The sequence below is a fragment of the Paenibacillus sp. P4_A9 genome, assembly GCF_056402415.1.
The window spans coordinates 1-57074 of sequence record NZ_JBFUHL010000039.1 but is presented as its reverse complement, the minus strand read 5'-3'; the positions used below and the strand labels follow the sequence as shown (position 1 = coordinate 57074).

The 57074-nt window shown below is 46.1% G+C and carries 54 protein-coding genes, 9 tRNA genes and 1 other RNA gene; 8 read left to right on the top strand and 56 right to left on the bottom strand.

Annotated elements, in window-relative coordinates; translation table 11 throughout:
- On the top strand, positions 1-191 hold a 191-nt coding region (locus AC1DVJ_RS21660; RefSeq protein WP_477593235.1), incomplete at its 5' end, for a hypothetical protein.
- Here the strand turns inward: AC1DVJ_RS21660 and AC1DVJ_RS21655 are convergent.
- Together AC1DVJ_RS21655 and AC1DVJ_RS21650 are read right to left on the bottom strand one after the other, a co-directional pair.
- On the bottom strand, positions 178-522 hold the full coding sequence (locus AC1DVJ_RS21655) for an ABC transporter substrate-binding protein (protein ID WP_477593234.1): 345 nt from the start codon (positions 520-522) through the stop codon (positions 178-180). The two genes, AC1DVJ_RS21660 and AC1DVJ_RS21655, sit on opposite strands and share 14 nt — an antisense overlap.
- A 202-nt stretch (positions 523-724) precedes the next feature.
- Positions 725-1045, bottom strand: coding sequence for a hypothetical protein (locus AC1DVJ_RS21650; protein ID WP_477593233.1), 321 nt, complete (start codon positions 1043-1045; stop codon positions 725-727).
- 162 nt (positions 1046-1207) lie between these two features.
- Between AC1DVJ_RS21650 and dcm the strand changes: the two genes are divergently transcribed.
- Positions 1208-2692, top strand: a complete 1485-nt coding sequence (gene dcm, locus AC1DVJ_RS21645) for a DNA (cytosine-5-)-methyltransferase (protein ID WP_477593232.1) — start codon at positions 1208-1210, stop codon at positions 2690-2692.
- Between the two features lie 52 nt (positions 2693-2744).
- Here dcm and AC1DVJ_RS21640 read toward each other — a convergent pair whose 3' ends face one another.
- The gene (locus AC1DVJ_RS21640) at positions 2745-3053 is read right to left on the bottom strand and encodes a MazG nucleotide pyrophosphohydrolase domain-containing protein (protein WP_477593231.1); all 309 of its coding nucleotides are present in this window, start codon (positions 3051-3053) and stop codon (positions 2745-2747) included.
- 141 nt (positions 3054-3194) lie between these two features.
- Positions 3195-4112 (bottom strand): sigma-70 family RNA polymerase sigma factor, encoded by a 918-nt coding sequence (locus tag AC1DVJ_RS21635; RefSeq protein WP_477593230.1) that lies wholly within the window; start codon positions 4110-4112, stop codon positions 3195-3197.
- Positions 4113-4230: 118 nt separating this feature from the next.
- Here AC1DVJ_RS21635 and AC1DVJ_RS21630 point away from each other — a divergent pair, with 118 nt between their 5' ends.
- The gene (locus AC1DVJ_RS21630; protein ID WP_477593238.1) at positions 4231-4431 is read left to right on the top strand and encodes a carboxymuconolactone decarboxylase family protein; all 201 of its coding nucleotides are present in this window, start codon (positions 4231-4233) and stop codon (positions 4429-4431) included.
- A gap of 294 nt (positions 4432-4725) precedes the next feature.
- Here the strand turns inward: AC1DVJ_RS21630 and AC1DVJ_RS21625 are convergent, their stop codons facing one another.
- The 20 genes from AC1DVJ_RS21625 to AC1DVJ_RS21530 all read right to left on the bottom strand — a co-directional run bounded on the left by AC1DVJ_RS21625 (position 4726) and on the right by AC1DVJ_RS21530 (position 27746).
- Positions 4726-6849: a glycoside hydrolase family 3 N-terminal domain-containing protein gene (locus AC1DVJ_RS21625; RefSeq protein ID WP_477593229.1), complete on the bottom strand. Its 2124-nt coding sequence runs from the start codon at positions 6847-6849 to the stop codon at positions 4726-4728.
- Positions 6850-6890: 41 nt separating this feature from the next.
- Positions 6891-8267 (bottom strand): family 4 glycosyl hydrolase, encoded by a 1377-nt coding sequence (locus tag AC1DVJ_RS21620; RefSeq protein ID WP_477593237.1) that lies wholly within the window; start codon positions 8265-8267, stop codon positions 6891-6893.
- A gap of 40 nt (positions 8268-8307) precedes the next feature.
- Positions 8308-9141, bottom strand: coding sequence for a carbohydrate ABC transporter permease (locus tag AC1DVJ_RS21615; protein ID WP_477593228.1), 834 nt, complete (start codon positions 9139-9141; stop codon positions 8308-8310).
- A 7-nt stretch (positions 9142-9148) separates the two neighbouring features.
- Complete coding sequence (locus AC1DVJ_RS21610; RefSeq protein ID WP_477593227.1) at positions 9149-10066, bottom strand: carbohydrate ABC transporter permease; 918 nt, start codon at positions 10064-10066, stop codon at positions 9149-9151.
- 77 nt (positions 10067-10143) lie between these two features.
- Positions 10144-11472 carry an ABC transporter substrate-binding protein gene (locus AC1DVJ_RS21605; RefSeq protein ID WP_477593226.1) on the bottom strand — a complete coding sequence of 443 codons (1329 nt, stop codon included), beginning with the start codon at positions 11470-11472 and terminating at the stop codon, positions 10144-10146.
- A 56-nt stretch (positions 11473-11528) separates the two neighbouring features.
- Positions 11529-12254: a glucosamine-6-phosphate deaminase gene (locus AC1DVJ_RS21600; protein ID WP_477593225.1), complete on the bottom strand. Its 726-nt coding sequence runs from the start codon at positions 12252-12254 to the stop codon at positions 11529-11531.
- A gap of 12 nt (positions 12255-12266) precedes the next feature.
- Entirely contained in the window at positions 12267-13169 is a 903-nt protein-coding gene (locus AC1DVJ_RS21595; RefSeq protein WP_477593224.1) for an ROK family protein, read from the bottom strand.
- 317 nt (positions 13170-13486) lie between these two features.
- Positions 13487-14332: a phytanoyl-CoA dioxygenase family protein gene (locus AC1DVJ_RS21590; protein WP_477593223.1), complete on the bottom strand. Its 846-nt coding sequence runs from the start codon at positions 14330-14332 to the stop codon at positions 13487-13489.
- Between the two features lie 289 nt (positions 14333-14621).
- Positions 14622-14986: a transfer-messenger RNA gene (gene ssrA / locus AC1DVJ_RS21585) on the bottom strand.
- Between the two features lie 164 nt (positions 14987-15150).
- Positions 15151-15633, bottom strand: coding sequence for an SsrA-binding protein SmpB (smpB, locus tag AC1DVJ_RS21580; protein WP_057310204.1), 483 nt, complete (start codon positions 15631-15633; stop codon positions 15151-15153).
- A 97-nt stretch (positions 15634-15730) separates the two neighbouring features.
- Positions 15731-18796, bottom strand: a complete 3066-nt coding sequence (gene rnr / locus AC1DVJ_RS21575) for a ribonuclease R (protein WP_477593222.1) — start codon at positions 18794-18796, stop codon at positions 15731-15733.
- Between the two features lie 29 nt (positions 18797-18825).
- Entirely contained in the window at positions 18826-19188 is a 363-nt protein-coding gene (locus AC1DVJ_RS21570; protein ID WP_477593221.1) for an alpha/beta hydrolase, read from the bottom strand.
- A gap of 191 nt (positions 19189-19379) precedes the next feature.
- Positions 19380-19616 (bottom strand): preprotein translocase subunit SecG, encoded by a 237-nt coding sequence (gene secG / locus AC1DVJ_RS21565; protein WP_477593220.1) that lies wholly within the window; start codon positions 19614-19616, stop codon positions 19380-19382.
- A 105-nt stretch (positions 19617-19721) separates the two neighbouring features.
- Positions 19722-20432, bottom strand: coding sequence for a M50 family metallopeptidase (locus AC1DVJ_RS21560; protein ID WP_477593219.1), 711 nt, complete (start codon positions 20430-20432; stop codon positions 19722-19724).
- A gap of 88 nt (positions 20433-20520) precedes the next feature.
- The gene (gene eno / locus AC1DVJ_RS21555; RefSeq protein ID WP_477593218.1) at positions 20521-21813 is read right to left on the bottom strand and encodes a phosphopyruvate hydratase; all 1293 of its coding nucleotides are present in this window, start codon (positions 21811-21813) and stop codon (positions 20521-20523) included.
- 150 nt (positions 21814-21963) lie between these two features.
- The gene (gene gpmI / locus AC1DVJ_RS21550; RefSeq protein WP_477593217.1) at positions 21964-23502 is read right to left on the bottom strand and encodes a 2,3-bisphosphoglycerate-independent phosphoglycerate mutase; all 1539 of its coding nucleotides are present in this window, start codon (positions 23500-23502) and stop codon (positions 21964-21966) included.
- Position 23503: 1 nt separating this feature from the next.
- Positions 23504-24256: a triose-phosphate isomerase gene (gene tpiA / locus AC1DVJ_RS21545; RefSeq protein WP_477593216.1), complete on the bottom strand. Its 753-nt coding sequence runs from the start codon at positions 24254-24256 to the stop codon at positions 23504-23506.
- 30 nt (positions 24257-24286) lie between these two features.
- Positions 24287-25468 (bottom strand): phosphoglycerate kinase, encoded by a 1182-nt coding sequence (locus AC1DVJ_RS21540; RefSeq protein ID WP_477593215.1) that lies wholly within the window; start codon positions 25466-25468, stop codon positions 24287-24289.
- A gap of 164 nt (positions 25469-25632) precedes the next feature.
- Positions 25633-26640: a type I glyceraldehyde-3-phosphate dehydrogenase gene (gap, locus tag AC1DVJ_RS21535; RefSeq protein ID WP_477593214.1), complete on the bottom strand. Its 1008-nt coding sequence runs from the start codon at positions 26638-26640 to the stop codon at positions 25633-25635.
- Positions 26641-26723: 83 nt separating this feature from the next.
- A complete protein-coding gene (locus tag AC1DVJ_RS21530; protein WP_477593213.1) occupies positions 26724-27746 on the bottom strand; it encodes a sugar-binding transcriptional regulator in 1023 nt (340 codons plus the stop codon).
- 263 nt (positions 27747-28009) lie between these two features.
- Here AC1DVJ_RS21530 and AC1DVJ_RS21525 point away from each other — a divergent pair.
- Together AC1DVJ_RS21525 and clpP are read left to right on the top strand one after the other, a co-directional pair.
- Positions 28010-28081: transfer RNA gene (locus AC1DVJ_RS21525), tRNA-Arg, on the top strand.
- A gap of 166 nt (positions 28082-28247) precedes the next feature.
- Positions 28248-28829 carry an ATP-dependent Clp endopeptidase proteolytic subunit ClpP gene (gene clpP, locus AC1DVJ_RS21520; RefSeq protein ID WP_028555559.1) on the top strand — a complete coding sequence of 194 codons (582 nt, stop codon included), beginning with the start codon at positions 28248-28250 and terminating at the stop codon, positions 28827-28829.
- Positions 28830-28910: 81 nt separating this feature from the next.
- On the opposite strand, the gene AC1DVJ_RS21515 is transcribed toward clpP, so the two are convergent.
- The 24 genes from AC1DVJ_RS21515 to AC1DVJ_RS21400 form a co-directional block, all read right to left on the bottom strand.
- On the bottom strand, positions 28911-30674 hold the full coding sequence (locus tag AC1DVJ_RS21515; RefSeq protein WP_477593212.1) for a stalk domain-containing protein: 1764 nt from the start codon (positions 30672-30674) through the stop codon (positions 28911-28913).
- Positions 30675-31035: 361 nt separating this feature from the next.
- Positions 31036-31305 (bottom strand): HPr family phosphocarrier protein, encoded by a 270-nt coding sequence (locus AC1DVJ_RS21510; RefSeq protein WP_028555561.1) that lies wholly within the window; start codon positions 31303-31305, stop codon positions 31036-31038.
- 147 nt (positions 31306-31452) lie between these two features.
- On the bottom strand, positions 31453-32385 hold the full coding sequence (whiA, locus tag AC1DVJ_RS21505) for a DNA-binding protein WhiA (RefSeq protein ID WP_065851303.1): 933 nt from the start codon (positions 32383-32385) through the stop codon (positions 31453-31455).
- Positions 32386-32390: 5 nt separating this feature from the next.
- Positions 32391-33374: a gluconeogenesis factor YvcK family protein gene (locus AC1DVJ_RS21500; protein WP_477593211.1), complete on the bottom strand. Its 984-nt coding sequence runs from the start codon at positions 33372-33374 to the stop codon at positions 32391-32393.
- A 30-nt stretch (positions 33375-33404) separates the two neighbouring features.
- Positions 33405-34292 (bottom strand): RNase adapter RapZ, encoded by an 888-nt coding sequence (gene rapZ, locus AC1DVJ_RS21495; RefSeq protein ID WP_477593210.1) that lies wholly within the window; start codon positions 34290-34292, stop codon positions 33405-33407.
- Between the two features lie 76 nt (positions 34293-34368).
- Positions 34369-35316: an ROK family glucokinase gene (locus tag AC1DVJ_RS21490; protein WP_477593209.1), complete on the bottom strand. Its 948-nt coding sequence runs from the start codon at positions 35314-35316 to the stop codon at positions 34369-34371.
- 228 nt (positions 35317-35544) lie between these two features.
- Entirely contained in the window at positions 35545-36492 is a 948-nt protein-coding gene (gene trxB / locus AC1DVJ_RS21485) for a thioredoxin-disulfide reductase (RefSeq protein ID WP_477593208.1), read from the bottom strand.
- Positions 36493-36633: 141 nt separating this feature from the next.
- Complete coding sequence (locus AC1DVJ_RS21480; RefSeq protein WP_477593207.1) at positions 36634-38370, bottom strand: tetratricopeptide repeat protein; 1737 nt, start codon at positions 38368-38370, stop codon at positions 36634-36636.
- A gap of 90 nt (positions 38371-38460) precedes the next feature.
- Positions 38461-39411 carry a ribose-phosphate diphosphokinase gene (locus AC1DVJ_RS21475; RefSeq protein ID WP_477593206.1) on the bottom strand — a complete coding sequence of 317 codons (951 nt, stop codon included), beginning with the start codon at positions 39409-39411 and terminating at the stop codon, positions 38461-38463.
- A gap of 74 nt (positions 39412-39485) precedes the next feature.
- Positions 39486-40292: a histidinol-phosphatase HisJ gene (gene hisJ, locus AC1DVJ_RS21470; RefSeq protein WP_477593205.1), complete on the bottom strand. Its 807-nt coding sequence runs from the start codon at positions 40290-40292 to the stop codon at positions 39486-39488.
- A 26-nt stretch (positions 40293-40318) separates the two neighbouring features.
- Positions 40319-40972, bottom strand: a complete 654-nt coding sequence (gene hisIE, locus AC1DVJ_RS21465) for a bifunctional phosphoribosyl-AMP cyclohydrolase/phosphoribosyl-ATP diphosphatase HisIE (RefSeq protein WP_477593204.1) — start codon at positions 40970-40972, stop codon at positions 40319-40321.
- Entirely contained in the window at positions 40969-41727 is a 759-nt protein-coding gene (gene hisF, locus AC1DVJ_RS21460) for an imidazole glycerol phosphate synthase subunit HisF (protein ID WP_477593203.1), read from the bottom strand. The genes hisIE and hisF overlap by 4 nt, the downstream gene beginning before the upstream one ends.
- Positions 41728-41757: 30 nt before the next feature.
- Positions 41758-42363 (bottom strand): imidazole glycerol phosphate synthase subunit HisH, encoded by a 606-nt coding sequence (gene hisH, locus AC1DVJ_RS21455; protein WP_477593202.1) that lies wholly within the window; start codon positions 42361-42363, stop codon positions 41758-41760.
- Positions 42364-42365: 2 nt separating this feature from the next.
- On the bottom strand, positions 42366-42974 hold the full coding sequence (gene hisB, locus AC1DVJ_RS21450; protein ID WP_477593201.1) for an imidazoleglycerol-phosphate dehydratase HisB: 609 nt from the start codon (positions 42972-42974) through the stop codon (positions 42366-42368).
- Positions 42975-44261 carry a histidinol dehydrogenase gene (hisD, locus tag AC1DVJ_RS21445; RefSeq protein ID WP_477593236.1) on the bottom strand — a complete coding sequence of 429 codons (1287 nt, stop codon included), beginning with the start codon at positions 44259-44261 and terminating at the stop codon, positions 42975-42977. It abuts the gene before it with no gap.
- A gap of 32 nt (positions 44262-44293) precedes the next feature.
- Positions 44294-44929: an ATP phosphoribosyltransferase gene (gene hisG / locus AC1DVJ_RS21440; protein WP_065851290.1), complete on the bottom strand. Its 636-nt coding sequence runs from the start codon at positions 44927-44929 to the stop codon at positions 44294-44296.
- Between the two features lie 42 nt (positions 44930-44971).
- Positions 44972-46147 (bottom strand): ATP phosphoribosyltransferase regulatory subunit, encoded by a 1176-nt coding sequence (locus AC1DVJ_RS21435; RefSeq protein WP_477593200.1) that lies wholly within the window; start codon positions 46145-46147, stop codon positions 44972-44974.
- A 412-nt stretch (positions 46148-46559) separates the two neighbouring features.
- Positions 46560-47048, bottom strand: a complete 489-nt coding sequence (locus tag AC1DVJ_RS21430; protein ID WP_477593199.1) for an acyltransferase — start codon at positions 47046-47048, stop codon at positions 46560-46562.
- Positions 47045-47704, bottom strand: a complete 660-nt coding sequence (ppaX, locus tag AC1DVJ_RS21425) for a pyrophosphatase PpaX (protein WP_477593198.1) — start codon at positions 47702-47704, stop codon at positions 47045-47047. Before ppaX ends, AC1DVJ_RS21430 begins: the two co-directional genes overlap by 4 nt.
- Complete coding sequence (gene lgt / locus AC1DVJ_RS21420) at positions 47682-48656, bottom strand: prolipoprotein diacylglyceryl transferase (RefSeq protein ID WP_477593197.1); 975 nt, start codon at positions 48654-48656, stop codon at positions 47682-47684. Before lgt ends, ppaX begins: the two co-directional genes overlap by 23 nt.
- A 152-nt stretch (positions 48657-48808) precedes the next feature.
- Positions 48809-49750: an HPr(Ser) kinase/phosphatase gene (hprK, locus tag AC1DVJ_RS21415; RefSeq protein WP_477593196.1), complete on the bottom strand. Its 942-nt coding sequence runs from the start codon at positions 49748-49750 to the stop codon at positions 48809-48811.
- 169 nt (positions 49751-49919) lie between these two features.
- Entirely contained in the window at positions 49920-51050 is a 1131-nt protein-coding gene (locus AC1DVJ_RS21410; protein WP_477593195.1) for an ABC transporter ATP-binding protein, read from the bottom strand.
- A gap of 115 nt (positions 51051-51165) precedes the next feature.
- Complete coding sequence (locus AC1DVJ_RS21405; protein ID WP_477593194.1) at positions 51166-52281, bottom strand: PucR family transcriptional regulator; 1116 nt, start codon at positions 52279-52281, stop codon at positions 51166-51168.
- A 131-nt stretch (positions 52282-52412) separates the two neighbouring features.
- Positions 52413-53267 (bottom strand): NlpC/P60 family protein, encoded by an 855-nt coding sequence (locus tag AC1DVJ_RS21400; RefSeq protein ID WP_477593193.1) that lies wholly within the window; start codon positions 53265-53267, stop codon positions 52413-52415.
- Between the two features lie 241 nt (positions 53268-53508).
- Between AC1DVJ_RS21400 and AC1DVJ_RS21395 the strand changes: the two genes are divergently transcribed.
- Genes AC1DVJ_RS21395 through AC1DVJ_RS21385 form a run of 3 tightly spaced genes read left to right on the top strand, consistent with a single transcriptional unit; the run spans position 53509 to position 56012 of the window.
- The gene (locus tag AC1DVJ_RS21395; protein ID WP_477593192.1) at positions 53509-54105 is read left to right on the top strand and encodes a gluconate 2-dehydrogenase subunit 3 family protein; all 597 of its coding nucleotides are present in this window, start codon (positions 53509-53511) and stop codon (positions 54103-54105) included.
- Positions 54102-55664, top strand: a complete 1563-nt coding sequence (locus AC1DVJ_RS21390) for a GMC family oxidoreductase (RefSeq protein ID WP_477593191.1) — start codon at positions 54102-54104, stop codon at positions 55662-55664. Before AC1DVJ_RS21395 ends, AC1DVJ_RS21390 begins: the two co-directional genes overlap by 4 nt.
- A 48-nt stretch (positions 55665-55712) precedes the next feature.
- Positions 55713-56012 carry an MTH1187 family thiamine-binding protein gene (locus AC1DVJ_RS21385; RefSeq protein WP_477593190.1) on the top strand — a complete coding sequence of 100 codons (300 nt, stop codon included), beginning with the start codon at positions 55713-55715 and terminating at the stop codon, positions 56010-56012.
- A gap of 94 nt (positions 56013-56106) precedes the next feature.
- Here the strand turns inward: AC1DVJ_RS21385 and AC1DVJ_RS21380 are convergent.
- From AC1DVJ_RS21380 to AC1DVJ_RS21345, 8 genes are all read right to left on the bottom strand, one after another.
- Positions 56107-56179: transfer RNA gene (locus AC1DVJ_RS21380), tRNA-Lys, on the bottom strand.
- Positions 56180-56189: 10 nt separating this feature from the next.
- Positions 56190-56271 (bottom strand) — tRNA-Tyr (locus tag AC1DVJ_RS21375).
- Positions 56272-56315: 44 nt separating this feature from the next.
- Positions 56316-56388 (bottom strand) — tRNA-Phe (locus tag AC1DVJ_RS21370).
- A 45-nt stretch (positions 56389-56433) separates the two neighbouring features.
- Positions 56434-56510 (bottom strand) — tRNA-Asp (locus tag AC1DVJ_RS21365).
- A 26-nt stretch (positions 56511-56536) separates the two neighbouring features.
- A tRNA-Thr gene (locus tag AC1DVJ_RS21360) sits at positions 56537-56612 on the bottom strand.
- A gap of 7 nt (positions 56613-56619) precedes the next feature.
- Positions 56620-56695 (bottom strand) — tRNA-Val (locus tag AC1DVJ_RS21355).
- Positions 56696-56714: 19 nt separating this feature from the next.
- Positions 56715-56791, bottom strand: a tRNA-Met gene (locus tag AC1DVJ_RS21350).
- A 27-nt stretch (positions 56792-56818) separates the two neighbouring features.
- Positions 56819-56910: transfer RNA gene (locus AC1DVJ_RS21345), tRNA-Ser, on the bottom strand.
- Positions 56911-57074 lie beyond the last annotated feature (164 nt).

Here is a 57074-nt window from a genome sequence, read left to right as displayed (position 1 = left end):
GTTATTTGTACCAATTAAATAAAGTAAGAGTTGTTATTCAACAGTCGGGTACTTCAGTAAACAATAGGGAAACGATAGTTAAATTAACCGCCTTTTCAAAGGACGGTTTTCTTTTGGGGCTAAAAACAACATTAAGATTTAACATAGCCAAAAGAAAAAGCACCCTCTCGGGTGCTTTTAATCTGGATTGATCTTGGTTAAGCCTTCGAGACTAAGCTCTACGCCTTCTCCATTCGCTTGCTCCGGCGGCTTCAGACCCAGCGGCTCATAGTAATGACCGGAATATTGGGTGCCTTGCAGCCACATCGTTTTCTCTCTAACCTGAGCGTAGGCAACCGTTCCTTCCACGCCTTTAATCTGATCCTTCGCATGAGCGAACGTGGCAGAGAACTTATCGATCGCTTTCTTGGCAACATCCTCCTGCCCAAGCATTTCGCCGAACTTCGTCATCACGCCCGACCAGTCATTCCAAACATCCACCTTCACTTCATAGAGAAAAACCGTCGGCACAATCTTAGACAATTGATCCGCCACTTTTTTGTCCGTGGTGGCTCAATGTTGGTAAAGTAAAAGGATTACCCTCAGGTAGCTTGTTCAACCGCCTTCAAGGTAACCCTTTATTATATTACCAAGCTTCAGTATGAGTTATAATAGAAGTAGAAACGAAAAGGGGAAATTAAAGAAGATTCAACACGTTGCTTATAGAGGATAAATGATTATCATTTTATAACATGGTTTTTCTTTTTCGCTTAAACTTTACAGGGGTTTTAACACTTAACAGTCTTGATCTTTGATATACTCCTAGGCGAGGCCTATACAAAATATTAGCCATTTCATCAAGAGTTAACTCTTGACTGTAATTCCGTATGAATTCATCTTCAAAATCCGTGTATGGTGAACGCTTATTATTCAGAGGTGTTCTTTGATACAGCTCTTGATCGAATGCTATTTTTAGAAGCTCACCTAGATTTAAAGTGGTAATTTCTGTCATTTCATCGTGCTTGAGTTTGCCCCAATTTTCTTTAATGAACTTTATTTTATCCATATATTCACCTTTGCCAATTTATCAGATCTTAGAAAGAGTATATCACAACGTTAGTGAACTACATACCACCTTAGAGGTGGGTGCTTCTTGGTATAGCCTAAGATCACACTATGAAACCAACCCTACGAGCTAAACCAGATATAGAAGGAGTATAACAATTTTATGACTCTATCCACCTACGGGAAACAAATCAGGGATTTAAGAAATGCMATACAAATGAGTCAAGCCAAACTAGCAAAAGCAACGGGTATCACTCAGTCCATTATTTCTGCCTGGGAACTCGACAAGAACCAACCAAACGAAGAACAATTTACGTTTATGAAAGAAATCATCGAAGAAACTGAACATAGAGTCAATCAAGGAGAAATGCGATTAAACGAGAAAACATTTGTCCATAAGATGGGTACATCCAAGAAAAAAGTTCCACAAATAACTGATCCTGAAACGTATACACAACTATTCTCCAAAGTAGTAAACCGTCAACCAGCAAGCGAAGAAAATGCTGATTATCTAGCTAGCTTAAAGGAATTAGAGCCATATGTGACAGCAACAGTAGATATTATTCATGATAAACCTAAAGCTATCGCGCTCTTTGCTGGATGTGGTGGATTATCATTAGGTTTTAAAGCAGCAGGGTTTAATTTAGTGGGTCATGTCGAAATTAATGACCATGCCCGCAATGTGTATCAAGCCAATTTCCCAAACAGTACCTGTTTAGGGACTGATGTTACATTGATTACAAACGAAGAAATTAAACAGTGGAAAGAAACTTTCGGGCATGTTCATGTACTATTTGGAGGTCCACCCTGCCAAGGCTTTAGTCTTGCCGGTAAACGGGACCCGGATGATGCAAGAAACGAATTATTTAATGATTATTTAAGAATCGCGCAAATTCTTGAACCAGATTTGTTAGTTTTCGAAAATGTACGCTTAATGACTTCAATGAAAGATCCCAATGGTGCCCTTTTCATTGATCGATTTGTTGAAAATTTAGAGGAAATAGGCTTTCATGTTTCTTACAAAGAATTGAATGCACAAAACTATGGGGTTCCACAGTCTCGCGAACGCGTCATTCTCATCGCCGTTAATAAACATACTGGCATTACAACATTTGAACATCCAATGGCAACTCATCAACACACGCAGCTGCTCTCCTTATTTCCAGAAACTAAGAACCTTGTCACATTTAAAGTCGCTGTAGATGACCTTGAAGAACTTGAGTCTGGTCAAGCTTCCAAAGACGATCCATTACATTTCTCCATCGAGCATCCTAACCATGTCATAACATGGCTCAAAGCTACTCCAGAAGGTTACAGTGCACATGACAATGAAGATCCCGCTTTAAGACCACCGAGTGGTTATAATACAACTTATAAAAGAATCAACTGGGATGAACCTTGCTCTACCATTAGTACGAATTTCAACATGATCTCAGGATGCAGAAATGTTCATCCTACAAATACACGATCTTTTACAATACGCGAAGCAACGAGGTGTCAATCATTTCCAGATAATTTTATTTTCTTTGGTAATTGGACTGAAGTGAGACGAATGATTGGAAATGCAGTCCCCCCATTGTTTGCTAAAGCTATTGCGCAACACGTTTCCAGTCACATTCTTCCCAAACATATTCTTTGTCTCAAATAAAATAAGAGCGGATTGTGAACCTCATTCACAATCCGCTCTTATAACTTCCCCTCTATTGTCGACCCCATGTTCTAGTTTTATTTATTTCCATCTTCATTTCGGCTGCTTTCTCGAGATCGATGTCCAGCTTATTCGCCAGATCGCAGATATTCCAAATCACATCATACAATTCCAAGCCTAAATCCTTTTTAACCTCAGAAATATTTTCTGCTTGAGGGTGATAGGAGATCTTCAGAACTTCCTTCATGACTTCACCAACCTCAGTTACTAGGAATAATGCCCTTTGTTCAATGGATGATTTATCGAAACCTTTGGCTTTACTGAAATGTTCAACGTCTTTCTGTAATTCGGCTAAATGCATAATATCCCCTCACGTTTATCGTATATTTATTGGCTTTATTCGTATAGACAGTTAGTTTCAACAGCTTTACCAACGTATCCAAAATTGATAGGATTGTCAACGATAACATACAAGAACATAACAGAAAGAATAGACCCACTCCTATTCGGATTGGGCCTGTAAGACTTGGTTACCGCGGCTGCTGTTTAGATAACTCTGCCCCAGTTGGATTTTATCTGGGTTAATAACGAAATACAGACTTTGGAAAACAGAACCCTGTGACTCCATTTCCAGCATCATCAAAGCAACCGGATTCTCTTCCTCATAAAACACCACACCTGGCTGTCCGTTCAAAATAGCCATTTTATACGCCAGATGCATATACCGCTTGGCGGAAACTCCAACCAAAAAAGACACCACTCTCTCCCTGCCATAGATCGGATTGATAGCTGTGCGTATCTTCCCGCCCCCATCGGATACTAGTAACGAGGTGTCCGTCAACAACCGAACCAACGTGTACGAGTCCCCGCGCTGAAACGCTGTCACAAACTGTTCAACGAGCGACGCCAGTTGCCCTTGGCTAGTTGATGTTTTTAAGCGATCCGGATCCAGTTTCTTTTTCGCACGACTGTAGATTTTACGGCAGTTGGCCTCTTCTTTCTCCAACAGTTGAGCAATCTCAGTATAAGGATAATCATAAGCCTCCCGCATGACAATAATAGCTCTTTCCACCGGTTCCAACTGCTCAAGCATGATCATAAAAGCATAAGATAACGATTCACGGTGCTCCGCCAACTGATGCGGCTGCTGCCAAACCTCACATGTTGGCTCTGGCAGCCAAGTTCCAGGGTATACCTCCCGCTTCTTCCTTGCTGATTGAAGTATGTTCAGGCACCGATTCGTCGTAGCGCGCGTCAGATAAGTCTTCATATGCTCAATCGTATCCAGCTTGTCGTGAACGTCCAAAAACAGTTCCTGAACAACATCTTCGGCATCCGATACCGACCCAAGTATATGGTAAGCCACCGATTTTAGATAAGAATAAAATGTGGTATACACCGTTTGGAAGTCTATTTTCACAATATTCCCCCCTCTAAGTGACAAATGCAAACTCAGTATAGCAATCAAATACTAAATTTTCCAGCTGCGCAAGTTCATTCTCTACAATTTTTCGCAACGATTATTTTTGTCACAAAAAATGACCATCCATTGTCTAAAAGATAATTACCAAAATCAATTTAAACTAAGGTCCTCTCAGATAAACGGCTGTTCTTACTGCATTGACTCCCATACAAGAGACTTAGTGCGGCAATTCATGGTGCTGATTATGGCCATCAAGGCCATGAATAGCTGGAATCGAATTGGAATTGCGACGCGGTTGCTGCCGAATCGGAAATAGAGGCTTGCAAGTTATAAACCATCATTTAGGTAAAAAAAAAGCGCCCGCAAAGGGCGCCAACTTATAACATTTATTGTCTCATCATAGTCTCGTTGTTTGAATTCGATTTGTACGTCATGGGTTTCTTATCTTTACTCAAATCAAAGGATACTTGATCAGAACCATCGATCTTAATTTCAATGCTGAAGTGTGTACTTATGTGTAAAAAAACTTTAAAACTTCTGTAGTTTTTTATGGCATTGATCTACACAATCAACCTTTTATTAGTGAAAATCGCACAGTACCAGTACTGGCTCAATACTCTATCGTAAACACTGGATGCTCCAGGCTATTTACGTAGATCTCGAAGCCTCCTGGTTCAACCGTCCACTGCAAATCGGCATTGAAGTATTTAAGATCTTCCAAGGTAATGGACTGTTCAACCGCAACCGTTCCATGGGCTGGAACCCGAACGACCTGATAGGCTTTCATTTCGCGAGTTGGACGAACCGCCTTAGATATTAAATCCTGGATATACACAATCACAATTTCCGAATAATCATAAGGGCTTGGATTATGCACCGTAAAAGACAACCTTAGATCCTGATCTTCTGAAATCTTACGACCTGATATCGTTAAATCCGAGTACGTCGCTCCCGTGTAGGTCAACCCATGTCCGAAAGGGAACAGCGGTCCGATCTCACAATCTTGATACCTGCTGCTATAACTGGATGCATTGGCCGGGCGTCCTGAGCTGTACTCGTTGTAGTGAATCGGCGCCTGAGCCGAATAACGCGGGAACGACATCGTCAATTTACCCGTTGGTGTTGCTTGGCCGATAAGAAGTGACGCAATGGCCGCGCCAGCCCGTGTTCCTGGATACCAGCACCACAGCAGAGCTGGGATATCGTCAATAATATCCTGAAGTGCTAACGGCCTGCCTGAAAAGCAGACGCACGCGTAAGGTAGTTTCGTTGTTTTTACAGCTCGAATCAGTCGCTGTTGCTGTTCTAGCAGTTCGATATTGACGCTGCTATGTCCCTCGCCGCTTTGTCCCCAATGTTCCCCGATGGCTACGATGATATAATCGCAACGATCTAGTACATCCTTCGGGCACTCCTCTAGCGTTTCATATGCATTGACCACAAGCGAATCATCCGTCCGCTTCAGTCCCTCCGACAGCGTCACGACATCGTTGAAGCTTCCTTTGCAAGCCCAATTGCCGAGCAGCTCATTCGTGCGAGCAAACGGTCCAACGAGGACGATGTTTTTGTGCTCCTCGCGCAAAGGCAGTCTGTCGTTTTCATTTTTCAACAACACACAGCTTTTGCGGGCCGCTTCTTCTGCAGCCTCCAGCAACTTAGCATTCAAAATAACCGTCGGTTCCAGAGCCTCGTCGGCAAATGGGTTTTCAAAGAGACCCAACTCATTCTTGAGTTGCAACACTTTTAGGACCGCAGCATCTACATCTTTCAGCAATGTCGGCTGCTGCTCGATAATCGCTTCAAAGTTCTCTAAGTATAAAGTAGAGACCATCTCAATATCGACACCTGCGTTTAGGGCCAATTCAGCCGCTTCCTTGCCATCCTGAGCGACACGGTGTTTTCGCAACTCTGTAACAGCGCCCCAATCCGAAATGAGCAAATCGTTGAATTGATACTTTTCTCTCAAAATGTCTTTTAACATCACCCGGCTGGCCGTAACTGGAACACCATTAAACGAATTAAATGAGCTCATGACGAACTTCGGTTGTTCCTTCAGGGCAATCTCATACGGTTTACCAAAGTATTCATAGAATTCCCTCATGGACATATCAACCGCGTTGTAATCTTTTCCGCCAATGCCCGCACCATAAGCGGCAAAGTGCTTCAAGCAAGCTGCAACACCAGCTGGAGAGATTTGTCCTTCTTGAACCTTCTGATACCCCTTAATCATCGCCTTGCCTAGATTACCAGATAACAGATGATCCTCGCCGAACGATTCCATCACTCGCCCCCATCTGGAATCCCGAACAAGGTCCACCATCGGCGAGAAATTAACATGGATACCAGAAGCACGCAACTCGGATGCGGTATCTGCCGCAACTTGTTGCAAAATTTGCTCATCCCACGTACAAGACAGCCCCAAAGGAATCGGGAAAATCGTCTTGTAGCCATGAATCGCGTCATGCATAAAGAGAAGCGGAATTTTCAGCCTGGACTTCTTCAAATATTCGGACTGAATACGATTGGTCATCATCGCGCTGGAAGCACCAATTACACTGCCTATCGTATAGAGAGTCTCACCTTCAAGAATTTCCCGCGAATACTCAGGTCCAGTTTCCACCATTTCCTGATCGACTTTCCCCACGTAGAGCTCACCGGTAATTTGACTGAGCTGCCCGAATTTCTCTTTCAGCGTCATCGACTGAAGGAGCTCTTTCAATTGATTATTATCCATGTTCAAGCCTCTCATTTCGTAGTTGACCGCCAGTTACGCCTCTATTTCCACTCGAGAGCAGGCAGGAGATCCTTCTGCAACTCACACATCTCATCAATCATCGCGCAAGCCTGATAATACGTTGGCGCCTGAGGATCCAACAGAATTGCTTGCAGCAACTTCGTTTTGGACTTTTCAACAAATGCTTCAAGCAGAAGCTTATGAATCGAGCCTTGAATGTGGATCGTTCCGATAACCGCTGTCGGTAGTTCCACTGTCATCGGCTTAAGAGTAATGCCTTGTCCATTGACGATAGCCTGTGTCTCAACAGCCATATCATCAGGAAGACCCTTGATCGCGCCCTTATTCGGCAAATTAACTGCATTGATTTGAATTTCATCGTCAAAGAAAATCGCTTCGATAATCGGAATCGCGTATTCTTGACTGCATTTTACTTTCTCTTTATCAAACGTATAAGCTTGATTAACCCACGTCTCCTGCGTTTGAACAGGCTCGTACAGTCCTCTTTCCAAGCTGTTGCCGTTCGCACAGTAGACGAAATCCGGTGTTCTCGAGTCTTTTTTCCACAACTGCTCGCGCATCGGGTCGTAACGGTATTGCAGCGCCAATCCTGCGTAGAAATCTGTCGCATAGGAGATATATTCTCCGCAGTGATTTGTTCCTGGGTATGGATAGTAGCCGTAAATTTGGTACATTGTTCTGGACAAAGCAATGTGGTCAAACTGTGCCATACGATTGGCCTTTTGCTCTTTTTCACGGAAAAGCGGGTACAGATCTTGGCCAGTCGCTTTATCCCAAATTTTAGTGAAGAAGCCAAAGTGGTTTAAGCCGCCTCCTTCGAAGCCGACTTCTTCCGGTTTCATTTCCAAAAATTCACACAATTGATGAACGCCCATATCCAGACCATGACATAGGCCTACGATCTTAATGGAAGTCAATTTGGAAATGGCTTCTACCAATTTCGCTTCCGGGTTCGTATAATTGATGAACCAGGCGTTCGGACATACTTTTTCCATCATGCGTGCAATTTCAAGCATCGGGCCTAAGTTGCGAAGTGTATGGAACATGGAGCCCGGTCCGCCATTTTCGCCATAAATTTGTTTACTGCCGTAGCGACGAGGGATGTGGAAATCTTGAGACCAATAGAAATATCGATCGACCTCAATCGCAACAATTGTAAAATCAGCATCGCGGAGCGCGTCCTCCAAATCGGTTGTCTGCCAGATGTTTGCCGGATGGGAAAAGGAAGCGAACATTTCTGTCGCATACTTATAAGTTCGGTTCACATTTTCCTCTGCTATATCCATAAGTGCGATATCAAGTTCCACCTCGTTTTTCAACCGTGGTGACAGCACAATATCCTGTAACGCCCCTAGGGCGAATGAAACACTTCCAGCTCCGATTAATGCAATTTTCATCTTTTTCAATCGACTTCATCTCCTTAAATTTTTAGCTGATCTACTCCTTCAAAGCCCCTACCATCACACCAGAAATAATATTCCGTTGGAAAATCATATAAACAATAGCCGTTGGTAAGGCCGAAATCACTGCTGCGGTGGCGATCATCGTGTAATCCATGGTGAATTTCGTTTGGAAATAATTCAATCCTACAGGCAGCGTTCTAAGTAAATCATTCTGAATGAGAATTGTCGGTAGCATGAAGTTATTCCACGCCCCGATCGCTGTGAAAACAATCAGAGAAACGATTGGCGGATAGAGCATCGGCAACAGAATCAAGTACAGATTTTGCAACTCAGTCGTACCATCCATGCGTGCCGACTCTAGCAAGGCATGTGGAATATCTCTCATGAACCCTCTTAATAGAAAAATAGAAAACGGAATGTTCATCGCAATTTGCGGCAATATCAATGCCCAAAGCGTATTCAGCAAACCGACCGATTTTAAATTGTTGAACAATGGGATAATGAGTAAATCCATAGGAACCGTAAGTCCCCAAAGGATGATCAGAAATAAAATCCCTTTGCCTCTAAATTTCATGTGCGCAAACGGATAAGCACCGAGCACTGAAAAGATGACGACAAACACGACAACGATAAGGGTGACAATGACGCTATTTTTAAAATAGCCAACAAAATTCCCCACTTGCCAAATACGTGAATAATTGTCCCAATGCAACATCTCCGGCAGTGCCAATGGACCGTTCGTATAGATTTCAGCCTTGGTTTTCAGCGAAGTAGTCAGCACCAGTAAAAAAGGACTTATCGTTAACAAAGCTGCGCAAGCCATGATGACATAGATGATTGCACGTTGAACGAACGGAAATTTGGTCATAGACTCATTAATCCCTTTCCCTGATAAAAATAATGGTTCTGGAGACGATGAGGATGAACAGTGTCAACATCATAGAAGCCGCAGCCGCGAAGCCCAAACGGTTTACGATAAAGCCTTGGGTATACACGTAATACGAAATAACGTAGGAGCTATATCCTGGTCCGCCCTTCGTTGTAGCCATTACAATATCAAAAACGCTGAAAGAACCGATCGTCATCAAAATAATAATCGTCGTGATCGTCTGACGTAGACCCGGAATCGTTACATGGCGGAATTGCCCCAAGGGCCCGCAGCCGTCAATGTTGGCAGCATCATATAATTGTGAATCCACGTTCTGCAATGCAGCCGTAAAAATCATCGTTGTGTAGCCGTAGCTTCCCCACAAGAAAATCACAAACAGCGCATACATGACAAGGTCTGGATTTCCGAGCCAGCCGGTCATCGGTTTAGCGATTCCTAGCTTGCTTAAAATTTCGGCTAATGGTCCAAAATTCGGATCGTAAATCCATTTCCAAATAACCGCGGCAATAACAGATGAAATGACCTGCGGGAAAAAGAAGGCCAATTGAAACCATTTGGCAAATTTAATCTTCCCTCTTACCAGCAAATTCGCAAAAATAAGCCCCGCCCAAATCGGTATCGTGACTCCACCAACAACCCACATCAAGGTATGCTTAATGGCTTCCCAGAACATCGGTTCACTCGTAAACAGTTGGATGTAATTATTAAGACCCACGAACTTCTTCGGACTAATACCGTCCCAACTCGTCATACTGATGTAAAACGTTTGTATAGCCGGCCAGAGCATGAAATAAATCACCATGGCGAAGGCAGGCAATAGGAACAAATACGCGAGTGGATTGTTCCGATCGAACCTTTTCAGCTTCGATTTACTCTTCTTGAATGGTATGGCTTCTTGCTTCACAAGTATCGCCTCATATTATAGGATGGACGTCCTCCCATCCACTAGGGTTGAAGGACGTCTGTAATTTAAATTTATTATTAACCTTGAGTCGCTTTCACTAACTTGTCGTACTCATTTTTGATTTCAGTCCATGCTTGCTCCGGAGTGCTCTTATGAAGAGACATCAATTGAATCTGTTTGTTTAAAATATCACCTAAGCCCGGAACCGCATTATCAAGGTAGAATCCCATTTGCGTCCCTTCAGTAGACTTGTCGACTTCTTTCTTCAGATCAGAGGCAGTTGCACCGGACAGATCTGCCTTCACCGTAGGAGTAGCTCCGTTTTCATACCAGACTTTGATGGCATTAGGGTTCATAAACGCATCGATGAAATCAAGCGCAGCTTGTTTCTTCGCGTCGCTTAGTTTTGCGTTCAAAGCCCAGCCGCCGTCTGTTGGATTGATGATTGTATGTGTTGTGCTGGTTGCATCAAATTGCGGGAATGCAAAAGCGCCTGTCGGTATTTTTGTACCTTCATACGTGCCGATATCCCAGTTTCCACCTAGAACCATCGCAGACTGGCCTTTTGCATAATAAGTCGGCACCGCATCGCCAGTGATCGATGCATCATCTGGGCGGTAGTATCCTTTATTGCCCCAATCGTTGATTTGGTTCAGTGCGGATACAAACCCTTTTTCAAAAGCAGGTGTCACACCTGTATGGAAATAAAATCGTTTTACATCATCCATTGGAACTTGATTGTAAAGCATTTGGAACAAAGACCACATCTTCGGCGCATTCGACATGCCGCCGTTTTCCATCGGAACGAGACCCGCAGCTTTTACCTTTGCCAAAATGGTGTTGAATTCATCCATTGTTTTTGGAGGTGTTAGCTGTAATTTGTTGAAAATGTCTTTGTTGTAATAAACAACGACAGGAGCTGTCATGAAGGGAATACTGTAATATTTGCCAGGTGTTCTCGCGTTTTGGAAGTCGATCGCGCCGGGCGTTTCTTTATCGATCCAACCGCGGCTCTTTACATCCGCAGAAATATCCATCAAGTAGTTGTTGCTTTGCAGCATTTGCTGCATCATATCATCGACATATACAATATCTTGACCCGAGTTAGAATTAAAGGCCAGTTTCAAATTCTGCGCATAATCAGCCCATGGGCTTGGGTTAAAATTGATCGTTACATTAGGATGTGTTGCATTGAAAACTTTGATCGTCTCACTCATTTCTTTCATGCCGGTTTCATCACTGAAGGTAGAGGTGACAGTCAGACTGACTTTCCCCGAAGAAGCTGCTGCTGTAGGAGCCGCAGTACCTGCTGGTTGCTCTTTCGTGGTGCCTTTGCCACAGCCTACAGTGCTTGTCAGCATGATAGCCGTTAAAAGAAAAATGGAGTAAGATTTCATTTTTTTCATGTTAAAATCCCCTTCGCTTTTACATTTTTATGTTTTGAAAATAAAACGCCAATTTATTACTCGATTAAACTTGCAGCAGCTTCGTCGAGGCAAACATGCAAATTCGGATGCCCCTGTAAAACTGTAACCGGAATTTCATTTGTGATTTCATTGTGCATTGCTTTTCGCATGATCTCTGCCTTTTTCATTCCATCCGCTACGACAATCACGATCTCTGCTTCTAGCAAATGCTTGATACCAAGTGTAATTCCCTGTTGTACATCTCTTTGCTCGGTAAAATATTTAGCCGAAACTTGCTTCGTGACCGCATCCAGGTCGATCACGTGCGTGTACAGATCAAAGCTGATATTCGGCTCATTAAAACCAAGGTGGCCGTTCATACCGACGCCTAGCAGCAAGACGTCGATAGACCCGTTAGCCTGTATGCGAGCGTCCATCTTGTCGCATTCCGCTTGCAGATTCTCGCTTTTGCCATTAAAGAAATGAATGTTTGCTTCCTTGATGCCGCAAATCCTGAAGAAATGTTCATCCAATGTTTGCCGGCAGCTGCCTTCATCTGAACCGTCCAGACCAACCCACTCGTCCAGACTAATGAAATGGCATTGATCGAAATTCACCTTCCCTAGCCGCCAGGCTTCCACCAAGCAAGCAAACGTGCCAAGCGGGGTATTCCCTGCAGCCAAGCATACGAGCGAATCCGGCTTGAGATTTATACTTTGAATAATGAGCTCGGCAGCCTGCCGAGACATTTCATCGTAATCGTGCTTTACGTACGTTTTCATGATTCTCTCCCTTTATAATGTGCCTAATTGTTCAAGAGCAAAAGCTGCAGCGCCTACAGCTCCTGCTTCCTCGCCAAGCGAAGTCAATTCGATTGTTGTCGGGATTGGTGTAAGACTCGCAACCGTGGTGCGGATCAGATCAAGCACCATAGGGAGCGACCTGGAAACACCACCTCCAAGAATAACTTTTTCAGGATTTAGTATACTCACCATATTCGCAATACCGATCGATAAATCTGTAACGAATTCTTGTATAACCTCAATCGCCTTTTGTTCGCCGCGTGCATACATCTCAAACAGTTGATGTGATGTAACACCGTGCTGGGATAGCGCTACGCCAGAAACCTTTTTCTCATACAACCCGAACTCCCCAAAAGCATTCTTCTTGTTCTCGAGAACATCTTTATTCATAACCAGGTAGCCTACTTCTCCTGCCATATAGCCGCTGCCTTGGATCAGGGAACCGTTAGCCACAATTGCACTACCTAAACCGGTTCCAATCGTAATGACTACAAAATCATTCAAGTTCTTTGCTGCACCGACCCAATGTTCCCCTAGAGCCGCACAATTCACATCGTTATTCACAAAAATCGGTTTATCTATAAATTTTTGAATTTCGGTTTTGAAAGGGACGTGATCCCATTTGAAAGCCGGAGCTTCAATGACAATACCTTCTTTGCTGTCCGTAATACCAGGAACCCCAAAGCCAATCGCAGCCACTGAATCCATCGCTACATCAAACTCACGTAAGCTATCCTTAATTTGCATAGAAATCGCTTCAAAATTCCCGGATGCACTCACCTTTTTCTGGTAAACAACATGTCCTTCATGATCTACAATGACAGTAATTATCTTCGTTCCGCCAATGTCGACGCCAACACCATATATTTGCGACATCATTTCATTCTTCTTCATCATAAATCCCTCTGATGTCACCCCCATTGAGATCAATTGCAATGATCGATTCATTTTTAGTTAGTTTGTTCCCAGTGCGTACTAACTAAACCAAATACACTCGATTTTTTATTTATGTCAGTTCCAGAGCAAACTAACATTTTCCTAAAAAATAATAGCCCGCCAAGTGGCGGGCTACCCATTTATATTAAATCCTTCTCCTGATCGAAAGCTTAAGCAATCACACCAAGAACACCTGCCTCTGTACCCATTACTGCGGTTTCCACCGTCGTTGAATCGGAGTTTTCAGCTTGTATCATGTCCAACACGGGACGAAATTAAGCTTCCCAATCTTCGCTGTACAGCAACGGATTGAGCGGGCTGCATGGCGTTTCGCCAGACTTCTGCCCAGGCAAACAGGCCGCTAAATCGTTGCGCCGTGCATTGCTGTCCGGCTCTACGATGACCGCATCGTCTGCCACATAGATAACGGTCATCACTTTCCGCATCGTATCCGTAGGATTGCCCGGCGCGCTGTGCAAGGTCCATCCGGCATGGAAAGTGGCGTCGCCGGCAGCCATGGCGCCGTACGTCACTTTCTCGAACCCTTTGCTCTCTATGTATTCCGCCATTGTGCGGTGTGACTCATCGGAAATCACCAATTTGCTGATATACCCCATCTTTTGGGACTCCGAAGCGAACATCATCGATCCGATTTGCTCGGAAATCGGTACAAGAGGCATCCACATCGTTATCATTTTATCTGAATTGAAAGGCCAGTAAATTTGATCTTGGTGCCATGGAGTATGGCCCCCGCCCGGCTCTTTGAACAGTGCTTGGTCATGATAGAGGCGGACAGCTTTGACTCCCATCAATTGTGCCGCAATTTTGGCGAACCGTTTGGCCGTTACGAACCGTTTAATTTGCTCACTTTTCACCCATAGGTTTCCAATTTGAATAAACGCTTTGCCGTAGGTATCGCGTTCCTCTATAGACTTGTCATGATAGTTCAATTCTTTGACCCAATGGGTAATGATAGGCTCATATACCGCGATTTCCTCAGATTTCGCTGCATTACGGACCATGACATGCCCGTTTTTCCGATATCCTGCAATTTGGTTGGCCGTGAGTTCATAGGTGGAGTCCAAATCCGGTAATTCATTCACTTGTTCTTCCATATTCATCATTAAGTCTCCTCATACTAATATATTCGAGTCGTATCACAGATTCTTCGAAGATGCATTCAATTAGCGTTTCTCGTTAGCTTTGTTTGCATACATTATACAGAAATGCTCCTTCGGAATTAACTTTTCCAAAAGTCCACTTGAATCATTTTATTTATTTTTCTAATCTGCTTAATTCTATTCCAATGGTGGTCAAATAAATCCCCCTTTTCCCGCGCGGGCGAACCCTTGAGAGGGTTCTTCCTATACAAAAGAAAAAAAGCACCCTCAGCGGGTGCTTCTTCTTTCTGTATGGAGGTGAGGGGAGTCGAACCCCTGTCCGAAAATATTGCCACACAGGCATCTACGGGTGTAGTCACAGTTTTGATGTCACCCGAGCATCGCCCCGTAACCGGCTATGCGTTGGGTCAGCCTGATTGTCTTCCTACGTCCGACCCCAGGCGGAGACCAAACGTCGTATCCCACTATAGTTGAGCCCCTATCCCAGTCACATGGGCGATGCTGAGTAGAAGCACGCTAACAGGTTATTAAGCTGCTAAAGCGTAGTTGTTTTGTGTTTTGCCATTTAATAGGCTTTAGCGTTTTAAAGTGGACGCGGCCCCACTACCCGCAACCCGCGCTCAAACTATCCCCGTCGAATCCAAGAACACCCCCGGATTGCCTTCGAAACCGCCATAGACGGTGAAGGTTAAAAGGACAAGCTGTAGAGCCAAGTTACACTTGAAATCTCTTCGTTACAATTACTAGTATACCATAAGTACGAAAAATATGAACCCTAGGTTCATGGAAGACAAGGTGTTACCTTCCAATACTACCAGCTATCTAGCAATCTTCTGCTTCTCACGCAATGCGCGTTGAATATCGCGTTGTGCGTCTTTCTTCGCAGCGGACTCACGCTTGTCGTATTGCTTCTTCCCTTTACCAATACCAATGAGCAGCTTGGCGTAACCGTTACGGATGTACACCTTCAAAGGAACGACGGTGTAACCTTCTTGCTTCGCTTGGCCAAGTATTTTGGCGATTTGCACCTTTTTCAAAAGCAGTTTTCGCGTCCGAGTTGGATCCTCCGGATTGCTGCGATTGCCTTGATCGAAAGGGCTAATATGCATATTGTGTACAAAAGCTTCGCCATTCCTAATCGTCGAAAAGCTGTCGCCAATGTTGGCTTTACCTGCCCGTAAGGATTTGATCTCCGTGCCGGTCAGGACAAGACCGCATTCATAAGTATCTTCAATAAAATAGTCGTGTGAAGCCTTTTTGTTCTGGGCGAGTAGTTTGCCATCAGCCTTTTTAGTTGCCACGTGAGATCCTCCTCCCGCACGCTAAAATGCAGGTAAATCTTGCTACAATGTGCAACCTATTGTAGCAAGATCATGCCCGAAAAGCAAGAACCGGCGACTATCTCCGCCGCTTCTTGCTACCATCGCCGTCGTCACTCCGACGACGGCCGCCCTTGGCGAGCGCGTTGACGCCGCTCGCCCAATCACTGCCGCTACTGCGCTCGCCAGTAGCTCCGCCACCGCCCGCTTGGGCTTCGCCGCCAAGCGAAACGCCGCGCTTGCCTTCGCCATCGCGGCCAACCCCGCTGTCAGTCCGCCCTGCGCCGACTGCCTGCAACCGCTGGCTCAAGCTGCCGCCTTCGCCAATCTTACCGCCTCTGCCGCCACGTTTGTCACTCCAAGGCGTGCTTCCACCTTTGCCGCGGCGCGACCTTCCTTCACCTGCCGCATTCCCTTGGAAACTGCCCCCATTGCCCGCTCCAATGCCTGCAATGTTCTCCGATTTTCCATCTCCACTTCCAGTAAAGCCCTCGGCTCTACGTTGTCCTTGTCCTTGCCCTTGACTTTGGCCCTGACCTTGGCCTTGTCCTTGCCCTTGACTTTGGCCCTGACTTTGGCCTTGACCATATCCCTGGCCTTGCCCTCTGCCTCTAGATCTTCTACGACCTTGCTCTGCTCCTTCTGTTCCACCAGCACCCTCAAACTTCCCGCGAGCCGCCATCTCAATCCGACGAGCAGCCCCATTATCGGCACGCCCGCGCTTTTTACCTTGATTTCCTGTTGCTTGATTCCCAGAAGCATCGCTCTTACTCGTGCCCTCGCCTTGACCAACCACAGGCTGTGTCTTCGCAAAGCCACCCTTGCCTTTGTAACCGCCCTTGCCCTTTTCTGATCTACCGCCTGTTCCACCTTTACCTGTTTCCGTTCTGCCCCTGCCTCTATCGGTTCCGCCTTTATCCGACTTACCACGGAACCCTTTAAAGTCGCCTGCACCTTTAAATTTCCCACCGCCACCGCGGTTATATCCACCCTCTTTACGAGGCTTCATATCCAGTAATTCAAAATCAATCGTATGCTCATCCATATTCACACGAGCAACTCGTACCTTAATGCTGTCACCAAGTCGATAAATTTTGGAGGTACGTTCACCAATTAAAGCATGCTGCTTCTCATGATGATTATAGTAATCATCGGTTAAATCACTCAAGCGGATTAAACCTTCAACCGTGTTATCCAGCTCGATGAACATCCCAAAGCCCGTAACGCTCGAGATAATACCCTCGAACTCTTCACCGACTTTATCCAGCATATACTGTGCTTTCTTCAAAGCCTCAGTATCACGTTCTGCGTCTACAGCAATGCGCTCCCGCTCGGAGGATTGCTGTGCAATATCATTCATACGCGAAGCTAAATAATCATGGCGCTGATCTGTTAAGGTTCCACCGTTCTCCAGTACTTCACGAATGACACGGTGAATAACCAAATCCGGATAACGACGAATCGGAGACGTAAAATGAGAATAAAACTCCGCCGCTAGGCCGAAATGTCCCAAGCTCTGCGCATCATACTTAGCCTGCTTCATCGAGCGCAGCATCACTTTACTAATCACGGTTTCTTCTGGAGATCCCTTGATATCTTCTAATAACGCCTGCAAGGAACGCGCATGGATCGCTCCGCCCTTACCTCCTCGCATCGCATAGCCGAACGTCGTGACAAACTCCATAAAGTTCATCAGCTTCTCAGGATCCGGATCTTCATGGATCCGATACAAGAACGGCACTTTCAACCATGAGAAATGCTCGGCAACGGTCTCGTTCGCGGCTAGCATGAACTCTTCGATCATCATTTCAGCGACGGAGCGATCTCTTTTGACAATATCGGTAGGCTTACCGTCAGCATCGACAAGGATTTTGGACTCTTCAAAGTCAAAATCAATCGCACCACGCTTCATCCGTCTGGAACGCAGTCTAGCTGCGAGTTCTTCCATCCGTTTAAAGTCTTCCATTAAATACGCATATTTCTCCACGATTTCTGGCTCTGCTTCACCTGTCAGCAGCTTGCGTACATTCGTATAGGTCATCCGTTCACTAGTTTTAATCACACTGGTGAAAATATCATGCTTAACGACCTTCAAATCCTGGTCAAATTCCATCTCACAAGACATCGTCAACCGGTCTACACGAGGGTTCAAGGAACAAATCCCGTTGGATAAACGATGCGGCAGCATCGGTATCACACGATCGGTCAAATACACGGAGCATCCGCGATTGTAGGCCTCAATATCAAGCGCAGTACCTTCCCGCACGTAGTAACTGACATCCGCAATATGCACGCCTAGGCGAACATTCCCATTTTCCAAAAGCTCCACATTAACCGCATCATCCAAATCCTTCGCATCTTCGCCATCGATGGTTACAATGGTTTTCGAACGAAGATCACGACGGCCTTGCCCGATGATTTCTTCTTCCGTAATCGAATCTGGTGCTGCATCAGCTTCCGCCAAAACTTCCGCTTGGAAAGCCTCAGGCAGTTGGTGTTTACGTATAATAGCCAAAATATCTACACCTGGATCATCCTTATGACCAAGGATCTCGATAACTTCACCTTCTGCCGCGGACCGTCCCTCTGGATAGTTCACGATCTTCACAACGACCTTCTGACCCGAGACTGCGCCCATAAAAGCATGCTGCGGGATGAAAATATCCCGAGACACCCGCTTATCATCCGCAATGACGAAGGCATACGTTTCCTGGCTTTGAAAAACACCTACAATTTGCGAATTCGCCCGCGTAATGACCCGTACGACTTCACCTTCCAGACGACCGCCGCCTTGGCTGCGCGCTGTTACTTTCACGAAAACAATATCGCCGTTCATCGCCGTATTCAGGTCGTGCGCATTGATATATACGTCCGGGTGCTCGCGATCTTCAGGAATGAGGAATGCAAAGCCCTTCGCATGAGCCTGCAGCTTGCCTCGCACCAAATTCATCCGTTCCGGAACGCCATAACGATCATTCGGGCTCCTTAGGATCTGACCGCTTTCTTCTAATTGATTGAGCATTTTAATAAAATCTTTAAACTCATTCGCACTTCCAATCCCAAAATGCTTCTCAAGCTCTTTATAGGACATAGGCTTATACGCCTCTTCTTGCATCAAACTAATAATCTCTTTGTCTGTTATCATACTCATATCACCTTCTTGTTGTTGTTGAACTAAGCTTTCTCTATCGCCGTATCCGTTTCCTTCACTCCATAGTATGCCACTTCCAAGGAAACGATAAACCCAGAAATATCAGCATAGACGCGCTCTCTCTCCTGATCCAGCAGTAAACCGTGAGAGGACTCTTCATAATAATGAAGCTGTTTGACCTGCGAACAGGTACGTTCTTGAATAAAGACTGCACTTCGAGGATGAACGACGCCATCCTTCTTTCCTTGTCCTATCCATATAGGGACTTGCACCTGAGGCAGTAATCCGCGTACTACGCAGCGAATCGGCGTCTTGGTATAAGCACATGACTCATCTAACAGTGTGGAGTTCGGTTTAGCTTTTTGGCATAGAATGCCCCATAACAATCACGTTTTTGCATTTCCTTGCAAGCCCGTCAAAACTCTCCAGCACATGCCCATACCAATCCGTCCATCCGGTACGCTTCATATCCTCTGGTTTCGTGCCGTGTCCCACTGCCAACTCCAATACGAAGCACTCGCTTAAAATGAAAAAACAGCAGGAGTATAGTTCCCCTGCTGTTATCGTTCTATGTGTGTTAGCCCTTCACTACGTATGCTACGACAATGGAAAGAATAAAAAATGCAGCAGCAAGCCCCATTGTTGCACGGGACAAAAATAGTTCCAAACCACGAGCTTTTTGTTTACCAAATAAGTGCTCTGCGCCACCGGAGATGGCACCGGACAAGCCTGCGCTTTTCCCTTTTTGTAAAAGGACAATCGCGATTAATCCAACCGAAGCTATGATTAACAAAATTTTCATAAAGATTAACATATTAGCACCCCAATTGCCTATTCTTTGCCTTATACAACTAGCATAAGTATTCTAACATAGTTCGTCCAGGAACACAACCAACAGTCCTAAACGATGCATCCGTCACTAATCGCGATAAGATCCCAACGTAGTAGGTCCACTTGCGCGTCTAGCTCTCTTACTTCGCCCTAAGAAAGCACTCACCGCTTGCTTCGCGCACCAAAGCGCGAATAACGTGAACCCGATCGCCCATACGATCGCAGGCACTCCAGTGTGATTGGCCAAATTACTCGCATCACCTGCGCTCCGGCTGTTTTGCAACGCATATACGATTAGCGAAGCTGGACCAAACACCGACTCCTCCAAGCACAAGAATGCGAGCAGTAGGTAATAGAAGTCGCGCAGCCACTTTGGCGTAAGCGCAAGAACCACAACAGTTAGAATAATAAAACCGACCAAGAACATGACACCATACCCATTACGCACGAATAAAACGAGGGACAGGATCGATAAAGCAGCCGTCACTTGCAAGCCAAGTCGCTGCTTCCCTCTTGCGTAGGCCGAGAACAGAAACCATGCAAACACCGAGGCCGTCATATAGCCCGCCAGTGACACAGGGATGATCGCCCAAGACTTCGTGATCGTTGATAACGTAACACCGCTTTGATTGCTGTACAGCTCGATATACATGACCTTACCTGACAGAGCCAAGGTTGCTGCTGCATGGCCGAACTCATGTACCATCGTGTCGAGGTTCCGGAAAAAGGAAGAAGGGAGCCAGTGCGTGAGCACCGCGGAACCTATTAGAAATAAAATAGTTTTTACCCAGTTGCTCATACAGACGACGCCCCCCTGATTACATAAACGAGCAGGTGACTGAATCACCTGCTCGTTATATTTTTATTCAGTTAAATAGGAAGTAGAATTACTTGAAGTTTCTCAAGTTGTAGAATGCTTTTTTACCAGCGTATTGAGCTACAGTGAACAACTCGTCTTCGATACGAAGAAGTTGGTTGTATTTCGCTACACGGTCCGTACGGGACGGAGCACCTGTTTTGATTTGACCAGCGTTCGTAGCAACCGCGATATCAGCGATTGTGCTGTCCTCGCTCTCACCGGAACGGTGGGAGATAACTGCTGTGTAACCAGCGCGTTTTGCCATTTCGATCGCATCAAAAGTCTCAGTAAGTGTACCGATTTGGTTAACTTTAACCAAGATGGAGTTACCAATGTTTTCTTCGATCCCTCTGGAAAGACGCTCAGTGTTCGTAACGAACAGATCGTCACCAACGAGTTGAACTTTGTTACCCAATTTCTCAGTAAGCAATTTCCAACCTTCCCAATCGTCTTCGGAACAACCGTCTTCAACTGTGATGATTGGGTATTTATCAACCCATGCAGCCAAGAAGTCAACCCACTCAGCGGATGTGAAGGATCTGCCTTCGCCTTCAAGGTGGTATTTACCATCTTTGAAGAACTCAGTGGAAGCAACGTCCATACCCAAGAATACGTCAACACCTGGTTTGTAACCAGCGTTTTCGATTGCTACAAGGATCGTTGTGATTGCTTCTTCGTTGGATGCGAAGTTAGGAGCGAACCCGCCTTCGTCGCCAACTGCAGTATTAAGGCCTTTTTCTTTCAATACGGATTTCAAGCTATGGAAAATCTCAGCGCCGATGCGAAGAGCTTCTTTGAAAGTTGGAGCGCCAACTGGCAGAACCATGAACTCTTGAACGTCAACGTTGTTGTCGGCATGTGCCCCACCGTTGATGATGTTCATCATTGGAACTGGAAGTGTTTTCGCGTTGAATCCACCAAGGTAAACGTACAATGGCACGTCCAAAGCGTCAGCAGCTGCGCGAGCAACAGCCATGGATACAGCTAGAATCGCGTTAGCGCCTAGTTTAGCTTTGTTAGGTGTACCGTCAAGCTCGATCATTTTGTTGTCGATGCCAACTTGATCAAGAGCGTCTAGACCAATGATTTCTGGAGCGATGATTTCATTTACGTTCTCAACAGCTTTCAGAACGCCTTTACCCAGGTAACGACCTTTATCACCATCACGAAGCTCGACAGCCTCGTATGCGCCTGTGGAAGCGCCTGAAGGGACGATAGCACGGCCGAATGCGCCGGACTCAAGGTATACTTCTACTTCAACAGTTGGATTACCGCGGGAATCCAATACTTCGCGTGCGTAAACATCAGAAATAATTGTCATTGTGAAAAAACACTCCTTCAATAATATAAATTAGTATTTCCACATAAGTAAGTATAAGTTTTCGGTTCCCGAAAACAGCTTACTTATTGGCGATAAAACCTACCTCTAAACGCGGTCGCTCATCTCTGAATGACTTCGATAAAGGTTTTCTCACTTGTTTAAAATTGTTACACCGGTCATTTGCTCCGGTTGCTGTACTTCTAAGAAGTCTAGCATCGTTGGAGCAATATCTGCCAGAATACCGCCATCTCTTAGTGTAACAGATTTGTCCGTCACAATAAAAGGCACCGGATTCGTTGTGTGTGCTGTATTGCGTGAGCCGTCCGCATTCGTAACGACATCGGCATTTCCGTGATCCGCTGTGATGCAGACTACGCCGCCTTTAGCTAGAATAGCTTCGACTACTTTACCAAGACAATCGTCAGTCGCTTCGATCGCTTTCACTGTTGGTTCAAGCAATCCAGAGTGACCTACCATGTCAGGGTTTGCAAAGTTCAAGATGATCACATCATGACGCTCAGCTTCTACTTCTTTAACCACCGCATCCGCTAATTCATAAGCGCTCATTTCCGGTTGCAAATCGTACGTAGCAACCTTCGGTGAAGGAATCAACAAGCGAGTTTCGCCTGGTAATTCAGCATCACGACCACCGCTGAAGAAGAATGTTACGTGCGGATACTTCTCAGTTTCCGCTGCGCGAAGCTGTTTCAGACCATTCTGAGCCAGAACCTCGCCAAGTGTGTTATCGAGATTCTTCGGTTTATACGCTACGAAACCGTCTACGGACTCACTGAACAACGTCAGACATACGTAGTAGAGGTTCTTCGCTACCTTAGGACCGCGATCAAAGCCACGGAAGTCTTCATTCGTGAAGACTTGGGAAAGCTGGATCGCACGGTCAGGGCGGAAGTTAAAAAAGATAACCGCATCGCCTGATTCTACAAGTCCTACCGGCTGACCATCGTTACCAACGATAACCGTTGGCATAACGAACTCGTCGAAGACGGATTTCTCATAGGATTCTACGATCGCTTTCATCGGATCCGTGTAAGTTGGACCATCGCCATACACCATGGCGCGGTAGGATTTCTCCGTACGCTCCCAGCGTTTATCGCGGTCCATCGCATAATAGCGGCCTTGTACGGTCGCAATTTTGCCTACGCCGACTTCCTCGATTTTGTTCAAAAGCTCTTCCATATACCCCTTCGCAGAATCTGGAGCCACGTCGCGGCCGTCCAAGAATGCGTGGATGTAAACTTCGCTGAACTCTTCTTTCTTCGCCAAGTCCAATAGAGCAAATAAATGCTGAATATGACTATGTACACCGCCGTCAGAAAGCAATCCATACAGGTGAAGTTTCTTGCCGTTTTCTTTGGCGTGACGAACAGCGCCTAGAATCGTTTCATTGTCGTAAAATTCACCATCACGAATCGATTTCGAAATCCGTGTCAGATCCTGATACACAGTACGGCCTGCGCCGATGTTCAGGTGTCCTACTTCAGAATTCCCCATCTGACCTTCTGGCAAACCTACAGCCTCACCGCAAGCGGTGAGGGTTGTATGAGGGAACGTCGACCAGTAACGGTCATAGTTCGGCTTTTTGGCATGAGCAACCGCATTCCCCTGCTCTTCCGAGCGGAGTCCGAAGCCATCGAGAATGATGAGTGCTACCGGTTTCGGTCTGGACATGTTACTTCGCCCCCTGGACGAGTTGGATATAGGAAGCGGACTCTAAGCTCGCTCCACCTACAAGTGCGCCGTCGATGTCAGGCTGTGCCATGTACTCAGCAATGTTGTTCGGTTTTACGCTGCCGCCGTATTGGATACGAACTACGTCTGCAACTGCTGTGCCGTAAAGACCGCTCACCAATGTACGGATGTAACCGATCACGTCTTGTGCATCTTCAGCTGTTGAAGATTTACCTGTACCGATTGCCCAGATTGGCTCGTATGCGATAACCACTTGTGCAGCTTGTTCTGCGCTAAGACCAGCGAAAGCCGCTTCTGTTTGTACTTTACAAACTTCTTTCGTTTGACCCGCTTCACGCTCTTCCAACTTCTCGCCTACGCAAAGAATTGGTTTCAAGCCGTGTTTGAAAGCCGCAACGACTTTCTTGTTCACGATTTCGTCGGACTCAGCGAAGTAAGCTCTACGCTCGGAGTGACCGATGATTACATATTCAACGCCAAGATCTTTCAGCATAACGCCGCTGATTTCACCTGTGAATGCGCCGTTATCTTCAAAGTGAAGGTTTTGTGCGCCAACATGTACGTCAGTACCTTTTGTAGCTTCAACCAGTGCTGGCAAGTTTGTAAAAGGGGAACAAATTACGCTCTCCACGCCTTCTACTGTGCTGCCTTTCACTTCGTTCACGAAGCTGATTGCTTCGGAAACGGTTTTGAACATTTTCCAGTTACCCGCGATGATCGGTGTTCTACTCATGGTAAGTCTCCTTTTATGAAAAATAATTTCTTATTTGTCGTTAAGTGCTACTACGCCTGGCAATGCTTTACCTTCCATAAACTCCAAGGAAGCGCCGCCGCCTGTGGACATATGGTTCATTTGCTCAGCTAAGTGGAATTTCTCTGTTGCAGCAGCAGAATCGCCGCCACCGATAACTGTGTAACCCTCAGTCGTTGCACAAGCTTGCGCTACTGCACGTGTTCCGTGGGAGAAAGGCTCGATTTCGAATACGCCCATTGGTCCGTTCCAAACAACCAGTTTGGACTTCGCAATAACGTCTGCGTAAAGTTCACGTGTTTTCGGTCCGATGTCAATGCCTTCCCAATCTGCAGGAATGCTGTCGATGTCTACGATTTGCACGTTAGCATCAGCGCCGAATTTATCAGCAACAACGATATCCACTGGAAGCAGGAAGTTCACACCTTTTTCTTTTGCTTTCGCAATAAAGCTAAGCGCTAAATCAAGCTTCGAATTGTCCAGAAGCGATTTACCGACTTCATAGCCTTGTGCTTTCAAGAATGTATAGGACAGACCGCCACCAATCAGGACGTTATCTGCAATGTTCAGGAGGTTTTCAATGACAGCGATTTTGTCTTTCACTTTGGATCCGCCCACGATGGCTGTGAAAGGACGCTCTGGGTTATTCAGTGCTTTGCCTAGAACATCAAGTTCTTTCTCCATCAAAAGACCCGAAACTGCTGGGATATAAGCTGCAATGCCTGCCGTCGACGCATGTGCACGGTGAGCAGCACCGAAAGCATCATTCACGAACAGATCAGCCAGATCAGCGAAAGCTTTTGCCAACTCAGGATCATTCTTCTCTTCACCTTCGTTGAAACGAACGTTTTCAAGCAAAAGAACGTCGCCATTTTCAAGCGCATCGACTTGTGCTTTCACGATTTCACCAACGGATACATCCGCTTTAATCACGGATTGACCAAGAAGCTCAGCCAATTTTGCAGCAACTGGCGTTAAACGAAGTTCTTCAACCACTTGTCCGTTTGGACGACCAAAATGGGCAGCAAGAATAACTTTAGCACCTTGCTCTACTAAGAATTTTATCGTAGGAAGCGTTTCTCTGATGCGCGTATCATCGGTGATTTGACCGTTTTCTACAGGTACGTTGAAATCAACGCGAACAAATACTCTTTTACCAGCTACTTCAACATCGCGAACACTTTTCTTATTCATTGTAAAAGCCTCCTAAAAGTTTTCGTCAGAAAACTGACTTCGTAAGCACAAGCTTTGGCGTGTATGGTCTTCTTCCAGTTCTATCCTTGTATATGTGTAAATCGCACATAAAGAGGAGAATCGCTTCTCCCCTTCATGTGGTTTTTTATGTGATGATTATGAAATTACAGACCTTTTTTCGCGATGTAAGCTACCAAGTCAACAACGCGGTTGGAGTAACCCCACTCGTTATCGTACCAGGAAACAACTTTCAACATGTTGTCGCCAACTACCATTGTGGACAAAGCGTCGATTGTGGAAGAAGCTGGGTCACCATTGAAGTCGCTGGATACAAGTGCATCTTCTGTGTAGTTCAGAATGCCTTTAAGAGGGCCTTCGGAAGCTTGTTTCAAAGCTGCGTTTACTTCGTCAACAGTTACGTTAACTTTAAGCTCAACAACCAAATCAGTTACGGATACGTTAGGTGTAGGAACACGCATAGCCATACCGTTCAATTTGCCTTTAAGCTCAGGAAGAACTAGACCGATTGCTTTTGCTGCGCCAGTGCTGGAAGGAATGATGTTCTCAGCTGCTGCACGAGCACGACGAAGGTCTTTATGTGGAACGTCAAGAACGGATTGGTCATTTGTGTACGAGTGAACAGTTGTCATCATACCTTTTACGATTCCGAAGCTATCGTTGATAACTTTCGCGAAAGGAGCCAGACAGTTCGTAGTACATGAAGCGTTGGAGATGATTGTGTGTGCAGCTGGATCGTATTTGTCTTCGTTAACACCAAGTACGATTGTGATATCTTCGTCAGAAGCAGGAGCGGAAATGATAACTTTCTTAGCTCCACCTTTCAAGTGAAGGGATGCTTTTTCTTTTGCTGTGAAAATTCCAGTGGACTCGATTACGATTTCAGCGCCTACAGAAGCCCAAGGCAGGTTCCCAGGGTCACGCTCAGCAAAAACCTTGATGGAACGACCGTTAACGATCAATTCGCCTTCGCCAGCTTCAACTGTAGCGTCTAGTTTACCGTGAGTAGTGTCATATTTAAGCAAGTGCGCCAAAGTTTTAACGTCAGTCAAATCATTTACTGCCACGATTTGTACATCATTGCTGTTTAATGCCGCGCGGAATACGTTACGACCAATACGTCCGAAACCGTTAATACCTACTTTTGTTGTCATAGTCAGTTCCTCCTAAGATTACATAAAATATTATATTTCAAAACGCAGCCAAGAAGGCATACGTTATGATGTCAACTTCTTTGTTAAACATGCTTCATAATTTCTAGGGCTGCTGCTTCGTCTGTGACAAGCACATCTTCTTGCCCATGTCGCAGTACAGAAGCGATCGCTTCCCCCTTGCTCTTCCCGCCAGCAACACCAATCACGACCTCAACACGCTGCAGATCTTCCAGCCGTAGTCCGACTGTCGGCATCTTATGAACCACATTTCCTTGGCGGTCAAAATAATACCCGAGCGCCTCAGCAAGTGCCCCATCCGCTCTCAGACTGCCCGTAGTCTCAGCATCTACCTTACGTCTGCGTGCCATGACCATAGCATCTCCGATACCATGGACAACAATGCGACAACTCCGCACTGCGTTCACAACTTCCTGAATCTGCGGATCTTGAATGAGCGATTGATACGCTTCTTCTCCAAGATGATCTGGGACATGCAGCAGTCTGTATTTCCCGCCTGTTTTCTTGGCCATAATGGAAGCAATCGTGTTCGCTTGCATATCTACACTTTCACCAAGTCCACCTCGTGCAGGGACGAACCAACTGCCCTTCATCGAAGAAGATATCGCTAGGTTATTAGCTATCTGCGCCATCGTCGATCCACCGGTTACTGCGATGATATCATCTTTGGCCACATATTTACGTAGGGCGGCCGCACCAGCGCGTCCAAGCTCCTTCTTCGTAAATACAGAAGTGTCAGAATCTCCTGGAACAATGATCACATTTGAAATGTGAAAAGCTTTAGCAATGCTGTCTTCCAAATCCGTCAGGCCAAACGCCATCTTAATGATTGGCTGCATATCCTCCAGCAGCTGACGACCAGACTCGCTGATCTTCATACCGCTTACGTCAGACTCCAGAAGCCCTAGCTCCTTCAGGAAATCCACTTCACCGCGAAGTACACGCTCCGTCATATCGAGTGAGGACGCTAACGTCCTTCGTCCGACAACACCGGAAACTAAGATGTGTTGCAGAATCGAGTAGCGTTTCTTCATGATGTCCATAAGATCAGGCATGAGCTGTTTCTGAATGTCTAGAATCTCTCTCATAGGACGACTCCTAACGCTCCGATCCATCGCAGGACATTTTATGTCCCGGGTATGCATTTTGTGTCCCACCCGGACGAAAAAAAAAGTTCCTTGCTCAATTCATATTTCGTTTCTCATTAACATTTCTTATTATAACCATTTTCTGCGCAACATTCAACATTTGTTCAAACATTTTTCTCTAATTGGGCTTGAAAGGGCTTACCATCTTGCTTTTTCTGGACGGCTGACTTATAATAACCCTTGCTTCTCTTTTTCAAAGCTATGCGCCCGTGGTCCAATGGATATGACGTAGGCCTCCGAAGCCTGAGATAAAGGTTCGATTCCTTTCGGGCGCGTCCACTAAAAACAATAGCTATACTTAGTCAGGAACCCTAAATCAGCTTCGAAGCTGATTTTTTTTTGCGTTTAGTTTGACCTTTCTTGACCTTCAGACGTTTTTTCGTTATCATACTTGTAGATACTGTAAATAGTATGTAACCCAACCCCAAGGAGGTCATTCTCATGAGTTTTATTCCTATGGTCGTCGAACAGGACGCGCGCGGTGAAAGAGGATATGACATCTACTCTCGCTTGCTGAAGGACCGCATTATATTCTTAGGCACGGGTGTCAACGATGTTGTGGCGAATTCCATCATTGCTCAGTTGCTCTTCTTGGCCGCTCAAGATCCTGATAAAGATATCTCGCTTTACATTAACAGCCCAGGCGGCTCGATCACAGCCGGTATGGCCATCTTCGACACGATGCAGTTCATCAAACCGGACGTATCCACGATCTGTGTAGGTATGGCCGCTTCGATGGGCGCCTTCTTGCTCACAGCCGGTGCCAAAGGTAAGCGTTATGCGCTTCCGAACAGCGAAGTCATGATTCACCAACCGCTTGGCGGCGCAGAAGGTCAAGCCTCAGACATCGAAATTCGCGCAAAGCGCATTTTGAAAATGAGAGACAACCTGAACACCATCCTAGCTGAGCGCACAGGACAAACCTTCGAGCGTATCGAGAAGGATACCGACCGCGATAATTTCATGAGCGCTAAGGAAGCAGCCGAATACGGACTCATCGATAAAGTCATCGAGCGCGTCTAATTTTATACAAGAGAAAAACCAGCCGATCTTCAAACGCTCCGGTGAGCGATGAAGATCGGCTGGTTTTTTGTTTTACTTACGTTACTTCTTTTCTTCCAATGGATAGAAAATCAAATCAATCGGAAACGCTGAGCCCGCTGGAGGCGTGAACTCAATATCTAACGCATCTTCTGTACCTGTCGTACGTGCCAGTACTTCCAAGCCATCGAATGCCGTAATGACACCGGAATACGGTACAGGAATGATTTCACCATTGATTTTAAACGGCCCTTTGAACACGCCGCCTCTAGCCATGATCATCACAGCCATTTTGCGCGGCTTATCCGCATGGATTTTATAGACCACGCCATAATTCCCGCCGTTCTCCACATTCATCTTCCGCATCACGTCATAACCTTTGACGAACGGATCCGTCTTATTATCACCGATCGTTAATACGGAGGCTTTCGTGAAGCTCGAGGCATCAACTTTCCACTGAATCTCCGAAACCGGGAAGGTTCCGCGAACATGACCGTTAAAGGAAAGCAAAGGCAATTCTTTCACTGTCGTTGGTGTCAGCATCTTATCCGTTGCGATAAAGGACATTTGTAGCTCACCGTTTGTTTCGACATCATAGAACAAATTAACACCTTGCCCTGGATAGAATTCAGGCAGCTTCGCATACACATAACTTGCGTGAGGCAAAACCGTCATTTCATCTGTGTACACATTATTAAGAAGGAAATCAACCGACGCTTCGCTGCCAATCAAGTTCGCATAAACGGAAGGATAGACTTCACCTTTATTCGTCGTTTTGATCGTAACCGGTTTATCTGTGTTGTTCGTGGCGAAGATCGCCATTGTCATCTTCTTTTGCGTGCCATTAATATGATCCGCGTATAGGCGTGCTTTGCCGTTAATATTGTCCTGATACAAAATACCGCTCGTTGTGAACTCTTCTGGACTGTCGCTCACAAGCAGCGTGCGACCTTGCACTTCTTTTACTTCCTTCGGAAGCATCGGCAATTCATTAAAATGTGACCAAATCGTCGACCAGTTCGTTTTAATGAACCCGCCAACCGGCTTCATATAAATCGGATACTCTACTTCTGATAAGTACGACTCATTAACCACGGTCACGTAGCTTTTGAACAATTTACTCACATGGTTATGTCGATCCTTGACCGTTAAGGTCACCGGATATTGGCCTGGTTTGAAGAAGGCCTCTTGGTTACCTGTCCAATCGTAGGATGCGATACCTTCTGCATCTGGATCATAGCTCAGATCCAAATATTTAACAGGCTCACCAAGTCTGTAGGTAGGCTTCGCAGTAGCAAACTTGGCAACAGGGCGAGAATTACTATCTTGATCAATATAGATGCCCTCAGGCGCTTTAAAATGTACAATCTCTACGCGTCTCAGTTCACTGTTATACGTGTACTTTGCACCCATGTAATCAGCTAACCATGTCAGCTTCACGAGCAACTTACCATTCACGATAGCGGCTACTGAATTAAAGGGTACATCCACCCCATTCGTTGTCACCGTCTTGTGATCGGAATCAAGCACAATGTTGAAGCCTGGAGGTGCCATTTGAATCGTGCGGGATAAATCATTCCACTCCACTTGAAAGCCCAGTGTATCACCTAAGAATTTGGCTGGAACGAAAGTGCTTCCATCAATAATCGTAGATGGGGATTCGAGATGAATTTGCTCCTGATTCACGAATGCTTCTGACTTATCAATATAAAGTAAAATAAAGGACGAGCTTGTTGATACCGCATGTGCGGCTGGTGCTGTAATCGTACTGACTAGAAATACGAGAACGGCCAATAGAGCAATCATTTCTTTCTTTACTACACTCATTTCACTTCGGCTCCTTCTTAAAGCTTGGGATCGGCACGCCACAATGAAATATAAAAAGCCCTATCCATCATGACCACGTTTATTAGACGTAGCCAAGCGAAAAAGGTTGCTTTTTCCACTAATTGTTAACAATTTTGACACTTTTAGACGAATTGCGATTTACTCGATGAGAAAACCTCTATCGAGGCAATTCAAAGATGCGCGACCGCGTTTAGAGAGGAGAGAGACTTTCGTCTCCGACCAAAGATCCCTATAAATGGTTTTATCGCCAAATAGAAAGACGTTTTCGGAAACCGAAAACTTATACTTTCTATTGTGGTAAACTGCAAAAAAGCCCCCTCGAAAGGTGGCTTTTAAAGGATTATTGGTTTTCCAATTCTTCCTTACTGACTAATGTGACTAAAGCGTTTACAGCCTGCTCTGCATCCGAACCTTCTGCACTTATGAAGACTTCGGTCCCTGTGCTGATCGCAAGACTCATAATTCCCATGATGCTTTTCGCATTCACTTTCTTTTCATCCTTCTCAACAAAGATCTCCGATGAAAACTTATTCGCCTCTTGAACAAACAATGCCGCAGGTCTGGCATGAAGTCCTGTTCTCAACTTCACAACGACTGGACGTCTGGACATGGAACTAATTCCCCCTAGTGTGGAGCTTATATGGATTACTATTAATAACAGCGTATACCTTATGTTTTAATATTATAGCATTTTTCCTTCAAGTACACTAGAAAAAATGCGAAAAACTTATACAAGCGTTATGCAGCCCCAACTTATCTACGAATTTCGATGTTTTTCGGCTAATTCGTCTATTTTTCGCAAGCGATGATTCACGCCTGACTTGCTGACACTGCCCGAAAGCATGTCTCCAACTTCCTTTAAATTCAAATCAGGATGCTGAAGTCTTATCTCTGCAACCTCTCTTAGCTTCTCAGGTAAGCTATCGAGACCGATCTCCCGTTGCAGCAATCGAATATTTTCGATTTGTCTTACGGCTGCCCCGATCGTTTTGTTCAAGTTCGCTGTTTCACAGTTCACGATGCGATTCACCGAATTCCGCATATCCTTCATAATCCGGACATCCTCGAAGCGCAGCAGTGCTTGATGAGCCCCAATGATATTCAGAAACTCGATAATTTTCTCACCTTCCTTGATGTACAGCACGAACCCTTTCTTACGTTCAATGAATCTGGCGTTCAAGTCGAACTTGTTCGCAAGCTGTGTTAAGGCTTTACAGTGTTCTTCATAAATCGAAGCGATTTCCAAATGATAGGAAGATCCCTCCGGATTATTGACGGAGCCGCCAGCCATGAAGGCCCCCCGAAGATAAGCGCGCTTGCAGCAATTGCCGCGAATAATGTCCTTATTAATACCCGTCGTGAAAATAAACCCCTCAGAGACGATTTTCAAATCACTGAGTAACTCCTGTACTTGACCGGGAACCCTAACAATGTACACATTATTCTTCTTTAGACGCATTTTCTTACGCACAAGTAACTCCGTGTGTGTATTATACGTCTTCTTGATCAGCGAGTAAATCCGCCGTGCAATAGCTGCGTTCTCCGTGGATACATCCAACACGACACGCTGACTCGTTAACTGAACAGCACCATTCATTCGAATAAGGGCTGATAACTCCGCTTTTTCACAACACGGTTCCGAATCATTGATTAAGGTTAATTCTTTTTTGGTTGTTGCCGCAAAGGACAAGGGACTCACTTCTTCCTTAACAGCCAGCTTTCGACGAGCTGATAGATATGGTCACTCAATTTCTCTGCATCATGACGAAGATAGGTTCGGAATAAAACAAGACGATCTGCTATGACCCGATATCCTCTTTTCGTCACTTCATCCAAATCTAAATGGACCGCTTTCGAACCTTTTTCCGCGTATTTGGCTTGCACCTGCGGTGGAATTTCACCATTATTCACGATCACATAATCAAACAAATGTTGACCTAAGTGATCATAAATCGCATCCAGATGGTCACTGACGGAATAATCATCGGTTTCACCAGGCTGTGTCATAACATTACAGATGAACAATTTTACAGCATGAGACGCAACAATTTCCTTAGCAATTCCTGGAACAAGCAAATTCGGAAGCAAGCTCGTATATAAACTGCCCGGACCGCATAAGATGGCATCTGCCTCGCGTATGGCTTGCACCGCTTCTGTGAGCGGTGTCACACCGGCTGGTTCAATGAATACTTTCTTGATCCGTCCGTCGGCCTTCGGTATTTTGGACTCCCCAACAACTAAAGTCCCGTCCTCCATAATGGCTTTCAACACAATGGCTTGATTCGAAGCCGGAAGTACTCTTCCCCGAACAGCGAATACGCGATTCATTTCTTGTACGGCGGTAACAAAATCACCTGTAATATCTGTCAGTGCCGCTAGTATTAGATTTCCCAGACTGTGTCCAGCTAAACCTGTACCGTTTTGAAATCGATATTGAAGCATTAAAGACAATAATGGCTCGACATCAGCTAACGATGTTAACACATTTCGAATATCGCCCGGAGGGGGCATCTGCAGCTCATTTCGCAAGATGCCGGAACTTCCTCCGTCGTCTGCAACGGTCACGATAGCTGTGATATCAACCGGCTTTTCTTTCAGTCCTCTCAGCATGACCGAGAGCCCTGTTCCACCGCCAATAACGACTATTCTGGGCTTACGTTGTAATTGTCCAAGCTCCATACTTCTTCACCCTCTTAATGACATAGCCGCCTATAATCGGTCCCGTTCGGCATCCCGATGACTAAGACGCACGGTCTCGGTCTCGCTGTTCCCCATGACCTTACCTAGATATTCCGTAATCGCAACCGATCTATGTTTACCTCCTGTACAACCAATGCCAACAACAACCTGGCTCTTGCCTTCCTTCTTATACTGAGGCATTAAGAAATTCAGCATATCCAGAAGCTTCGTCAGGAATTCTTGTGTCTCCGACCACTTCATCACATAATCATAGACATCTGGATCTTGACCTGTTTGCGGACGAAGCTGATCAACATAATGAGGATTTGGCAAGAAACGCACATCAAAGATTAAATCAGCGTCAATAGGGACACCATACTTGAACCCGAAAGAGATGACATTTATAGATATGCGATTCGTTTCTAGATTGGTGAACCGGGAAATAATTCTTTCTTTCAATTGCACTGGCTTCAAGCTGCCGGTATCAATCACCTGCGTGGCCAAGCCTTTGAGTTCTTCAAGCAGCTTGCGTTCAAGACCTATTCCCTCAAGCGGTGCCCCGTCCGGTGCTAATGGATGGCGGCGACGACTCTCCTTGTAACGCTGTACAAGTGTTGCATCCGTAGCATCCAGGAATAGAATTTCATAGCTAAGCGTGTAATTCTCTTGGATGTATCGCAAGGATTCTTGAAGCGCAGTGAAAAACTCACGTCCGCGCAGATCAATAACCAAGGCGACTTTACCGATTTTACCCATCGATTGCACGATTAATTCGGCAAACTTCGGAATCAGGACGGGAGGTAAGTTATCAACGCAGAAGAATCCCAAATCCTCCATGCTTTGAACAGCAATTGTCTTGCCTGCACCCGACATTCCTGTAATGATGACCAGTTTCGGTAAAGGGTGGTTTTCTTCCATGAATGACACCTTCCTTTGGGGTGCTTTCGCAGATCAGCTTCTCTTCTGTTCATCTGCGAACCCGATCTCTAGCCTTCTATCGTAAATTCAATCCTGCAGCTCCAACAACGCCAGCATCGTTGCCAAGTGTCGCAGCAACAATCTCAACACCCTCAGCAGCTGCTTCTGGTGTGAACTTAATGAATGTTTCACGAATCGGTTGGAATAGGATTTCTCCTGCCTTCGATACGCCACCGCCGATAATAAAGCGCTTAGGGTTAATCACAACAGCAAGTGCTGCCATCGAACGTCCGATATAATAAGCCGCACGATTCACGATGCGCAAAGCTACTTCATCTCCGCTCTTCGCATCATCAAACACATGCTTAGCTTCAATTTTCTCATGAAGGGCTAGTGATGTACGCTCACCGCGTTCCACCGCTTCCTTAGCCATACGAACAATACCTGTCGCGGAGGATACCGTTTCAAGACAGCCCATTTGGCCGCATCCGCACTGAATCGCTTCAATGTCAGGAACGATGGACATATGTCCAAGTTCTCCAGCCATACCTGCAGATCCCTGATAAATTTTACCGTTAATGATGATACCGCCGCCAACACCTGTTCCAAGTGTATAGCACACGACGTTTGGAATGCCCGCTCCAGCTCCCGACCAAGCCTCACCTAGTGCAGCTACGTTCGCATCGTTATCAATTTTAACTTGTTTACCCAGAAGTGCTTCAAGTGTCTTCTTCGCAGGAACGTTATGCCATTGAAGGTTCGGAGAGAATTTCACAAAGCCTTTTGGAATATCCATGAACCCAGCCAAACCAGCGCCAATACCTGCTACTTGCTCCCATGAGTAATCAGATTCTTCGACAATTTGACGTACATATTGCGCAATACGTTCAAGTACCGACTGTGCACCTAGTTCTGGTGAAGTAGGACCTTCTAATGTTTTAAGCAGCTTACCTTGCTCGTCACAAATACCTACTTTAATATTCGTACCGCCAAGATCCACACCGATATAAATTTGATTGGACATTTCAAGGTCACCTCATGAATAATCATAAAATTTTCGGAAAATTTCTGGGGTCCCCGCAAAGTAATAGGAATATGCTTCGAAGGCAATCGTCACTTTGTGGGGTTTACTTATGCTCCTGTTCCCACTATAAGACAACCCTGCCGGGAGGTCAAGATTCATCAGCACCCTGTGTAAATGAGAAAACGTGGAAAGCTTAGCCCTCCACGTTAACTGAAATGCCATAATGACTTACAACGAAATACTCCAGTCGTGTACGCTGTTGCCTTCAAGGAACTTCTCTGCTTCCAACGCTGCTGCGCATCCGCTTCCTGCAGCTGTAATGGCTTGACGATACTTCGTATCTTGCACGTCACCACAAGCGAATACGCCCGGGATGTTCGTTTCTGTTGTACCTGGCTTCACAATAATGTAGCCATGCTCATCCGTGTCGATTTGTCCACCGAGGAACTTCGTATTCGGCGTATGACCGATAGCTACGAAGATACCGTCCGTTTCAAGGATTTCATCTGCACCTGTTTGGTTGTTTTTCACTTTAAGGCCCGTAACGCCTTTGTCACCCGCTACAACCTCTAACGGCGTGTTATTCAGCGACCACTTCACCTTCTCGTTTCCACGAGCGCGGTCCTGCATAATTTTGGAGGCACGAAGCTCATCGCGGCGATGAACCAAACGCACTTCTGTAGCGAAGCGAGTAAGGAAGTTCGCCTCTTCCATAGCAGAGTCACCGCCACCAACGACGATAATCTTTTTGCCGCGGAAGAAGAAACCATCACACGTTGCACATGTACTTACACCGCGTCCGATGTTTTCTTTCTCATTCGTGATCCCAAGCAATCTAGCAGAAGCACCTGTTGAAATAATCAGTGTTTCCGTCTCGATTTCACCCAGACCTTCTACTTGCAATTTAAATGGACGGTTCGTTAATTCTACGGAATTGACCCAGCCTGTTTTGAATTCAGCGCCAAAGCGTTCTGCCTGCTTGCGCATGTTTTCCATTAATTCAGGCCCCATAATCCCTTCGGGAAATCCTGGGAAGTTCTCAACTTCGGTAGTCGTGGTTAACTGTCCGCCTGGTTCTGGTCCTTCAATAACAAGTGGGCTTAGGTTCGCACGTGCCAAGTAAATAGCTGCTGTTAGACCGGATGGTCCTGTTCCTACTACGACTGATTTGTACATATGATTTCCCTCCTAGGCGCTTTCCTGAGGAAAGCTCTCTTTAATAATCTCAATTGTTCCGCTTTCATTCACAACGCGGAACAATCATTTTCTTATATATGTATGAAAGCCGAGGCTTTCATGATGCATCAAGCTCGGCTATCAAAGACTCGTAAACTTATTGAAAATCGCATCCATTTTCTCACGCAATCCACAGGTATCGTCGATGAGCTTCACATGCCGACTGACCGTGGAAACCGTGACGCCATAACGTGTAGCGACTTCCTGATAGGAAATCGTACGGCGATGCATTTTGGCAATCAAATACTCTAACGCTGCTGCCCAACCTTCAGGTTTGTGAATCTTAGGAATGTTCGGGTACACCTTCGTCAGAAATTCGACCCACAGAATTTCTAAGTCATACTGTTGAACCATATCGTACCGTTTGTGCATATGCGATAAGGCTGTTTCCATGACTCGCTGCCATGCTGCATCCCATACAGGAAGGTGGGGTGAGTAGGGAGAAGCCTCTACCATGATGTCTTTATTCTCGAGATAGGCAGGAAGGGACTCGCGAATGCCCATACTCCGCAGCACGAAGATGGCAACCTTCTTCAAGTAGTCATCCTCTTTATGATCCAGAATGAAGTCCTGAAGGGCGTCTCTCACTTCGTTGTCCGCAATCAAGCCAAAGGCTTGAATGACTTGAAGCTTCGTCTCTACATCGCCATGTCGCAGAGCCCAGAAGAAGGATGACCGCACAAGCGGGTCTTTCTTCAATTGATCAGGAATCCCTTGCGTCGATTTCTCAAGCGCACGGAACTGCTCCTCAAACGGCAAATGATAGTGGTAGCTCCAAGTAAGCGGAATCGCTGACTTCTCTCTTACACGCAACTGCTCTAAGTAGAACTTGGAAATTTCAGCACCTGGATCCAGCTTTTGAACCTGCTTCCATAGGCGGTGCGCTTCAGCGAAACGACCGATATGGCACGCAGCAACAGCCGCATAATGATACAAACAAGGATCTGTGCCTCCGTCACCGGCCTTCAGCAGACGTTTAAACAAATGGTAGGCTTTCTCATGCTGAGCAAGAATACCCATGGTCGTTGCCAGCTTGAACACATGCTCCTGCTGAAACGGAAACGTCTTACCGAGAAGCGAGGTGAGTTCTGCAAGCTCCTTCTTGTTACCGAAATGCTGATGGAAAATCGCCATATTACAGAGCGCATGCAGATTACCAGGATCGATTACCAGCACTTCTCGGATCGTTTCCATCGCTTTCTCGAACTGTCCCATATAATAATAAGCCAGTGCGAGATTGTTGCGAGCGGCTGTGAAATCAGGCTGTTTCTTCACCAATTTCTCTAGCTGCCTTACGGCTTCAGCAAACTTACCTTCCTCAAGCAACGCACGGGCCTTATCATGCTCGAACAGCCCTTCTCGACTCTTGATGCTAGTGAGAGGGGCGGGACGATCAAGCTCGTAGCTCAGCATTTCCATCATTTCTTCGGATTCGTCCATGAATTGCCCTGTTGGGTCATTCTCCAAATACCGAACCAATGCCTGTTCCGCCTGCTCGAAGTTTTCCATGTTGGCATAGTTGTTTGCCATATAAAAGTGACATTCTGTCATCTCGGGATCAATGGTTTCAAGGATATGCTGCAAAATTTGGTTCGACTCGTCATAATTGCCCACTTCGGAGAGAACACCTGCGAGATTGCAGTGATTCACAGGATTATCCTGTTCATACTCTGCAGCCCGCCGGAAATATTTCAATGCCTTATCATAATGAAACCGATCCAAAGATTGAACCGCTCTCTCGAAAAAGAATGCGGCATCCATGTTAATTGAAATAACTTTTGGTTTTGGCGCTTCGGATATGCGCTTTTTCTTTTCCATAGCAAGACACCTCCGGCAATTTGATTACCATCAAATTATACCATAGATATCCTAGAAGCCAAAAACATTATCCGAAGGTAAGATATGGTGTTATACGCCGCCGTATTTGAATAGGGAGGATAGGGATCCTCCATCAGTAATAATGCGAATCGCATCGGACAACAAAGGCGCTACGGAAAGCACATTAAACTTGTCTGAGTGCCCCTCTGGGATCGCGATGGAATCCGTAATAATAACTTCTTTAATACTTGGGTGATCCAATCGTTGCAACGCTGGGCCAGAAAATACTGGATGCGTAGCACAGATGTAAACATCAAGTGCACCGCGCTCTTTGAGGCTTTCCACGACGTTAACGATCGTTGTACCTGTATCGATCAGATCCTCGATAATAATTGGCGTACGTCCAGCAACATCACCAATCACGTGAGTAATCACCGATTCGTTGTGCTCTGGGCGTTTCTTAATCATCATTGCGAAAGGCGCATCGAGAATGTTAGCCATTTTCTCAGCAGTTGTAGCACGTCCCGCATCTGGAGATACGATGATTGGGTTGGGTAGATTCTTTTTCTTGATGCAATCACTAATCAGATCAAGCGCTGTCAGGTGATCCACTGGAATATTGAAGAAGCCTTGAATCGCTGGAGCATGAAGATCAATCGTAACAACACGAGTTGCGCCTGCTGAAGCGAACAAGTCCGCGACTAATTTAGCTGAAATCGGCTCACGTGGAGCTGCTTTACGTTCTTGACGAGAGTAACCATAGTATGGAATGACAAGGTTGATCGTTTTTGCAGATGCTCTTTTCGCCGCATCCATCATGACCAAAAGTTCCATCATATGCTCATTAATCGGATGGGAGAAGGTTTGTACCAGAAACACGTCACAGTTACGAATCGTTTCTTCGTAAAGGCAATAAATTTCTCCGCTTTTGAAACGCGATAATTTAATTTGTCCTAGCGGCTGGCCGAGCTCTTTACAAATACTTTCCGCAAGCTTCGGATTCGAAGATCCGGAAAAAATTTTAACATTGTCGCTATGCATGGTTAATGGTTACCTCCGAAGGTTCATTAAATAGATTATATAGTCCTACTCATTATACATGATATGTGTCGAATTTAAAAAGTCACAAGATGTCGTTTTCGAGCAGAAAATGTGGCTATTTCGTTAAATCCAATCGCTTTTAATAACTCTCTGGCCTCATCCAAATACTGAGACAACCGTTCCGGCTGATGCGCATCTGATCCAAGCGTCACAGGAATTCCCACCTTATGGCAATATTCCAGCATACGGCGGCTCGGGAACATCTCTTTACACGGATGACGCAGGCCTGAAGCATTCAACTCAATCGCAAGCCCATATTCTTTCACGGTATCCAATGCGGCTTTCTCCAACTCCCACGTATCGCGGTCTGGCACGTATCCAAATCGTTTGATCATATCGATATGACCGATATAATCATACAGTCCGGTTCGGACTGCTTGCTTCACTGCCTCGTAGTATTGGGTATAAGCTGCAAAAATATCCTTACCTTCCCAACCTGCCAGCTGCCTAAAATCAGAAATATCCCACTCTCCTAGGAAATGAACCGAACCGATCACGTAGTCCCATGGGTAGGCGTTAATGATTTTCGCAATTTCCGGCTCATACCCTTCAACATAATCGCCTTCCAGACCGAGACGAATATCAATCTGGTCCTTATATTTCTCTTTGAGCTGAAGACATTCTTCCACATAACGAGGAAGCTCCTCCATCGGCATTGCCATTTCTGGCCAATACGTTTGCGGGTCGACATGCAAAAGCGGCATATGATCAGAAAGCCCCAACTGGGTAAGCCCGATCTCGATGCCGCGTTTGACGTATTCCTCCAGTTCCCCAGAGGCGTGACCGCAGCGCACATGATGTGTATGATAATCAATCAACATCGTGAATTCACTCCAGGTCGTTTACTTTATTTTTTGACGTGCCGATTAGCCAGCTCTTTCATAATATCATCCAATGGCAATTTATTATTACGCAAAAGCACCATCAAGTGAAAAATAAGATCGCTCGCTTCATAACGAAGCTCTTCATTGTCTTTATTTTTAGCTGCAATAATGACTTCTGCTGTTTCTTCGCCAACCTTTTTAAGGATTTTGTCGACCCCTTTTTCGAAAAGGTAAGTCGTGTAGGCACCCTCAGGACGCTCTGCGTCACGGGAAGCTATGACAGCTTCAAGCTCAGCTAAAATGGCAAAACGATCACCAGTCGCCGCAGGTGCAGCTTCTTCTACAGAACCTTCCACCGCGATGTTCGTTGTGAAACAGGTGTACGTACCATTGTGACAAGCAGGCCCCACCTGTTCGACAAGAACAAGAAGCGTATCCGCATCACAGTCGTAGCGAAGTGCTTTTACCTTTTGCGTATGACCGGAAGTTGCCCCTTTATTCCAAAGCTCCCCGCGGGAACGGCTCCAGAACCAAGTGTCCCCCGTTTGAATCGTACGCTGCAAAGACTCGCTGTTCATGTAAGCAAGCATGAGAACCTCTTTACTTACGGCATCCTGCACGATCGCAGGCACTAGTCCTTGCGCATCATATTGAATTTGATCCACTGAAAATGTCATCGAATTTCAACCCCTTTACCTTTCAGGTCCGCCTTGACCCCGTCTATCGTTAACTCTTTATAGTGAAAAATGGTTGCCGCCAGCCCTGCATCGGCCTTACCTTCGGTAAACACATCGTAGAAATGCTCTGCTTTTCCCGCTCCGCCAGAAGCAATCACAGGAATCGTCAGCAGCTCGGATACCGCACGTGTCAGCTTCAAATCAAAGCCATCCTTCGTTCCGTCTGCATCCATGCTCGTTAGCAGGATTTCGCCTGCACCTAGCTCCTCCACGCGTTTTGCCCATTCCAGCGCCTTAATACCAGTTGATTTACGTCCACCATGTGTGAACACTTCCCATTCGCCCCACTCGGGATTGAACTTCGCGTCAATGGCCACCACGATACACTGGGAGCCGAACTTCCGCGCCCCATCCGATACGAGCTGAGGATTAAGCACCGCTGCCGTGTTGATCCCGATTTTGTCTGCACCTGCGCGAAGAAGACGCTTCATGTCATCGACACTCGAAATCCCGCCGCCAACCGTGAAGGGAATCGTAATCTCGCCCGCCGTTTGACGGACAACCTCGACCATCGTCGCGCGCCCTTCAACCGAAGCCGAAATGTCGAGAAACACGAGCTCATCCGCACCTTCTTTATCATAAATCGCCGCAAGCTCTACGGGATCACCGGCATCACGTAAATTCACGAAATTTACGCCCTTCACCACTCGGCCATCCTTGACATCGAGACAAGGGATAATTCTTTTGGCTAACATGCTCAGCACCTCCTTGAGACTGTCCATTACTTATTTACAAAGGGTCAAAAAGTTACCCAACAGCTGCATACCGATATCTCCGCTTTTCTCTGGGTGGAACTGCATGCCGTAGACGTTGTCACGACCTACAATTGCCGTTACCGGTTGATAGTAGTCGGTCACTGCCAACAGATCGCTTTCCCGCTCCGGCTTTACATGATAGGAGTGCACGAAATACACGTGACCTTCTTCAATCCCTTTGAAAATAGGACTCTCACTCATCTTGTAGCTGAGACGATTCCATCCCATATGCGGCACCTTGTAGTCTCCGCGAAAACGCACGACCGATCCTGGCAGAAGGCCAAGCCCCTCATGCTGACCGTGCTCTTCACTGTTGGAGAACAACAGCTGCATGCCTAAGCAGATGCCCATTAGAGGCTTACCAGACGCTGCATACTGCTTCACAACCTCGTCCAGACCTGTTTCACGCAGATGCTCCATCGCATCCCCGAACGCGCCGACACCAGGGAGGATTGCGCCTTCTGCTGCCAGAATTTGCGCCGTATCTCCTGTGACGATCGCTTCATAGCCAAGCCGCTCAACCGCTTTGCTCACGCTATGTAAATTACCCATTCCATAATCAATAATCGCGATCATGCCTACAGCACTCCCTTCGTCGAAGGAACCCCCTGCACACGAGGATCAATCGATGTTGCTTCATCCAGCGCACGTGCTAAAGCTTTAAACACACCTTCAATCATGTGATGCGTGTTCTTCCCGTAATGTACGATAACATGCAAGGTGATACGCGCTTCAAGGGCAAACTTCCAAAGGAATTCATGCACAAGCTGTGTTTCAAAGCTGCCTACATTTGCTGTAGGATACTCTGCACGGTACTCGAAATGCGGACGGTTGCTAATATCAATGACGACTTGAGCTAGTGCTTCGTCCATAGGGACGAATACGCTCGCATAGCGTTTGATGCCTCTTTTGTCGCCGAGCGCTTCACGTAGCGTTTGACCTAGACAAATTCCGATATCCTCTACCGTATGGTGGTCATCGATCTCGATATCGCCTTTGGCATCTACTTTCAAATTGAAGTGACCATGCTTCGTGAACAAATCCAACATATGATTCAGGAAAGGAACATCTGTTTGGATCTCCGAAATACCTGTTCCATCCACTTCAAATTTGAGGGAAATATCGGTTTCATTCGTTTTGCGTGCTACGCTTGCTGAACGTGCTCTAACTTGATCCTGTTCCGCCATCTATGTCAACTTCCCTTCCTTTTTAAGTCGAACCTCAACGGCACGCGCATGGCCTTCCAGCCCTTCATTCCGAGCCAATGTCATGATCATGTCGCCGTTCGCTAGTAATGCTTCCTTGCTATAGTGAATAACGCTTGATTTTTTGAGGAAATCGTCCACATTCAGTGGCGATGAGAATCTCGCTGTACCATTCGTCGGCAGCACATGGTTCGGTCCGGCGAAATAATCGCCGACTGGCTCTGTGCTGTAGGCGCCTAGGAAAATGGCGCCAGCATTTTCAATGCGCGGCAGCCACGTGAACGGATCCTGTACGAGCAGTTCACAGTGCTCAGGCGCCAAGCGATTGATGACGTCCACGCCTTCGTCCAAGCTATCCACAAGGAGTATCGCTCCTTTGGTAGCTGTCGAGACGGCGGCAATGGCTTTTTTCGGCAGCAGATCCAGCTGCCGCCATAGCTCTAGCCGAACCTCTTCGGCTAGTTCGCGGGAAGGTGTCACCAGAATCGACGGTGACATCTCATCATGCTCGGCCTGCGCCAGCAAATCGGCCGCGACGTATTCAGGATCGGCGTGCTCGTCGGCGAGCACGACAATGTCCGTTGGTCCGGCGATCATGTCGATATCGACGACGCCGAACACGAAGCGCTTCGCCAGCGCGACGTAGATGTTGCCCGGGCCGACGATTTTATCGACCGGCGCGATCGATGCTGTCCCGTAGGCCAGCGCGGCAATCGCCTGCGCCCCGCCTACGCGGTAGATCTCTTTCACACCCGCTTCGGCTGCGGCCACGAGGATATGCGGGTTGATGCCTTCTTCGCCCGCGGTGGACGGTGGCGTCACCATCGCGATCTCTGGCACCCCCGCGACGATCGCGGGGATGGCGTTCATGAGCACGGAGGAAGGGTAAGCCGCCTTCCCTCCGGGCACGTACAATCCGACCCGCTTCAGCGGTCGGATGATTTGGCCCAGCAGACTGCCGTCCGGCTGCAGGTCCATCCATGAGTTGCGTTTCTGCTTCTCATGAAACGCACGAATGTTAGCGGCGGCTTGACGCAGCGCCGCTAGGAACGCGGCGTCTACCTGCGCGTACGCCGCTTGGATCTCTTCGTCGCTGACACGAAGCTCAGCGACATCTACGCCGTCAAACTGCTTCGCAAGGCGACGCAGTGCGACATCTCCGTCCTGCCGCACCTCATCGATGATGCGGCGGACGGACTCATTTTGCTCAGGTGAGCCGTATTCGACTTCACGTTTTAACTGAAATTCGGAAGCTGGCATGATCCGCATTTTCATCTTCCCCTCCTCTTTACTAACTAACGCTATAGTTTAACTGTCGGCAATACCGCCTGCAGCATATCACACAACCTTTGGATGGAGTCGTTCTTCATCCGATAACTCACACGATTCGCAATTAAGCGGCTCGTGATTTGAAAAATTTCCTCTTGCTCAACAAGTCCATTTTCTTTTAGCGTTTGGCCTGTTTCTACCATGTCCACGATCCGGTCAGCAAGCCCAATTAGAGGAGCCAACTCGATGGATCCGTTCAGCTTAATCACTTCAACCTGCTGTCCTTGCTCACGGAAATACTGAGACGCTACATTCGGATATTTGGTCGCAACCCGCGGGTTGATCACTTGCTTCCAATCCGGCAGTCCAATCACCGACATGCGACAACGTGCGATCCCAAGATCAAGAAGTTCATATACGTTCCGATTTTCTTCCATCAGAACATCCTTACCTACAACCCCGATATCGGCTACGCCATACTCCACATAGGTCGGAACATCGACCGGCTTAGCCAGAATAAATTCCATTTTCGCCCCTGGCACAGGAATGATTAAACGGCGGCCTTCTTCCAAATCCTCAGGTATAGGCAAGCCCGCTTTCGTGAACAGCTTTGCTGCTTGTTTATAGATACGGCCTTTCGGCATCGCTACTTTAAGAATGTCATCCACCGTTCCAACCTCCTCCAAACTTCCCTCATCTAGCTGAGAGGCTTATTCCGTTATCAACTTGATTACTTCGTCATATCCCGCTCTATCGAGATCATTGATCTGAGCTTTCGTTATTAGCTGTGTGATGACCGCACGCGCTTCATCCGCACTTCTCTTAGCTTTCGCCAGCTGCAACGCCTCTTCACGATGCTCTGCATCGTAAGCAATTAGCACGCGACTCGGGTGTTTCACCTGCTCCTTGCCTGTTACTTCAAGAATACGATTCGTTTTGAGCGCAAAGCCTGTAGCTGGAGCTGGTCGTCCAAATTGGCTCAATAAGTTATCGTACCGGCCACCACTGCAAACAGGGAAGCCCAAATCAGCCGCATACCCTTCGAACGTCATACCTGTATAGTAGGAGAAATCTCCAATCATCGTTAAATCAATCACCACATGCTCACTAACGCCATATGCTTTCAGCACATCCCACACTTCACATAAATGTCGAATCGCGTCTTGGGCGATTGGATGCTGGGAGACCATGCGAGCCTGCTCACAAATCTCGTCGCCGCCACGAAGCCTTAGTACGCCATTCAATTCACGCTCTACGTCTGGAGTAAGAGATAGTGACTTAATCGCTTCCCGATATCCAACGTAATCCCGACTAAGTAGATGCTCTTTCAGAGAAAGTTGTGCATCTGTGCGTCCGTCCAGTGTTTCTTGGAACAATCCGTTCAGAAAACCAACGTGGCCGAGGGCAATCTTAAATTTCTCAACGCCCGCTGCTTGGAGCGACGCAATCGCAAGCGCTACAACCTCTGCATCGGCTTCGGATGAAGCATCGCCAATCAGTTCCACGCCTGTTTGAAAGAACTCTGAATCTCTGCCCGCTTCTTCTTCAATCGATCGAAAAACATTCGAATGATAAGAAAGACGCAGAGGAAACGCTTGTTCCTTTAAAAGCGAAGATGCTACACGCGCGATAGGTGCTGTAAGCTCAGATCGAAGTACGAGTGTTTTCCCTTTGCGATCTAGCAGCTTGAATAGCTTCTTGTCTTCAGTGGAGCTTGCAACGCCAACTGTATCGTAATATTCAAGTGTAGGTGTAATGATCTGGTTATAACCCCAGCGCTCCATACAGGCCAACACACGGAATTCTATATTTCTGAGCTTCGTCACCGCTTCTGGTAAATAATCTTTTGCACCTAACGGCTTTTCAAATACTTTTGGCTTCGACACCGTCTCACCTCAATAAGTAGGAGTATAATTTGTTATCATTCATTTATCGTTTTTTACTTTAATGCATTAACGTGCTACCATACTACCAAAATAAAGAATGTACGGCTATTTTAACACGTATCCTAAGGACCGTCAATCCATCTCCGCCCTGTTCGGCGCCTCATTTATAGGATCATATTTGACACAACTGATTATGAAATTCGTATTAAGAATGGCATATAAACCCATATGACGTCAACTCTGATCGAAAAAGTGAAAAAGGCATGCTGTCGCGGCAGCATGCCCTCTTCGGATGAATATCCATAACTAGTCTTCTTCTACTTGCCCGTTCGGTGTTTTACCACCATTCGGCGCTTGACTTCCATTTAGCCCATTACCGTTACCTGAACCCATCTTATTTACCTTGGTAGTGCTACGCACTACCCGAACGAATAATCTTCATTGGATTGCCCGCCACAAAGCTGTGCGCCGCCACATCCTTATGAACTACGGACCCCGCGCCAATAATTGCATTATCTCCAATTGTCACACCTGGCAGAATAGTCGTGTTAGCCCCGACCATCACATGAGATCCAATCCGCACGTCCCCTAGACGGTATTCTTTCGTCAAATACTCATGCGCGAGTATCGTCGTGTTATAACCAATAATCGTATTGCTTCCAATATGAATCCTCTCTGGAAAAAACACATCCACCATCACCATCAAAGCAAAAGCGGAGTGCTCACCAACCGTCATTCCTAAAACACGTCGATAAATCCAATTTTTCAACCGCAAGGAAGGCGAATATCTCGTGATTTGGATAAAAACGAAATTTCGCATGGCCTTCCATTTACTCACAGTCTGGTAGATTTGCCATAGCGCGTTCGGTCCGTCTACTGGATACTTCTCTGTCTGCCTCAATCAGCCTTCACATCCGACGATATCCCAACTAGCGGCAACAGGTCAATCATATCATCAACAATGTGATCAGGTTTGTACTGTTCTAAATAGGAGCGCCCTTTCCAGGACCAGGATACGCCGACGGATGTAACTCCTGCATTTTGAGCAGCTTCAATATCATAGTGGCTATCGCCCACCATCATCGCTTCTTCAGCCGAGCTTCCTAGCTCTTTCAACGCTGCGATAATGCCCTCAGGACTCGGTTTCGGTTCCTTTACATCATCCACTGTCACAATAGCGCTGACATAAGAATCTAACCCACAAAGCTTGAGACCCATCAACGTAGTCAATCTGATTTTGCTAGTAACGATGCCGATTTTGACACCCTGTTCGTGAAGCTTCGCCATTACCGTACGCACGTTGGGAAATTCCTTCACAAGCTCATCATGTTTAGATAAGTTAAACGTACGATACTTATTAATGATCGCTTCAACTTCATTCTTGCCCGTAAAAAATACCATTTGCTCCACTAACGGACGCCCCATATTGGGGATAATGTGCTCCCGACTAACAGGTTCCGGCGTTTCGCCTTCCAAGCTATGCAAGAACGATTGCACAATCAACTCATTCGTATCTACAATCGTGCCATCTAAATCAAATAGTACCGTTCGAATCATAGTTGACTCCTTTATCTGTCTCTTCCTCTTTGACTACCTTGTTTTTCTCAATTGCCAGCTTGGAAACAATCGGATCCGCATACCGCGTATTGGCGTAACCTTTTTTCCTTCTAATGATAATCATGATCACGGCCGCAATGACAATCAGCAGCGCAAGCAGTTGGGAGAACCGAATGTTCCCTCCATATGTAAGGACGCCAGGTTCAAACACAATTTTCATAGGTGACCATAACGCATTCATCAATGAAGCTAACCACGCTGGCCCCGAGATATCCAAGCTGTCGGTCCGAATCCCTTCAATGAAGAAGCGTCCAATGGAATACCAGATGAAATAACCTAGAAATAACTCGCCTGCCCGCATGAACGGTCTACGACGAAGCCATAACAAGAGCAGCAGCCCTACAAAGCTCCATACAGATTCATACAGAAACGCAGGGTGGTAGAACGTGCCTTCGATGTTCATTTGATTCACGATAAAATTCGGCAAATGCAGACTATCTCTCAAAAATGACTCCTCTACCGGGCCCCCATGAGCTTCCTGATTCATGAAATTGCCCCAACGGCCGATCGCTTGTCCGACAATTAGACCCGGTGCAAGAATATCAGCTATACGAAAGAAGTTGTATCCCTTAGCACGAATGTAGAATGATGTTCCGATAATCGCTCCGATTAACGCGCCGTATATCGCAATCCCACCGTGCCATATCATGAATACTTCCCATAAATTATCCTTATAATCAGCCCATTGGAAGGCAACATAATATATTCTTGCACCAATAATGGCAGAAGGAACCCCAATTAACAATAAATCCATGAAGAAGTCAGGCACGATCTTGAATCGCTTTCCTTCTCTGATTGCCAGCATTAAACCAATTAAAGCTGCTGTTCCTAAAATAATGCCATACCATCGGACATGAATCGGCCCTAGGGAAAACGCAACACTTTCTAACATGGTTTCACTCCTTCATTTATGTGAGCTTTTCACAGCTATGAGAAAACCTTTATCGAGGCCATTCATGAATGAGCGACCGCGTTTAAAGGTTGGTTTTATCGCCCATAGAAAAGCAGTTTTCGGGAACCGAAAACTTATACTTTCCTATGTGGTCAATCAAAATCCTCAAAATCTTCATTTAACGATTCCGTTAACTTATTCGTAAACTGAAGCGCCGCGTTGTAACCCATCCGCTTTAAGCGATAATTCATCGCCGCAACCTCAACAATGACTGCCAAGTTTCGGCCTGGTCTTACAGGTATCGTAACGAGCGGCAAATCGGTATCGATAATCCGTGTTAGCTCCTCATCTAAGCCTAAACGATCATATTGCTTCTCTTGCTGCCAATTTTCCAACTTAACGACAACTGAAATTTTCTTCACATTACGGATCGCGCCCGCGCCGAATAACGTCATGACATTAATGATACCGACGCCGCGAATTTCAAGCAAATGACGAATCAACTCTGGCGCATTACCAGTCAGTACTTTATCTCCATTTTGTCTGATTTCTACCGCGTCATCCGCGATGAGTCGGTGCCCTCTTTTCACAAGCTCAAGCGCAGTTTCACTTTTCCCAATCCCGCTGCTTCCGGTAATCAACATACCTACCCCGTACACATCAACAAGGACACCATGAATGGTTGTGCTAGGAGCAAGCTTGTTTTCGAGAAAGCCCGTTAATCGGCTTGCAAAAATCGTCGTCGACAACTGTGTTCTAAGCACCGGCAAGTCGCGTTTAGTTGCCTCTTCAAGCAGTTCAACGGGAACTTCTAGTCCTCGCGTTACAATAATACATGGCGTTTCCTCAGGGGCACATAACTGCTCAACCCGATTTCTCCGAACGCCAGTCGTCAACATTTCTATAAACGTAATTTCTGTTTTCCCCAGCATCTGAATACGCTCTTTGGGATGGTAATTGAAATATCCAGCCATCTCAAGACCAGGGCGATACAAATCACCCGTTGTAATAGGACGCTTCAGCCCGCCCTCACCTGCTAACACTTCCATATGTAGCTGTTCCATCATTTCGGAAACCTTTACTTTTTTGGCCATTGTCCTAACTCCTTCGAATTTGCTTATGTACCATGTGCTTATCATGTTGCACGCAGGTTTCCAATAGTTTCATCGTAATAGAATACCTAGTTGAAATCAACTACTGTGTTTGTGAGGCTCAAAATAAACAAAAAGACCAGCCGATAACGGCTGGCCTTTCAGTACAATCCTATAGGTTAGGGTTAACCAAAATGGAAAGTGTTGATTCTTTATCGAAGAAATGAACTTTGTTCATATCAAGTGCCAATTTAACATTTGTACCTTCTTTGATTCCAGAACGACCGTCAACACGTGCGATTACTGTGTTAGCGCCGATACCGTTCAAGTACAAGTACATTTCGTGACCCAAGTTCTCAGTCAATTCAACATTAACATTGAATACTGTTTTCGGGGAAGCTTCCAAGAATACTGGCTCTTCGTGAATATCTTCTGGACGAACTCCCAGAATCACTTCTTTGCCAACAAATCCTTTATCTTTAAGAACTTGTGCTTTACCAGCTGGAACTTCTACATTAACAGTACCTGCTTTGAAGAATATGCCGCCACCTTCAGATGTCAATGTTCCGGACATGAAATTCATAGATGGGGATCCAATGAAGCCTGCAACGAACATATTAACAGGGAAGTTGTAGATTTCTTCTGGTGTAGCAGCTTGTTGAATAATACCTTTATCCATAACAACGATACGATCGCCCATTGTCATTGCTTCGATTTGGTCATGCGTTACGTAGATTGTAGTAACACCAAGACGTTTTGTAAGCTTTGTGATTTCCGCACGCATTTGTACACGAAGTTTCGCATCCAAGTTGGAAAGCGGCTCATCCATTAAGAATACTTGTGGCTCACGAACGATCGCACGGCCCAAGGCAACACGTTGACGTTGACCACCGGAAAGTGCTTTTGGCTTACGGTCAAGCAAGTGAACGATATCTAGAATTTTCGCTGCTTCGCGAACGCGAGCATCGATATCAGCTTTTTTGAATTTACGAAGTTTCAATCCGAATGCCATGTTTTGATAAACAGTCATATGCGGATAAAGAGCGTAGGATTGGAATACCATCGCGATATCGCGATCTTTTGGAGCTACGTCATTTACAAGGCGGTCTCCGATGTAAAGTTCACCTTCAGTTATTTCCTCAAGTCCTGCGATCATACGAAGTGTTGTGGATTTTCCGCAACCGGATGCACCAACAAGTACTACGAATTCTTTGTCAGCAACTTCAAGATGGAAATCTTTAACCGTTGATTCTTCTGCACCAGAATATCTTTTAACGATATGATTTAAACGTACGCCTGCCATGATTTCATTCCCCCTACAATTTATCGTTCAAATGCTTTATTTATCATCAACATTTCTATATACACATCTTACCCTACGAACGGCGGACTGACTATGCACAATCCTTACAAAAAAATCACTTTCTTTTCGTTACTTTGTACAATAGCAAGGCCAGACGTACCAAAACCGCATGATTAAACGTCCTAACGTCCAGTCCAGTCTCGTTTTTGAACTTGTCCAACCGATATAACAGTGTATTTCGATGAATATATAGTTTCTTAGCTGTTTCACTAACATTACAGTCTAGTGTAAAGAAGTGCTCCAGCGTCGTTACCGTCTCGCTATCCAGCACATGATCCGTGCCGTGGAGCACCTGCTCCAGGAATTCGGTTTTCTCCTCTTCCTCAATGAGGTGCAGCAGCTTCTCAAGACGAAGCTCCCAACGCAGATGAATAAAGCTGCCTACGTGGAAGGATCGGCCCAGCATGATGGTCTCACGCAGCTTTAGGACGGTGGCGAACATCGACTTCGCCGGCTTCACAGGAAAATCAATGGCTAAGTGGCATTCGCCTACCCATTCATTCGCCAACATCTCATATAAGCCTGAGCCTAGTGCATCAAGCGTTTGCTCAACACTTTCTTCCTCGTCTCCGTCACGTTCCTCGCTGCCGCTAGTAATAAGGACTTCTGGCGCTAAGATCAGCCACTCCTTCTCTAGCAATGGAATCAGAATAATCTCCGCTTCGAAGAACGATTCTAACAGCTTCTTAAGCTCTGTGTAGGAAACCCTTTGATTCTGAGGATAGTCCCCATATAACAGCAGCGGAATTTTAGTTGAATATAAGGACGATTGCGAAGCAAGCGCATCAGGCAACTCCGCGTGGCTAGTACCACGCTCCATTTGCTGGAGCAGCCAATCTCTTAATTGGTTCGACTTTCTTTCATCTTCTGACAGATAAGAGCCGAATTGCTTCTTCTCCAATGTTTGTTTGGATTCAATCGTTAGTTCGACAAGTTTGCGTTCAGATACAGACAGCTTACTCCCATCCATTTGCAAGACACGAACCTCTTTATGTTCCTGGGAAACGAAGAAAAGAACTTCCTGACCCCGGTTAACACTTCGAATGAATCCTCCCAGGCGCTCTCCCTGATCCTCCACAAGCTGGTGCCAATCGGACTCAGGTATCAGGCTTATCTGTATTGGCGACTGTAAAACCGCTTCCAATCGCTCTTTAACATGCTCCCAAATCATCTGCCTTCACTCCTTATTGCCAATAGCATCTTCTATATTTTTCTCTCTATTGTATCATATGTATCCCCACTCCTGTGAATCGCGAGGAACCCTCCTGCGAAATTGGCAAGAGGGTCCTCATTTAAGAAGTTCTATTTGATTACGCGGCGAGCTGTAACGTAGTGATCAGCCCACCAATCTTTATTAATAGACGTGAACTTCACGCCGCCTTCGCCATACGTATGGATCATCATACCATTACCCACATAAATACCGACATGTCCGATGTTTTTGCCTGAATCCACCGTTTTGAAGAAGACCAAATCTCCGGTTTGCAAATTGCTTTTGCTAACGAATGTACCTTCTTTGGCTTGATCACGAGAAACACGCGGCAGCGTAATCCCGTATTCGGCAAACACTGTTTTTGTAAAAGAAGAACAATCCATCGTTTTGGTCTGACCATACTTTGCACCAAAAACATAAGGAGTTCCAAGATATTTCTGAGCTGTTAGGATTAACTCCGCTTTCAAACGATCTTTAGCTGAAAGGAGACTTCTTCCGCCAATAAAGCTACCCTTAAGCTCACTTACATTACGAGTGACGACTTCGTCTTTGCTCTGGGATGCCATGACCATTTTACCTTGGCCCATATAGATCCCAGCAAATGTTGGCTTAGAGCCACTACCAAAGAACAAGACGTCACCTGGCTCTGCTTTATCTATTTTCGTAATTTTCGTTGATTTCATGTTGAATTGCCCAAGTAAGGTTCTAGGTACTGAGTAATTTAATGTTTCATAGACATAGTAGATCAATCCTGATGAATCAAACCCTGCAGATGGTGTTTCATCACTTTTGGAGTAATCGACGCCAACCATTTTTTTAGCCAAAGAAACAGCATCCATATCATCATTTGCCGCGGCATAGGCGGAAACAGCAGTTGTCGCTGATAATGCGATCGTGATCGCAGCGGTAATTCCTAATGTGCGGTGTGCAAGACTCTTTATCATGGTATTTCCTCCTGTATAAGCTCTCTTGGGTGTAATGGGTAAGATGGAAAACCTCTCAGTTACTAGTACAAGATTACCATGGCAATGAAAAGACTTTCATCCCTAAAATATTACCTATCATCCATGACATTGCCAATGGTACCAATTGTTTCATATACCAACCTCATATTCTTCGCGGATTTGGAAATAATTGTAGTAGCACTTTTGATGTTTATTTTCGATAGCTATGGAGGTGACAAGCATGAACGATCATAACCATTATCCAACCTACGATGTCATGAATGAAAACAAGGAATGGGATGCACACACCAGATCCATTGTGAATTCTAGGCTCGTTCGTGAACATGCTTACAGCTATGTAACATTCGTAGAGGCGGAAACGCTTCGGGCATGGTGTTCGCTGCTTATGGACGATCATCGTGGCGAAATCATTCAATACGTCATTAACCATATCGATCAAGTATTATCGGAAAATAGAGGAGAAGGACACCGAAAAGTGGGCACACCACCGATTCGAATACTTTTACGTCAAGGACTTAAAGCGATCGATGAAACGGGATGGTTCGCAAACAGTCAGCCTTTCTTTCAATTAGATGAAACGAACCAACGGAACATTATGCTACAAATCAGCAATGACAGCTATCCACCAACGAGAAATTGGGATGGCATCCCTCAAAAAAGCTTATTTCAGAAGCTTCTTCAGCTCAGTGTCGAAGCCTACTACGCTCATCCGTTGGTTTGGTCGGAAATTGGGTTTGGAGGACCGGCCTATCCTCGTGGATACACACTTAATAGTCCTAACCAATTAGAATCTTGGGAGGCTTCGAAAAGATCATGAAGTGGCGCTATGAAGATGAAACGGTGGATATTGTCATCGTAGGAGCAGGTGCTGCTGGAGGCGTTCTAGCCAAAGAGCTCAGTGAAGCTGGACTCGGAGTCGTTGTGATTGATGCGGGGCCGTGGCGTGAACCTGAGAAGGATTTCGCAAGTGATGAGCTCAGTATGAAGCGTTTAGCATGGGAGGATACACGTCTTACTGATGGTGCACAGCCATTCGTTACAGGAAAGCATCAATCAGGCATGGGGATTGGCGGTGGCACTCAGAACTTTACCGGCATTTTTCTACGATTTCATGAATCTGATTTCAAAACAAAGGCCATTGATGGCGTTGGGGAAGATTGGCCCATTCATTACAAAGACTTGGAGCCCTACTACTCGAGAATAGAAAAAGAAATCTCCGTATCTGGACCGAAGCATTTTCCTTGGGGAAACTTTCAGGGTCCCTATCCATTTCCAGAGCTAGATTCCCTTAGCCCCAATGCTCAGCTTTTTCACAAAGGTTGTAAATCCCTTGGCATTCAATCTGCTCCTACACCTCTAGCTATCCTGTCTAAGCCGTTAGAAGGGCGGTCTGCCTGCACGAACCGGGGGTTCTGCCTTCAGGGGTGTATGCCTAACGCGAAATTTAGCACCTTGATCGTACAAATTCCTAAAGCGGTTCAGGCTGGCGCAGAAATTTTAGCGGATTGCAGAGTCACTCAAATTGAGGTGAATGAGTATGGACATGCTTGCGGGGTTCTATTTGTCCACGAGGGTACTACCTATCGTCAGAAGGCTAAGACAGTCATCCTGGCTGCCCATGTTGTAGAAACACCTCGGTTGCTTCTTCACTCCGGCACACCTCAGTTCCCTGATGGGTTAGCGAATTCCAGCGGATGGGTAGGCAGAGCGATAATGACGCACAGCAGCAACGACGTATACGCCAAGTTCGAAGAGGAGGTCCGCTTGTACAAAGGAACGCCCGTACTGGCCTCCACGCAAGATTTCTATGAAACAGATCCACGCAGAGGCTTTGTCCGCGGCTATACCTTACATGCTCACGGCTCAAGGCCAATCGAGATGGCAGATGGCTTTCGGAAAGCCACTGAAGCACCCCTATGGGGATCGTCATTCAGACAAGCTATGCAGGATTACAACTTCTATGGCCGTCTCAAAATGGTAGGAGAGGTGCTGCCTGCCTGGAACAATCACGTGGCGCTTACTGATGAAAAAGATGAATTTGGCATGCCTGTCGCTTCCTTGACCTTCAATTACTGTGATAACGATCTAAAACTACTTGATCATGCTGTTGAAAATATGAAGCTGATTCTCCGAGCTGCTGGTGGGGAGATCTCATATGTCGTTCCAGATACGCAGCATCTAATGGGTGGGTGCCGTATGGGGAATGATCCTACGACATCAGTAGTTAACTCGTATGGACAAAGTCATGACATCCCTAACTTGTTCATATGCGATGCTAGCTTATTTGTCACCTCTAGTGGAGGCAATCCCACGCTAACTGTAATGGCCCTAGCAGCGCGTACAGCCGACTATATCATTGACCTTGCAAGCTCCTGATTGTTATCCTTACATAATGAGTATTAAAAGGAAGGGGTCTGTGATCCAATGGCCATTGCTGAATTCACCATCATTCCCATCGGAACAGCCACAACAAGCCTTAGCGGCTATGTAGCTGATCTTCATAAAGAATTGGAACGTCATCCCGATATCCGCTTTCAAATGACAGCCATGGGAACCATCCTGGAAGGTCCTTTAGACCGTCTATTCGAGGTCATACGTGCCGTCCACGAGGTACCTTTCTTGAATGGCGCTGTGCGTGTATCCACTTCCATCAAAATCGATGATCGCCGCGACAAGCCCGCCTCCATGGAACAAAAAATGCAGTCTGTCGCAGACAAGCTCTGAACAGTAAAAAAGCATCCTGCAATAGGATGCTTTTTCTTTACCACAATAGAAAACAAAAAAAGACCATACGGTCTTGTACGTTTGCTTATAAAAGTGAGTCATGTAGGATTCGAACCTACGACACCCTGATTAAAAGTCAGGTGCTCTACCAACTGAGCTAATGACTCGTAGGGAAAATGGAGGCTGATGGATTCGAACCACCGAACTCGAAGAGAGCAGATTTACAGTCTGCCGTGTTTAGCCACTTCACTAAGCCTCCAGATACGAGATACCCGTACTGCCAAAGCAATACAACCATCTCAATGGCTTTGGACGGAATCGAACCGCCGACACGAGGATTTTCAGTCCTCTGCTCTACCGACTGAGCTACAAAGCCATATGATTGTTTTATAGCATGTCCTACATTAATTGAAATAAGAAATGGCGGAGCTGACGGGATTCGAACCCGCGGTCTCCTGCGTGACAGGCAGGCATGTTAGGCCACTACACCACAGCTCCATGCTACAAAAAGGTTACCATAAAAATGGTGCCGTCGAGAGGACTTGAACCCCCAACCTACTGATTACAAGTCAGTTGCTCTACCAGTTGAGCTACAACGGCGTAAAGATGGTGGAGGCTGACGGGATCGAACCGCCGACCCTCTGCTTGTAAGGCAGATGCTCTCCCAGCTGAGCTAAGCCTCCATCTGGTGTTTTGGTTTTATGGTAGCGGCAGAGGGGCTCGAACCCCCGACCTTACGGGTATGAACCGTACGCTCTAGCCAGCTGAGCTACGCCGCCACATAAAAGTGTATATATATTTGGAACTGGCGGAGAGAGAGGGATTCGAACCCTCGCACCGCTTACGCAGTCTAACCCCTTAGCAGAGGGTCCCCTTATAGCCACTTGGGTATCTCTCCAAGATATATATACGATTCAGGAATAGTATTCCCTGAAAACTAGATACGAAACTTCAACGTAAAGTAATACTCTTAGGAATTTTGGTTAAGCCCTCGACCGATTAGTATTCGTCAGCTGCATACGTTGCCGCACTTCCACCTCGAACCTATCAACCTCGTCTCGT

What these genes read in the sequence shown, in the direction of transcription:
- hisD (WP_477593236.1), bottom strand. Translation starts at nt 44,261, where the DNA reads ATGCGGATCATGCCAGCTTCCGAATTTCAGTTAAAACGTGAAGTCGAA.
- gpmI (WP_477593217.1), bottom strand. Translation starts at nt 23,502, where the DNA reads ATGTCCAGACCGAAACCGGTAGCACTCATCATTCTCGATGGCTTCGGA.
- rnr (WP_477593222.1), bottom strand. Translation starts at nt 18,796, where the DNA reads ATGATAACAGACAAAGAGATTATTAGTTTGATGCAAGAAGAGGCGTAT.
- AC1DVJ_RS21600 (WP_477593225.1), bottom strand. Translation starts at nt 12,254, where the DNA reads ATGAAAACGTACGTAAAGCACGATTACGATGAAATGTCTCGGCAGGCT.
- hprK (WP_477593196.1), bottom strand. Translation starts at nt 49,750, where the DNA reads ATGGCCAAAAAAGTAAAGGTTTCCGAAATGATGGAACAGCTACATATG.
- AC1DVJ_RS21480 (WP_477593207.1), bottom strand. Translation starts at nt 38,370, where the DNA reads ATGGAAAAGAAAAAGCGCATATCCGAAGCGCCAAAACCAAAAGTTATT.
- AC1DVJ_RS21640 (WP_477593231.1), bottom strand. Translation starts at nt 3,053, where the DNA reads ATGCATTTAGCCGAATTACAGAAAGACGTTGAACATTTCAGTAAAGCC.
- gap (WP_477593214.1), bottom strand. Translation starts at nt 26,640, where the DNA reads ATGACAACAAAAGTAGGTATTAACGGTTTCGGACGTATTGGTCGTAAC.
- AC1DVJ_RS21385 (WP_477593190.1), top strand. Translation starts at nt 55,713, where the DNA reads ATGGCCATTGCTGAATTCACCATCATTCCCATCGGAACAGCCACAACA.
- AC1DVJ_RS21590 (WP_477593223.1), bottom strand. Translation starts at nt 14,332, where the DNA reads ATGAATATGGAAGAACAAGTGAATGAATTACCGGATTTGGACTCCACC.
- clpP (WP_028555559.1), top strand. Translation starts at nt 28,248, where the DNA reads ATGAGTTTTATTCCTATGGTCGTCGAACAGGACGCGCGCGGTGAAAGA.
- AC1DVJ_RS21410 (WP_477593195.1), bottom strand. Translation starts at nt 51,050, where the DNA reads ATGGCAGGCGTACGTTTAAATCATATCGTTAAAAGATATTCTGGTGCA.
- secG (WP_477593220.1), bottom strand. Translation starts at nt 19,616, where the DNA reads ATGTTAATCTTTATGAAAATTTTGTTAATCATAGCTTCGGTTGGATTA.
- hisJ (WP_477593205.1), bottom strand. Translation starts at nt 40,292, where the DNA reads ATGTTGATTGATTATCATACACATCATGTGCGCTGCGGTCACGCCTCT.
- AC1DVJ_RS21390 (WP_477593191.1), top strand. Translation starts at nt 54,102, where the DNA reads ATGAAGTGGCGCTATGAAGATGAAACGGTGGATATTGTCATCGTAGGA.
- AC1DVJ_RS21605 (WP_477593226.1), bottom strand. Translation starts at nt 11,472, where the DNA reads ATGAAAAAAATGAAATCTTACTCCATTTTTCTTTTAACGGCTATCATG.
- AC1DVJ_RS21560 (WP_477593219.1), bottom strand. Translation starts at nt 20,432, where the DNA reads ATGAGCAACTGGGTAAAAACTATTTTATTTCTAATAGGTTCCGCGGTG.
- rapZ (WP_477593210.1), bottom strand. Translation starts at nt 34,292, where the DNA reads ATGGAAGAAAACCACCCTTTACCGAAACTGGTCATCATTACAGGAATG.
- hisB (WP_477593201.1), bottom strand. Translation starts at nt 42,974, where the DNA reads ATGGCGGAACAGGATCAAGTTAGAGCACGTTCAGCAAGCGTAGCACGC.
- AC1DVJ_RS21625 (WP_477593229.1), bottom strand. Translation starts at nt 6,849, where the DNA reads ATGGATAATAATCAATTGAAAGAGCTCCTTCAGTCGATGACGCTGAAA.
- AC1DVJ_RS21475 (WP_477593206.1), bottom strand. Translation starts at nt 39,411, where the DNA reads ATGCATAGCGACAATGTTAAAATTTTTTCCGGATCTTCGAATCCGAAG.
- AC1DVJ_RS21405 (WP_477593194.1), bottom strand. Translation starts at nt 52,281, where the DNA reads ATGATTTGGGAGCATGTTAAAGAGCGATTGGAAGCGGTTTTACAGTCG.
- AC1DVJ_RS21595 (WP_477593224.1), bottom strand. Translation starts at nt 13,169, where the DNA reads ATGAAGAAGAATGAAATGATGTCGCAAATATATGGTGTTGGCGTCGAC.
- ppaX (WP_477593198.1), bottom strand. Translation starts at nt 47,704, where the DNA reads ATGATTCGAACGGTACTATTTGATTTAGATGGCACGATTGTAGATACG.
- trxB (WP_477593208.1), bottom strand. Translation starts at nt 36,492, where the DNA reads ATGTACAAATCAGTCGTAGTAGGAACAGGACCATCCGGTCTAACAGCA.
- AC1DVJ_RS21510 (WP_028555561.1), bottom strand. Translation starts at nt 31,305, where the DNA reads ATGTCCAGACGTCCAGTCGTTGTGAAGTTGAGAACAGGACTTCATGCC.
- hisH (WP_477593202.1), bottom strand. Translation starts at nt 42,363, where the DNA reads ATGATCGCGATTATTGATTATGGAATGGGTAATTTACATAGCGTGAGC.
- tpiA (WP_477593216.1), bottom strand. Translation starts at nt 24,256, where the DNA reads ATGAGTAGAACACCGATCATCGCGGGTAACTGGAAAATGTTCAAAACC.
- hisF (WP_477593203.1), bottom strand. Translation starts at nt 41,727, where the DNA reads ATGTTAGCCAAAAGAATTATCCCTTGTCTCGATGTCAAGGATGGCCGA.
- AC1DVJ_RS21400 (WP_477593193.1), bottom strand. Translation starts at nt 53,267, where the DNA reads ATGATAAAGAGTCTTGCACACCGCACATTAGGAATTACCGCTGCGATC.
- lgt (WP_477593197.1), bottom strand. Translation starts at nt 48,656, where the DNA reads ATGTTAGAAAGTGTTGCGTTTTCCCTAGGGCCGATTCATGTCCGATGG.
- AC1DVJ_RS21630 (WP_477593238.1), top strand. Translation starts at nt 4,231, where the DNA reads ATGACCATCCATTGTCTAAAAGATAATTACCAAAATCAATTTAAACTA.
- hisIE (WP_477593204.1), bottom strand. Translation starts at nt 40,972, where the DNA reads ATGACATTTTCAGTGGATCAAATTCAATATGATGCGCAAGGACTAGTG.
- AC1DVJ_RS21530 (WP_477593213.1), bottom strand. Translation starts at nt 27,746, where the DNA reads ATGAGAGAGATTCTAGACATTCAGAAACAGCTCATGCCTGATCTTATG.
- AC1DVJ_RS21620 (WP_477593237.1), bottom strand. Translation starts at nt 8,267, where the DNA reads ATGAAAATTGCATTAATCGGAGCTGGAAGTGTTTCATTCGCCCTAGGG.
- AC1DVJ_RS21540 (WP_477593215.1), bottom strand. Translation starts at nt 25,468, where the DNA reads ATGAATAAGAAAAGTGTTCGCGATGTTGAAGTAGCTGGTAAAAGAGTA.
- AC1DVJ_RS21615 (WP_477593228.1), bottom strand. Translation starts at nt 9,141, where the DNA reads ATGACCAAATTTCCGTTCGTTCAACGTGCAATCATCTATGTCATCATG.
- eno (WP_477593218.1), bottom strand. Translation starts at nt 21,813, where the DNA reads ATGACAATTATTTCTGATGTTTACGCACGCGAAGTATTGGATTCCCGC.
- AC1DVJ_RS21515 (WP_477593212.1), bottom strand. Translation starts at nt 30,674, where the DNA reads ATGAGTGTAGTAAAGAAAGAAATGATTGCTCTATTGGCCGTTCTCGTA.
- AC1DVJ_RS21500 (WP_477593211.1), bottom strand. Translation starts at nt 33,374, where the DNA reads ATGGAGCTTGGACAATTACAACGTAAGCCCAGAATAGTCGTTATTGGC.
- AC1DVJ_RS21490 (WP_477593209.1), bottom strand. Translation starts at nt 35,316, where the DNA reads ATGTCCAATCAAATTTATATCGGTGTGGATCTTGGCGGTACGAATATT.
- AC1DVJ_RS21650 (WP_477593233.1), bottom strand. Translation starts at nt 1,045, where the DNA reads ATGGATAAAATAAAGTTCATTAAAGAAAATTGGGGCAAACTCAAGCAC.
- AC1DVJ_RS21395 (WP_477593192.1), top strand. Translation starts at nt 53,509, where the DNA reads ATGAACGATCATAACCATTATCCAACCTACGATGTCATGAATGAAAAC.